This window comes from Saccharothrix sp. NRRL B-16348 (genome assembly GCF_001280085.1).
In the GTDB taxonomy this organism is placed as follows: domain Bacteria; phylum Actinomycetota; class Actinomycetes; order Mycobacteriales; family Pseudonocardiaceae; genus Actinosynnema.
The window spans coordinates 1-55,391 of record NZ_LGED01000241.1 but is presented as its reverse complement, the minus strand read 5'-3'; the positions used below and the strand labels follow the sequence as shown (position 1 = coordinate 55,391).

Here is a 55,391-nt window from a genome sequence, read left to right as displayed (position 1 = left end):
GCCACCCTCGGAGATCGGGTCGATGCGGCCGAAGATCCGGTCACGCACGTCGGTCCACCGCACGCCGTCCAGGTGGGCGTCCACGCCCAGCCGCGCGCCCGAGGCGGGTGCGGCGGCGACGTCGGCGGTGTGCACGAACATCTTCGTGGGGATGCACCCGACGTTCAGGCACGTGCCGCCGAACACACCCTTCTCGACGATCGCGATGTTCCAGCCGGCGAACCGCTCGTCCGCGATGGAGTTGCCGGAACCGGTGCCGATGATGACCAGGTCGAAGTGCCTCACGTCGTGCTGCAACCCGCGACGTGAGGCGCTTGTTCCCGGTGGTCGGTGTCGATCGGTCGGCGGGTTTGGACCACGGTTCGGTGGTCGGGGTCGTGGGTCTTCGGCGGTGTTCAGTGTGCGTAGGTCGGCACGAGGATCGCGCGGGCCAGCGTGTGGAACGCCAGGTTGAAGCTCACCACGGCGGGGGAGGCGTCGCCGTCCACGTCCAGCTTGTCGACGTCGACCGCGTGCACCACGAAGTAGTACCGGTGCACCTGGTCGCCGGCCGGTGGGGCGGCGCCGCCGAACGCGCGGGTGCCGAAGTCGCTGCGGACGTGGAACGCGCCGGCGGGCAGCGCGTCGTCCGAGGCGCCCGCGCCGGTGTCGAGCGAGGTGACGGACGCCGGGAGGTTCACCGCGACCCAGTGCCAGAAGCCCGAGGGGGTCGGGGCGTCCGGGTCGAAGCAGGTCACCACGAAGCTCTTGGTCTCCTCCGGGAACCCGGTCCAGCTCAGCTGCGGCGAGGTGTTGCCGCCCTCGAACACGTGCGCCTCGGCCAGGTGTTGGCCGTCGGACACGTCGGTCGAGCTGACGGTGAACGACGCCACCTGCGGCAGGAGGGCGTAGGGGTCGGGCGCGACGGGGCGTTCGAGGCTCATCAGGTCCTCCACACGTGATCTTGCGGGACAGACCCGCACGACCCTATCGCCGGGGTGGGAGGGGCGCAGACGGGGTGGTGTTGTCGATCTGTGAGCAACCTGAGTGATCCTCGTGGCGTCTCACTCGAGTGAGCGTCACCTGAATGGGTGACGCCCGTTCGAGGGGAAATTTCGGATGAGACCCAGGGGAGTGGCGGTCCTGGCCGCCGTCGTCGCGGTGGTGTGCGCGTGCTCGTCGCAGCCGGAAGCCCGGCAGGACCCGTCGGCGGCCGGCACGACGACCACGACAGCCGTGACAACGACGACCACCACCCCGCCGACGGCCGTGCCCGGCCCCGGAGGGACCACCATTCCCGTCTTCCAGCAGCCCTACGCGTTCGGCACGCCCCAGCAGCACGTGCCACTGATCGTGGACGGCATGGTGCCGGTGGTCCGGCGGATCGAGACCGACCGGCCGTACGTGTTCATCACGATCGACGACGGCGCCGTTCGCCACCCGGCCGCGGTCGAGTTGATGCGCAAGAGCGGTGTCGAGCCGACGTTGTTCCTCAACTCGAAGCACGTGGACGGGCACGCCGACTACTTCAAGGGCTTCGACGACGTCGCGACGGTCCACGCGCACACTGCCACGCACCCGGACCTGACGGGCACGTCGTACGAGTTCCAGCGCGGCGAGATCTGCGGCAACGCCGACCTGCTCCGCGCGCAGCTCGGCGCGCGGCCGAAGCTGTTCCGGCCGCCGTTCGGCAACTTCGACCACACCACGCGCCGGGCGGCCGCCGACTGCGGGTTCACCGCGCTGGTCATGTGGACGGCGGCGGTCAACGACGGTGTCGTGCAGTTCCAGGCGGGCGGTCGGTTGAACGCGGGCGACATCGTGCTCATGCACTTCCGGCACACGTTCGTGGAGGACTTCCTGGCGTTCCTGGAGCGCTGCAAGCTGGACGGGGTGACGCCGGTCGTGCTGGGCGACTTCCTGGCCGATTCGCAGGCAACCGTGTGACGTGCGACACGTCTGTATGGGTGTACCGGCACTCAGCCGGGTGAGCCCTTGGAGGGTCGTCATGAACAGCCGCCTCAGGAAACTCGCACTGCTCGTGTTCGCCATGGCCGTGGTCGGGGGTGTGGTCCCGGCTGCGTCCGCTGCGTCGGGCGTGTCGGGCGTGTCGGGCGCGTCGGGTGTGTCGGGTGCGTCGGCGATGACGCAGACGCCGGTGTTGACCGGAGTCCGGACCGGGAGACACGTGGCGTTCGACCGCGTCGTGCTCGACCTCGCCGGCCACCGGCCGGAGTTCTTCATCCGCAGCGTCGACCAGCTCTACCAGGACGGGTCCGGCCATCCCGTGTCGTTGCCCGGCGCCTACTTCCTGGAAGTGCGGCTCGCGCCGGCCGCCGCGCACGACGACAACGGCAACCTCACCTACACGGGTCCCCGGCAGTTCGAGACGCCCGCGTTGACGAACGTCCAGGCGTTCGCGATCACGGGTGACTTCGAGGCCAACCTCACCGTCGGGCTCGGCATGCGGCGCGACTCGTGGCACCGCGTGTTCCTGCTCGACTCGCCCACCCGCTTGGTGATCGACGTCGGGCACTGATCCGACTCCCTTGACGTCCGGTGAAGTCACGGTGAACTCCCGGCGGTGATCGGGTTCTCGGTCGGTCCGCCGACCGAGAATTCGGTGTGCAGGTGCTGCGTTCCGCGTTGGACTTCCTCGGTGGTCCCGGTCCGGTGCTGCTCGCGATCGGGCTGCTGTTCGCGACGCCGGTCATCGACCGGCTCTTCGTGCGCCGCAAGAGGCTCGGGTTCCGGGTCCTCTACAACTCCAAGATCGGTCTCGGTCCCGAGCAGCTGCACGACGGGACGGACCCGAACTCGCCCCAGTTGAGGGAGTTGGTGCGGGTCCTGGACCGGATGAGCATCGTGGTGATCCGGGTGCGCAACACCGGCAGCTACGACATCGACGGCGAGGACTTCGACAAGCCGCTGACGTTCACCTTCGGCAACCGGGTCGTGTGGAACGCGCGGGTGTCCGAGGCGGGCTCGGACGAGATGAAGGCCGAGATCCGGCGCAGCCTCCAGTTCTTCGGCTCCGAGGCGAGCCCGGCGAAGGCGACGCTGCCGACCGTGCGGGAGCGGATGGCGCAGCGCGTGGCCAAGTGGGGTGGGCTGGCGGTGCCCGCGGACCCGCCGGGCGAGCCCGTGTGGCACGGCGTGCGGCTGGAGAAGCTCGTGCTGCGGCGCAAGCAGAAGTTCAAGCTGCTGGTGGTGCTGCGTGAGCCGGACGGCAACCGCGAAGGTGAGTTGGGCAAGGACGTGAAGGTCGTCGGCAGCCTCGGCGGCGCGGGGATCGTGCACGACGAGCGCCCCGAACGGCTGCTGACACTGCCGAGGCTGACCGGTGGCCTGGCCGCGTTGCTGGCGGCGGTGCTCGTGCTCGTGCTGGCGTGGCCGCCGACGTCGACCGACGCGACCGTGGCGTGCGCGACGGGCAAGCTGCAGGTGGAGGGGTCGAGCGTGTTCATGCCGACCATGGCCGCCATCGCCGACCAGTACGAGCGGGCGTGCCCCGGTGCGGAGATCACCACGTCCGCGACGGGGAGCATCCAAGGGGTGCGCGAGGTGGCGGGAGGTGCGGACGGCGACGGGATGGTGGCGTTGTCGGACGGCAAGCAGGAGGTGCAAGGAGTCTTCGCGCAGCAGTTGGCGATCGTGGTCTACCACGTGGTGGTGCACAGCTCGGTCGGCCTCGACACCATCACGGTGGAGCAGCTGCGCGGCATCTACGCGGGTGTCTACACCGATTGGAGCCAGCTGCGGGGTGGTGCGCCGTTGCCGATCCGGATCGTGGGGCGGGGCGGCGAGTCGGGGACGCGGGAGCTGTTCGAGCGGCGGGTGCTGGAGACCGGCGAAGGCGCGTTGTCGTCCAACGACTGCCGGGTGAAGGACCGTGCGCCGGAGGCGCCGGTGATCCGGTGCGAGCGGGACAAGAACGCGGACGTGGTGCGGGAGATCGGCGCGGTCGAGGGTGCGATCGGGTACGCGGACGCGCCTTCGGTGGCTGAGGCGCGCAAGACCAACGCGTTGACCGCGTTGTCGTTGAACGGGAAGGTGTTCGACGCGGCGGCGGGGGTGGAGGCGGGCTACCCGTTCTGGACGGTGGAGTACCTGTACACGCGGTCGGAGCCGGCGGCGGGGTCGTTGGTGGGGCGGTTCGTGGCGTACGTGCGGGAGCACGACGGGGCTCGGGTGCGGATGAAGGATGCCGGGTATCTGCCGTGTGTGACGGCGGATGGGGTGCCGTTGGATTTGTGCAATCTGAGGTGAGGTGGGTGGGGGTTGGGTTCGGCTCGGTGGTTGAGTTCCGTCCGGTGGTCTCGCTCAAGTCCGGCTCGATTTGACATGGGGCCCTTACGGGCACTCCAGGCAGGCCAAAGCCGGGCAGCAAAGCCGGGCAGGCCTGGCGGGAAGAGCGTCCGCCAAGCCTGCCCGGCTTCGACCAGCCTAAAGCACCCGAACCCATGTCAAATCGGGCCTCGGTGGGTCGGTTTCGGGTCCGTTGTGGGGCGGTTGTGGGTGGGTGGGAGGTTAGGCGGCTGCGATGGTGGTGGATTTGGTGGTGGTGGCGATTGGTTCGAGGGCGAGGTCGAGGGCTTCGCGGACGTCGGCGACGAGGTGGACGGTCAGTTCGGCCAGGACTGATTCCGGGACGTCGTCCAGGTCGGGTTCGTTGCGTTGGGGCAGGAGGACTGTGGTGATGCCGGCGCGGTGGGCGGCGAGGAGCTTTTGCTTGACGCCGCCGATCGGGAGGACGCGGCCGGTCAGGGAGACTTCGCCGGTCATGGCGACGTCGGAGCGGACTGGGCGGCCGGAGAGCAGTGATGCGAGTGCGGTGGTCATGGTGACGCCCGCTGATGGGCCGTCCTTCGGCACGGCGCCCGCTGGGACGTGGATGTGGACGCCTCGGTCGGCCAGGACTTCGGCGTGGTTGTCGTTGGAGCGCAGGTAGGACAGGGCGATCTGGGCGGACTCCTTCATCACGTCGCCCAGTTGGCCGGTCAGGGTGACGCCGGGGGCGCCGGTGTCGGCGGAGGCCAGGGATGCCTCCACGAAGAGGACGTCGCCGCCGGCTCCGGTGACGGCCAGGCCCGTGGCGACGCCGGGCACGGCGGTGCGTTCGGCCGATTCCGGTGTGTGCTTGGGGGAGCCCAGGTAGGTCCGGAGGTCCGGGAGGTCGACGGTGACCGGCAGGGTGGTCTCGTCCAGGGCGACGCGGGCGGTCACCTTGCGGAGGATGCGGGCCAGGGAGCGTTCCAGTTGGCGCACGCCTGCTTCGCGGGTGTACTCGCCGGCCAGTTTGCGCAGGGACGGTTCGGTGATCGTGACGTCCTCGGTGGTGAGGCCGGCGCGTTCGACCTGGCGTGGCAGCAGGTGGTCGCGGGCGATGGTGACCTTCTCGTCCTCCGTGTAGCCGTCGAGCCGGACCAGCTCCATGCGGTCGAGGAGGGGGCCCGGGATGGATTCCAGGACGTTGGCGGTGGCGAGGAAGACCACGTCGGAGAGGTCGAGTTCGACTTCCAGGTAGTGGTCGCGGAACGTGTGGTTCTGGGCCGGGTCGAGGACTTCCAGGAGTGCGGCGGTCGGGTCGCCCCGGTAGTCGGCGCCCACCTTGTCGATCTCGTCGAGGAGGACGACCGGGTTCATCGAGCCCGCTTCGGAGATGGCGCGCACGATCCGGCCGGGCAGTGCGCCGACGTAGGTGCGGCGGTGGCCGCGGATCTCGGCTTCGTCGCGGACGCCGCCCAGGGCCACGCGGACGAACTTGCGGCCCATGGCGCGGGCCACGGATTCGCCGAGGGAGGTCTTGCCCACGCCGGGAGGTCCGACGAGGGCCAGGACCGCGCCGGAACGGCGGCCGCCCACGACGCCGAGGCCGCGGTCGGCACGGCGGCGGCGGACGGCCAGGTACTCGGTGATGCGTTCCTTGACGTCGTCGAGGCCCGCGTGGTCGGCGTCGAGGATGGCGCGGGCGCCCGCGATGTCGTAGGAGTCCTCGGTGCGGTCGTTCCACGGCATGTCGAGCACGGTGTCGAGCCAGGTGCGGATCCAGCCGACCTCGGGTGACTGCTCGGAGGTCCGCTCGAGCTTGTCGACCTCGGCCAAGGCGGCCTTGCGGACGTGCTCCGGGAGGTCCGCGCCTTCGACGCGGGCGCGGTAGTCCTGCTCCTCGGTGGCGGGCTTGCCGTCGAGTTCGGCCAGTTCCTTGCGGATGGCGGCCAGTTGCTGGCGCAGCAGGAACTCGCGCTGCTGCTTCTCGACGCCTTCCTTGACGTCCTTGCGGATGGTCTCGGCGACGTCGAGCTCGGTCAGGTACTCGCGGCCCCACTCCAGCAGCTTCCCGAGCCGCTCGGTGACGTCGCTGGTCTCCAGCAGCCAGACCTTCTGCTCGTCGCTGAGGTACGAGGCGTAGCCGGCGAGGTCGGCGAGGGCGGACGGGTCGTCCACCTGTTGCACCGAGTCGACCACCTGCCACGCGCCGCGCTGCTGGAGGATCGTGGTGACCAGGGCCCGGTACTCGCGGGCCAGTTCGCGGGTGTGGTCGTCGATCGGCGACTCGTCCGCGATGGTCGCCTCGACCCACAGCGCCGCGCCGGGGCCGGTCGTGCCGGTGCCGATGCGAACCCGCTCGGTGCCGCGCACCACGGCCGCGCGTTCGCCGCCGGAGAGCCTGCCGACCTGCTCTATCAGGGCCAACGTGCCCACCTTGGCGTACTTGCCGTCCAGCCGGGGCACCAGCAGCACCTTCGACTGGCCGCCCGCGGCGGTCGCTGCCTCGATCGCGGCGCGGGCCTCGGCGGTGGCGTCCGAGCCGCTGAGCCGGATCGGGACGACCATGCCCGGCAGCACGACCACGTCGTCCAGCGGCAGCACCGGCAGCGCCAACGTCTCGCCCATGATCCCTCCAAAGTTGAGTCTGACTGGCTCAACCAAGGTGAGCGTGGGTTTGTTTCCGGTAGGTGTTCGCCCACAGCGAGCGTCCATTCGGGGGTTGTGCCCGCTTTGCGGCGCCGCGACGATCACGCGGTCGGCTGACGAGGAGATGTGCGCATGGAGCAGGCGAGCTGGGTTCCGTCTTCGGTGGACCTGGACCGGCCGAGCGCGGCCCGGATGTACGACTACTTCCTGGGCGGGTCGCACAACTTCGCGGTCGACCGCGAAGCGGCCAAGTCGGTCGAGCAGATCTTCCCCGGCATGTCCGGCGCGGCCCGGGCCAACCGGTCGTTCCTGCGGCGCGCGGTGCGGTACCTGCTGTCGCAGGGCATCGACCAGTTCCTCGACCTGGGGTCGGGCATCCCGACGGTCGGCAACGTGCACGAGATCGCGCAGCAGACCAACCCGGCCGCACGGGTGGTGTACGCGGACGTCGAGCCGGTGGCCGTGGCGCACAGCACGGCGTTGCTGGCGGACAACCCGCTGGCCAGCGCGATCCAGGCGGACCTGCGTGATCCGGACTCGGTGCTGGGCAACGAGGAAGTGCGCTCGGTGCTCGACTTCGACCGGCCCATCGGTCTGCTGATGGTCGCGGTGCTGCACTTCGTGCCCGACGAGGACGACCCGGCCGCGGCGATCGCCCGGTACCGGGACGTGCTGGCGCCGGGCAGCTTCGTGGCGATCTCGCACGCGAGTTGGGACGGCGTGTCGCAGGAAGGGCGGGAGAGCGGCGAGCAGGTCAACGCCATCTACCGCCGCACGGACAGCCCGCTGGTGCTGCGGACGGGCGCAGAGGTCGCCGCGTTCTTCACCGGGCTGGAGGTCGTGGAGCCGGGCGTGGTGCAGTTGAGCGAGTGGCGGCCGGATTCGGACGACGCCTACATCAGCGCGTACGCGGGGGTCGGGCGGAAGGTCTGACGCCGGCCCGTCACTCGGGCGGGGTGAGGCGGAGGTCCGGGTCGATCGGCGGCTCGCCGTCGAACGGTCCGCCGGGCACGGCGCCCAGCGCGTCGAGGGTGAGGCCGATCTCGTGCGCGTTCGGGTCGGTGTCGGGTGGCGTGCCGAACCAGGCGTGCAGGTCCTCGGGGATCCGGTAGCGGGCGGTGAGGTCGCGGTACAGGGCGGCGCGGTCGCCGGACTGCTCGGCCAGCTGCTGGTACTCGCGCATGGCCAGCCGCATCCGGATCCAGCGGTAGCGGTCGGTCTTGGTCGAGTCGTCCTCGGTGAACCGGGTGCGCAGCAGTCGGCCCGCCTCCGCGCCGCGTTCGGCGAGGGCGCGGATCGTCTCCGGGCGCATGAAGAGGTTCGTGCCGCCTTCCAAAGCGCCGACGCGGACGTGCGCGATCCGGCCCCGGTAGCCCGGCAGGGCGGACTGCATGGTGTCGCGCCAGTCGAGCATGGTGTTGAGGATCGCCGACGCGAAGTGCTGCACCAGGCCGATGCCGCGCCACGGCGTGCCGCCGGTCGACGCGTCCTGCTCGGGCAGCCAGACGTCCCGGTCGTCGCCCGGCGGGTACGACTGGAGGCTCAGGCCGAACGTCGGCCAGCGCGGCAGCAGGTTGTCGAAGAAGTGGATCGGGAAGTTGCTGGTGATGCCGCCGTCGGAGAACCAGTGCACGCGCGGCTCCGGCTCGGCGCGCACCAGCGGCACCGCGGCGATCAGGCCCGGCAACGGCATGCTCATCCGCACGGCCAGCGCGACCGGCAGGTTCTTCGGCAGCGCGTTGAGGGTCTCGGCGGGGTGCAGCGGGCAGTGGTGCGGCGTGGTGTCGTGGCCGAGCTTGTCGACGGTCCGCGGCGGCAGCACGGTCTTCAGGCACGTCGGGCAGAACAGCCACGCGGCGGACGGTTCGGTGAACGGCAGGCGGTAGGGCCGTCCCTCGGACAGGTCCGTCGTCATCAGGACCAGGTTGGTGGTCAGGTCGTCGAACGTCAGGTCCGTCGTCCCGGACAGGTCGTCCAGCACGTCCGCGATCCAGTCGCTCAACGGCGGCACGCCGGTCGACGCGGGCACGCCGCAGCGCCGGTCCCAGAAGTTGGGCCGGAACGCCCCGGTGCCCGGCACGAGTCCGAAGTGGACGGTGGTGGCCATCCGGTCGAGGAACCGCTTGGCGCTCAAGCCGTAGGTGACCGCGACCGCGCTGACGAACGCGAACCCCAGCACCAGCCACCACACGGCGGCGGTGGCGGCGCTCGCCAGGCTCGGCGCCGTCCAGCGCGTGCTCAGGGCGACCGGGATCAGCGGGACGATCAGGAGCAGCCCGGTGCCGATGCGGCGCAGCAGCGCGTCCCGGCCGTTCGGCAGGACTCTCAGCACGATGCCGGGCACGGCGACGAGGGCCGCGACGGTGAGTCCGATCAGCACCCACCTCGGCGTGGAGGCCCAATCGATCGAGTGGAACCACAGCGTCGGACCGATGAACCACAACGCCAGGGCCAAGGCGAGGAAGATCCGCGCCCGCCAGCCGATCGCGCTGATCAAGGCCAGCAGGAGGCAGGTGAGCGGGCTGCGTCCGGTGGAGTCGCGGCGCTGCATGGAGGCCGCCACGATCCGGTACAGCTTCCGGGTGCGTTCGCTGGGCTGGAAGAGTTGCGCCAACCGCCAACCGGGCGCGGCGAACCAGTCGATGACCTCTTTGAGCTTGCGGAAGCCGTCCTGGTCCCGGCCCTTCTCCGCGGCGGCGGTGAACGCGGCCCCGATCGCACCGGCCGACGCACCGCCCAACGACCTGAACCGGTAGTGCCCGGCCAACTCCACGACCGCCCACGGGTAGACGACGCCACTGGCCGCCCCACCCCGCATGGTCAGGTCGCAGTACCGGTTGAAGTCCTCGGCCATGGCGAACCTCCCGACGTCCATGATCTCCCGCCGCCGGGTGGTGTGGCGCTAGACCAATCGGTTGTTCACCGAAGGTTCGGTGCTCGGGACGCCCGGTCAGGCGGCGCTGGAGCGTCAGCCTGAGGGAAACGAGGGCCTTCGGTAGGGTTGGAGGGGAGGCGGGCGCACAGGGCTGCGCGTGGCCGGAGGGATCGTGGGCCCGCAGGTCCCGAACCCCGAAGGGGGGTGTTCCCCGTGTTGATAGAGCACCAGGGCGCACGACCCGCGGTCGACCCGACCGCGTACGTCGCGCCGACCGCGGTCATCTGCGGTGACGTCACCATCGGGCCCCGTACCCACGTCTCGTACGGCGCGGTGATCGAGGCGCACGGCTCACCGGTGAGCATCGGCACGCAGTGCGTGATCCGCGAGAACCTCAACATCCGCAGCACCGGCCGGGACGCGGTCACGATCGGCGACCACGTCCTCGTAGGGCCGCACGCGTCGCTCAAGGGCTGCACGGTCGAGGACGAGTCCTTCCTCGCGACGGGCGTGCGGGTCTACCAGGGCGCTCGGATCGGCGAGCGCACGGAGGTCCGGATCGACGGCGTCGTGCACGTGGCCAGCGTCCTGCCGCCGCGGTCGCTCGTGCCGATCAAGTGGGTGGCGGTCGGTGACCCGGCTCGGATCCTCCCGCCGGACAAGCACGACGAGATCGACGAGATCCTCGCCAGGATGGACTTCGCCCACCACGTCTACGGGATCGGGCGACTGCCCGGCGCCGATCATCGCGCCGACCAGGAGCTGTAGCGGCGCGGGGTCCGATGACGCACGAACCGGCCGGGCACATCGTCGTGAACGGTGTGCGCCTCGCCTGTGACGACGTGGGCGTGGGCCCGGCAGTCCTGTTCGTCCACGGTTTCCTGCTCGACCACACCATGTGGTGGCATCAGGTCCAGGCGCTCGACGGATGGCGCCGGATCGCACCCGACCTGCGCGGCATGGGGCTGAGCGAGGCTCCCGGACATCGCTACGGCGTGGACGTGTACGCCGACGACCTCGCCGCGCTGCTGGACGCCCTGGACGTCGAGCGCGCCGTGGTCTGCGGGCTGAGCCTGGGTGGCTACGTCGCGGTCGAGTTCCTGCGCAGGCACCCTGAGCGGGTCGGGGCACTCGTCGTCATGAACGCGCGGGCGGAGCCGGACACCGCGCGGCGGAAGGCGTCGCGCGACGATCTGATCGTCCGGGTGCGAAACGGCGACGTCGAGGCCGTGACGGACGAGCTCGCCGCGGAGTTCCTCGCCGAGGGTGCGCCCGCGGCGGCCGAGCGAGAGCTGAGGGCGATGACGCGCCGCCCTGCCGTGACGGGCATCGTCGGCGCGCTGGAGGCCATGCGCGACCGGCCCGACGCGACACCCACCCTTCGCTCGGCCGGGAACCTGCCGACCCTGCTCCTCATCGGCGAGCACGACACCCGGACTCCGAGGGAATCCATGCGGGCGCTCGCCGACCTGCTTCCCGGCGCCGTGCTCGAGGTCGTCCCCGCCGCGGGTCACGTCCCGCCGCTCGAGAACCCGGAGGAGACCACGGACAGGCTCGTCACCTTCCTGCGCCGGCTGGAGGCAGGAGAACAGCGGTGATCCGCCCGAGGGCTCGGTCAGGGTGTCACCGCTGGGACTGGGCGATCCGTTCGATGTCGGCGGGTGTGCCGGACATGATCGTGCGGACGTGCTCGGTCACCAGTTCGATCGGCCAGTCCCACCACTTGGCGCGCAGCAGCCGTGCCACGTCCTCGTCGGAGTAGCGCTGCTTCACCGGCTTCGCGGGGTTGCCGCCGACCACCGTGTACGGCGGCACGTCCGACGTCACCACCGCGCCGGTCGCGATGATCGCGCCGTCGCCGATCGTCACGCCGGGCATGACGATCGTGTCGTAGCCGAACCAGACGTCGTTGCCGACCACCGTGTCGCCGCGCGTCTCCATGCCGGTGATGAGGTCCATCGTCCGCTCGGCCCACGTGCCGCCGAAGATCGTGAACGGGAACGTCGACACGCCGATGTTGAGGTGGTTCGCGCCAGCCATGATGAACCGGGTGCCGGTGGCCAGGGCGCAGAACCTGCCGATGACCAGCTTCTCGGCGCCGTACCCGTAGAGCACGTTGCGGGTCTCGAACTCCAGCGCGTGCTCGGGGTCGTCGTAGTACGTGTACTCGCCGACCTCGATCGTCGGTGACGTGACCAGCGGCTTGAGCTGGACGACGCGGTCGGCGTGCGGCAGCGGGTGCAGGACGGTGGGGTCGGGGATCAAAGGTGAGGGCTCCTAACGCGACTCGTGTTGCGTTAGAGTGGCACACCTCGCCTACTAACGCAACAGGAGTCGCATTTGACGTCTCGACCGGGTGGCCGCTCGGCCCGCGTCCGCGAAGCCGTCCTCGAAGCCGTGCACGCCGAGTTGACCGAGCACGGCTACGCCGGCATGACGGTGGAGAACGTCGCCGAACGCGCGGGCGTGCACAAGACCACCGTGTACCGCCGCTGGGGAACGGTCGACGTGCTCATCGCCGACGCCCTCGACCACAGCCGGGAGACCGGGTGGCCGGTGCCCGACACCGGCACGGTCGAGGGCGACCTGATCGCCATCGCGACCGAGGTCGCGGACACGTTCGCCGACCCGGAACGCCGACTCGTGCCGATCGCGATCGTCGCCGCCGCCCTCCAGTCCACCCGCGCGCTCGACGCGAAGGGCCGGTTCTACGCCGCCCGGCACGCCGAAGCGGCCCAGGTCGTCACCCGCGCCGTCGCGCGCGGCGAACTCCCACCGCAGAACGACCCGGTCGAACTGGTCCGCCTCACCTGCGCCCCGCTGTACCACCGGATCTTCATCACCGGCGAGCCGGTCGACCGCGCCACCGCCGCCCTCGCCGCCCTCGCCGCCCTCGCCGCCGCCCGCGCCGGCTTGCTCTGAGCCGCCGAGGTCACCCGTCGGACAGCCGGAGGTCGCCCGCCCAACTCCGACACCGGACGCGGCCCGAGGGGAACACGAGGTCGAGCACCGTCCCCCTGGTTTACAGCTCGTACCGGCGCAGGATCTCCGGGTCGAGCACGCGTGCCGCGAGGCCGATCCGCCGTGCCGTCTCCGTCAGCTCGGCCGCCGCGGCGGGGTTGCCGCGCGGTGGCAGGGCCGGGTCGTCCAGCTGGGTCACCATGTCGTCGTGGTGGCTCGGGATCAGCAGCTTGGGGCGGGTCGCCCGCAACGCCCGCGCCGTGTAGTCGTGGACGTTCGCGTGGCCGCTCATGCCCAGCACGAGCACGTCCGGTCGCAGGCCCGCGATCTCGCGCTCGACGTAGTTCGCCGTGCCGGACAGGAACAGCACCGAGAAGCCGCGCACGGTGATCATGTACGCCAGCGAGCCGCCTTCCACGAGGTCGCTGATGGTGGTCGGGGGCGCCGGCGGCGCGGTCAGGCTGCCCGGCGCGAAGTACCCGTACGAGCCGAACTGGCTGTGCAGGCTGCGGAACACCTGGACGGTGAAGCCGTGGAAGTCCAGGTGTTCCCCGCCGGACGCCACGACCACGCCATCCCCGGGCACCCCCTGCGCGGTCAGCAGGTGCCGGTGGGTCTCGGTGCCGATCACCCGCGAACCGTGCTTCGCCACCACGGTCGGGATCTCCAGCAGGTGGTCGTAGTGCCCGTGCGTGGCCAGCACCAGCTCGGGCCGCTCGCCGAGGTGCCGGTCCACGAGGTCCTGGCGCACCTCCAACGGGTGGTCGGCGATGAACTTGCCGTCCTCGTCGAACACCGGCAGCCGGCTCAGGTACGGGTCGATCAGCACCCGCCTGCCGTCGAACAGCAGCTCCCACCCCGCGACGCCCAACCAGCGCAGGCCCACCCCGCTGCGACCCGACGCGAACGCCACCCCCGGCAGCCCCGCGCCCGCCACCGCGACGGCCGCCGAACCGATCAACACCTGTCGTCTGCTCACGCACATGGCACCCACAAGACCAGTGCCTGGCCGCACGTGTCCAAGTCCGATATCACCACGCCTGCGATATCAGAACGGCTATCATCGCAGCTCGTGGACCTCCTGCGGCACCTGCGGTACTTCCTGGCCGTGGCCGAGGAGCTGCACTTCGGCCGTGCCGCGGCCCGGCTCCACATGTCCCAGCCGCCGCTGTCGCAGAGCATCCAACGCCTGGAGCGCGAGCTGGGCGTCCGCCTCTTCGACCGCGACGCCCGGCACGTCGCCCTCACCGACGCGGGCCGCCAGATCCTCACCGAGGCCCGCGGCCTGCTGGCCGGCGAGGACCGGCTGCGCGCCCTGGCCGGCCGGTTCCGCCACGGCGAGGCCGGCTCGCTGCGTGCGGGCGTGCCACCGGACCTCGGCGGACGGGCGGTGGCCGCGTTGCTGCCCGCGTTCCGCCGCCGCAGCCCCGTCGAGCTGAAGCTCCGGGAGATCGGCACGGCCGAGCAGTTGCGCGCGCTGGCCGACCGGAGCCTGGACGTTGGCGTGCTGCGCTTCCCGTTCGACGTCTCGTGGTTGAGCCTGGGCCCGGTCCTGACCAGCCCGCTCGGCGTGCTGCTGCCCCGCGACCACCCCCTCGCCGCCGCCCCGGACGTCCGGCTGGCCGACCTGAACGGCCTGGCGCTCGTGCTGTTCCCCCGCGCCACCGCGCCCGCTTTGCACGACGAAGTGCTGACCACGTGCGCCCGGCACGGCTACACGCCCGCCGACGTGCACCAGGCGGGCAACCCGGAGTTCGCGCTCGGACTCGTCCTGGCCGGCGGCGCGGTCGCGCTGCACGATGGCGTCGCACCGCCGCCGGACGTGGTCTGGCGGCCGTTGCGTGGCACCCCGCTCCTGTGGCGGACCTCGGCTGCCTGGCCGCGCGGCAGGCAGACCCCGGCCGTCACCGCGTTCGCCGACGCCGTCACCGAAGTCCTTGCCGCACAAGGGATGCGGCACGCCGAGGGCACGCTCCCGCGCTACCCCCGCCCGGCCGCGGAGTACCTGTCGTGACCGCCGCACGGGTGCGTGCCGCGTTCGCCGACGCCGGCGTCACCGGCGCCCTGCACGCCGTCGACCTCGACCACCCCGACCGCGAGCTGTCCGTCGGCGCGGACGAGCCCGTGGTCCTGGCCAGCGTCTTCAAGGTCCCGCTGCTCGTCGCGCTGCACCACAGCGCCCACGACCTGACCCGCCGGATCACCCTCGACGCCGACCGCAGCACCGGCCCGACCGGCGTCGGCGGCATGCTCGACCCGGTCACGATGTCGTTGCGCGACCTGGCCTACCTGGCCGTCACCGTCTCCGACAACGCCGCCGCGGACGCGCTGGCCGACCTGATCGGCCTGGACGCCGTCAACGACACCCTCCGCGAACTGGGCCTGACGCGGACCCTCGTCGTGCACCGGGCACGGGACTTCATGCGCACCATGGCCGAGGACGCCGCCCCCGACGAACTACCGGCCGCCCTCGCGGACCCCGTCGTCCTGTCCCGACTGCGCGCCCTCGACCCGGACCACACCAACCGGGGCACCGCGCGCGACCTGACCACCTTGCTGCGGCACGTGTGGCGGCACGACGACTGCGCGCCGATCCGCCGCGCCATGGCCCTGCAGGTGTGGCCGCACCGCCTCGCGTCCGGCTTCCCGTTCGACGACGTCCGGGTGGCGGGCAAGACCGGCACCCTCCCGACCGTCCGCAACGAGGTCGGCGTGGTCGAGTACCCGGACGGCGGCCGTTACGCGGTCGCGGTCTTCACCCGCAGCGCGAGCACCGCCTTCACCCTGCCGGCGGCGGACGCGGTCATCGGCACGGCCGCCCGGCTGGCCCTCGAACACCTCCGCTGAGCCGTCCTCAGATCCCGTCCAGGAACTCGTCCACCTCGGCCAACGCCCTCCGCCGCACCGGTTCGGCGGACAGGAACAGGTCGTGCATGCCGCCCTCCACCTGCACCACCTGGACCTGCCGGCCGATCTTCGGCCCCCACGTCCGCATGTGCTCCACGTCCAGCACGGTGTCCGCGGTCATCGCCTCGGCCGTCCACCGCTTCGCGTGGAGGTGGCTGCGCCCGGACCGCAGCACCAGCACCGGCGCCTGCACCTCCAACCCCCGGTGCAGCCGGGCGTGACCACGGCGGATCGCGCGCAACCAGCCCGCGTGCACCGGGAACGCCTCGATCGGCTTCCACGTCGTGTCGAAGTCCCACTCGCCGTGGTGGTCCCGGTGGATGCTCTCGCCGTACACCGGCCCCAGGCCGGGCTTGAGCACCAGCTTCGGCGCCACCCGCCCGACACCCCGGATCAACGCCGTCCCGACCGTCCGCACCAGCCACGGCTCGGCCAGGTCCAGCCAGGGGCTGTTGAGCACCAACGCGTCCAGCACGTCGTCCGAACGCCGCTCGTGCGCCCACAGGCTGGTGATGAGACCACCGGTCGAGTGACCCATCACGACCAGGTGCCGGTGGCCGTCCTCCTCGCGGATCACCCGCGCCGCCGCGTCGATCTCCTCGAAGTGCTCGGCCAGGTCGGTCACGTAGTTCGCCACCTGGCCCGGCCGCAGCGACCGCCCGTACGCGCGCAGGTCGATGGCGTAGAAGTCGAAGCCGCGCGCGGTGAAGTGCTCGGCGACGTGCCGCTGGAAGAAGTAGTCCGCGAAACCGTGCACGTACAGCACCGCGCCGCGCAGGGCCGGCTGCGCGCGGCGGCGCACCAGGGTCGCGGTCGTGTCGCCGCCGCCGAGGGGCAGCGCGCGGGTTTCGTAGTCGGCGCCGAGCACGTCTGCGTTCACCGCGTCAGTGTGCACGCCGATTCGTCCGATCGGGGAGAGGTGGGGCCTGGGTCGTGGCACTGTGGGAACCATGAGCAGCGAGGAGATCGAACGGTCGAGCGCGCGTGTCCGGTTCCCCGGCATCAGTCCGCGGGCGTACGAGCACCCGGTCGACCGGGGGGCGTTGGCGGTCTTGCGCGCGGTGCCGGGCATCGGCCCGGTGTTGCAGGCGGTGGCGGGCGCGTTCACGGAACGCGGTGAGAGGTTGGGTTACCTGGCGTCGAGCATCCGGGTCGGCCCCAAGCAGTACCCGGAGCTGGACCGGCTCCGGCTCGAGGTGGCGGCGACGCTGGACGTCGACCCGGTGCCGGAGCTGTTCGTCAAGCGCGACCCGGTGCCCAACGCGATGACGCTGGGCATCGACAAGCCGTTCATCGTGCTGACCACGGGCCTGATCGAGCTGCTGGACGCCGAGGGCCTGCGGTTCGCCATCGGGCACGAGATGGGGCACGTGCTGTCCGGGCACGCGCTGTACCAGACGATCCTGCAGCGGTTGATGCAGCTGCAGCACGGCCTGGGCTGGATGCCGGGCGGCTACTGGGCGATCACCGCGATCATCGCCGCGCTGCGCGAGTGGTACCGCAAGACCGAGCTGTCCTGCGACCGCGCCGGCCTGCTGTGCGGGCAGGACCCGGCCGCCGCGCTGCGCGTGCACGTGGCCATGGCGGGCGGCATGGACCTCACCCAGGTCGACACGGCCGAGTTCCTCAAGCAGGCCAAGGAGTACGAGCAGGTCGAGGACGTGCGCGACAGCGTCCTCAAGCTGATCCGCACGTGGCCGCTGACCCACCCGATGGCCGTGGTCCGCGCCGCGGAGCTGCAGAAGTGGGCGGCGGGCGAGGAGTACCGCGCCATCCTGACCGGCACGTACCAGCGCCGCGAGGACGACCGGCCGACGAGCTCGTTCACCGAGGACATCAAGTCGGCGGCCCGGTCGTACAAGGAGTCGGCGGCCGAGTCGGAGGACCCGCTGATGAAGGTGTTCAACGAGGTCGGCGACGTGCTCGTGGGCGCGGCGGGCAAGGTGCGCAGCAAGTTCACCGGGGCGGACTAGTCCACTTGGCCCAGCGGAACCGGCCGTTCTGGCTAACCTCCTCCTGACGCCTTTGATCAGGAGGAGGGGCCGATGCGGCTTGCCGCGTTGTTGATGACGTTGTTGATGGCTCTCGCGGGCACTGCCACGGCGGACGTGGACGAGCGCGTGGTGGGCGGTGAACGGGTGTCGATCGCGGACCACCCGTGGATGGTGTACGTGGCCGACGCGGCAGGCAACCAGTTCTGCGGCGGCACGCTGGTCGCGCCGACGAAGGTCGTCACCGCCGCCCACTGCGCGACGGCCCGGACGCCCCGCAACACGCGGGTCGTGCTGGGCCGGGAGGACCGCAAGAGCACCGAGGGCGTGGTCGCCCGGCTCACCGACATCTGGATCCACCCGGACTACGTGACCGCGGACCAGGGTTCGGACGTCGCCGTGCTGACGTTGCGCACGCCGGTGGACTACGCGCCCCTGCCGCTGGCGCAGCCGTCCGACGGCGCGCTGTACGAGCCGGGCACGAGCGGACTGGTGCTGGGCTGGGGTCGGACCAGCGAGCAGGGCTCGGCCTCGCGGTACCTGCTCGGCGCGACCGTGCCGGTGACCGACCACGAGTACTGCCGCACCGCGTACCCCCAGTACGACCAGGCCGAGATGACGTGCGCCGGCTACCCGGAGGGCGGCGTCGACACCTGCCAGGGCGACTCGGGCGGCCCGCTCGTGGCCGGCGGGAAGCTGATCGGCGTCACCTCTTGGGGTGAAGGTTGCGCCCGGGAGGACAAGCCGGGCGTCTACAGCAAGGTCGCCGCCTACGCTCCCGCGATCGAAGAGCAACTGGCGGCTTGACCGGGCGGACGTGACGGGGCGGCGTGCGGACCCCCGGGCCTCGGGGGTCCGCAAGCCGGGCTCGGGACGTCGATCTAGAGCACGAGCCCGATCGACATGGTGAGGAACACCGCCGCGCACACCGCGTCCAGCGCCGTGGTCACGCCGGGACGTCGCAGCGAGCCGGCCACGCGCGCCGCCGCCACCACGATGGTCAGCTCCCACAGCGCGGCCAGCCCGAGGAACACGGCGGCGAGCATCCCGAGCTGCCACGCCGGGTCGCCCGTGCCGATGAACTGCGGCAGGAACGCCAGCGAGAACAGCAGCATCTTCGGGTTGGTGATGTTGGTCAGGAACCCCTGCCGGAACGGTCGGGGCGGCGCGACCGCCACCACCTCGCCGCCCGAACGCCGCAGCAGCCCGCGGGTGATCGTCACGGCCAGGTAGAGCAGGTACGCCGCGCCGATCCAGCGCAGCCCGGTCAGCACGGCGGGGTAGCGGGCGATCACCACGCCGAGGCCGGAGATCACCAACGCGACCTGCGCGAACGCCGCGGTGTGGATGCCCGCCAGCGCCAGCAGCCCGGCCCGGGTGCCGGACCTCATCGAGGTGCGCAGCAGGAGGAAGGCGTCCACGCCGGGCGTCAGCACGACCACCGCGCAGGCGATCAGGAACGCCGGCAGCTGGGCGAAGTCCAGGTGCATGGAAACCTCCCTCACATTCCGGACAGACCGCCGTGATCTGTCTCACTGGCCGTCGAATCTTCGGCGCTACAGCACTCTAACAACAGATTTTCCGGATCTCATACCCCGGTCACGCCCGTCGCGCCGTTCCGCTACCGTCGGTGCCCGTTCGGCCACATGACGTAGAGAGGTGCTCCATGCGCATCAGCGCGCCGGTCTTCGCCGTTCTCGTGCTGGTCCTGTCCGCGCTGCCCGCGGACGCGATCGTCGGCGGGCGGGAGGCGCCCGTGACGCCGTGGGCCGTGGCGCTGTTCGACGGCGGGCAGTTCTTCTGCGGCGGCGCGCTGGTCGCACCGGACAAGGTGGTCACCGCCGCGCACTGCACGCGTGCGCGCACCGCGCTCGGCGTCCGCGACCGGCTGCCCGCCGACCTGACCGTCGTCGCCGGCCGAGCCGACCTCGACACCGCGGAGGGCCGGGCGGTGGGGGTCGCCGCGCTCTGGCGGCACCCCGCGTTCACCGAGGTGTCCGCGGGCGACGACGTGGCCACCCTCACCCTCGCCGCCCCGCTGCCGTACCGGCCGATCCGGATCGGGGCCGCCACGTCGGGGCTGGCCACGGTCTCCGGCTGGGGCCGGACCGGCGAGCTGAGCGCGCCGAGCCGACGGCTGCGCGAGGTCGACGTGCCGATCCGCGGTGACGCCGAGTGCGCCGCCGAGGTGCCCGACTACCGGCCGGGCGCGATGCTGTGCGCGGGCTACCCGGAGGGCGGCAAGGACGCCTGCGAGGGCGATTCCGGCGGACCGCTCACCGTGGCGGGCGAGCTGGTCGGCGTCGTGTCCTACGGCCGCGGCTGCGCCCGGCCCGGCCAACCGGGCGTCTACACGCGACTGAGCCGCTACCAAAACCAGCTCTGAGCCGGGCGCCGGATTCGAGCCTCGCCGCCCGGACCGGATCGGTGGCTGTGGTACCACGGTGGGGTGCGTTCACACCCGTACCCGGCGACGCTGCGCCGGCAGTGGTCGGCCGACCTGACCCCCGACCAGCTCTACGCCGTGCTCAAGCTGCGCTCCGACGTGTTCGTGGTGGAGCAGAACTGCGCCTACCCGGACCTGGACGGGCGTGACCTGGAACCGGGCACCCGGCACTTCTGGCTGGAGGCCGACAGTCTCTCCGGGCCGCAGGCCTACCTGCGGTTGCTGGAGGAGCCCGACGGCACGTTCCGCGTCGGCCGGGTCTGCACGGCCCGTCCCGCCCGCGGTCGCGGCTACAGCCGTCGGCTGATGGAGGCGGTGCTGGCCGAGATCGGCCAGGTGGCCTGCGTGCTGGACGCGCAGACCTACGTGGCCGACTTCTACGCGTCGTTCGGCTTCGAGCCGCAGGGCGCGGAGTTCATCGAGGACGGGATACCGCACCTGCGGATGCGCCGGTCTCCGTGATCACCCGCACGGCCCGCTCGATCTCGCCCTCGGACAGGTCGGCCCGTGCGGTCAGGCGGAGCCGGGAGATCCGGTCGGGCACCGACGGCGGCCGGAAGCAGCCGACGACCACGCCCTGCGCGCGGCACGCCTCGGCCCAGTCGAACGCCGCCTCCGGCGACGGCGCCTGCACGGACACCACGGCCGCGGTCGGCGTGCTGACCCGCAGGCCCGCCTCCTTCAGCCGGAACGCCAGGTCCTGAGCCACTTCCAGTGCCCGCGCGGGCCGTTCCGGCTCTTCCCGCAGCACCTTCAACGCGGCCAGCGACGCCGCCGCGCTGGCCGGCGCGAGCCCGGTGTCGAAGATGAACGTGCGCGCGGTGTCGATCAGGTGCTTGATCACCCGGCTCGGCCCGAGCACCGCGCCGCCCTGCGCGCCGAGCGACTTGGACAGCGTCACCGTGGTCACCACGTCGGGCGCCTTGGCCAGGCCCGCCGCGTGCACCGCGCCACGTCCGCCGTCGCCGACGACGCCGAGGCCGTGCGCGTCGTCCACGACCAGCGCCGCGTCGTGCTCGCGGCAGGCGGCGGCCAGCGCGGCCAGCGGCGCGAGGTCGCCGTCGACGGAGAACACCGAGTCGGTCACCACCAGCGCCCGCCGCTTGCCGCGCGTGGCCAGGGCGTGCGTGACCTGCTCGACGTCGCAGTGCCCGGCGACCACGACGTCCGCTTTGGACAGCCGGGTGCCGTCGATCAGGGAGGCGTGGATGTGCTGGTCGGCGACGATCGCGGTGCCGGGACCGGACAGCGCGGTCAGCGCCCCCAGGTTCGCCGCGTAGCCCGAGGAGAACACCAGCGCGGACTGCGCGCCGCAGAAGTTCGCCAGCTCGTACTCCAGCTCGGTGTGCAGCTCGGTGGAGCCGGTGACCAGCCGCGACCCGGTCGAGCCCGCGCCCCAGCGGAGCGTGGCCGCCGCGGCGGCGCCCGTCACCCGCTTGTCCCGGGCCAGGCCGAGGTAGTCGTTCGACGCCAGGTCGAGGTTCGTCGAGTCCGCCGGCCGTGGTCGGATCCGGCGGGCCAGACCGGCTTTCGCGCGAGCCTCGGCACGCGTGTCGATCCAGTCGAACACCGAGTCACCTGTGCGCACACTCACGCCGGCAGTGTCGCATCCGACGGCTACGGTGCCGGCGTGGACCTCTTCCAGCCGGAGCCTGCCGATCTGCGCTCGTTGCGGGAGAACGCGCCGGTCCACCGCGACGAGCGCACCGGCATGTGGCTGGTCAGCCGCTACGACGACGTGCGCGCGGTGCTGGCCGACCCGCGCCGCTTCCACCCCGACAACGCGTTGACCGCGGTGACCGGGATACCGCGCCCGGTGCTGCGGGTGCTGGCGCGGGCCGGGTTCTCGCTGCCGCCGACGTTGGCCAACAACGGCACCGACACGCACGCCGCGCTGCGCCGGCTGGTGGCCCGGTTCCTCACGCCGGCCAGGGTGGCGGCGATGGGGCCGCGGATCGCGGAGCTGGCGGCGGAGCGGCTGGACCGGCTCGACGGGCGCGCCGACCTGCACCCGGCGCTGGCCCGCGACCTGCCCGCGATCGTGCTGCTGGAGGTCATGGGCATCCGCGACGTGGACGTCGAGGCGCTCAAGGTGTGGAGCACGGCGTCGTTGGAGCTGTTCTGGGGTGACGTCACGGTGGCGCGGCAGCACGAGCTGGCCCGGCCCGCCGCCGCGTTCCACCAGTGGCTGACCTCCCGGATCAAGGCCGCCGACCCGGCGGGCGACGACCTGTTCGGCGCGTTGCGCGCGCAGGGCGTGCCGATCCGGGACGCGGCCGGGCTGTGCTACTTCCTGCTGATCGCGGGCCAGGAGACGACCACCCAGCTGCTGTCCGCGGCGTTCTACGCGGTCCTGCGGCAGGACGGCCTGTGGTCGCGCCTGACCGAGCCGGGTGTGGCCGCCGCGTGCGTGGAAGAGGTGCTGCGGCGTGATCCGCCGGTGAGCACGTGGCGGCGGATCACGGCCGAGCCGGTCACCCTCTCCGGAGTGGACGTGCCGGCGGGCGAGCCGCTGCTGCTCATGCTCGCGGGCAGCGGCTCGGACCCGGACGTCTTCGCCGAGCCCGAGCGCTTCTGCCCGGCCCGGCCCAACGCCCGCAAGCACCTCGCGTTCGGCTTCGGCAGGCACTTCTGCCTCGGCGCCGGGCTGGCCCGGCTGGAGGCGGAGGTGGTGCTGCGGGAGACCGCGCGGCGGTTCCCGGAACTGCGCCTGGCCTCGACCGAGCCGCCGCCGATGCTGGGCCTGCTGTCGTTCCGCGCGCCGTTGAGCGTGGAGGTCGAGCTGGTGCCGTGACTGCCGGTTGCTAGGGGACCAGCACGACCTTGCCGGTGGTGGCCCGGCTCTCCAGCAGTTCGTGGGCGCGGGCGGCCTCGGCCAGCGGCAGCGCCTCGCCCAGCACCGGGCGCAGCCCGAGGGTGAACGCCCGCCGCACGGTGTCCGGGGTCATGGGGTTGCCGAACCCGAGCACCGCGACGCCCTTGCGGAACACGTCGGACGCGGTCACGTCCAGCGGCTCGCCGCTCGCGAAGCCGAACACGGCCAGCCTGCCGCCCCCGTCGCGCAACAGCTCGAACGACTGCCGCGCCACCGCGCCGCCGACCGAGGAGAACACCACGTCGACCGGCTCGACCCCGGTCGGCCAGTCCGGCTCGCCGTAGTCCACGACCTCGTGCGCGCCCAGCTCACGGGCCAGCGCCAGCTTCCGCGCGCCCCGTGCGGCGGCCACGACCGTCGCGCCCGCCCGTGCCGCCACCTGCACGAGCAGGCTGCCGACACCGCCGGCCGCCGCCTCGACCAGCACCCGTTCGCCGGCGGCGAGCCGGACCGCGTCCGCCGCGGCGACCGCCGTCGTGCCCTGGAGGAACAGCGCCAGCGCCTCGTGGTCGGACAGACCGTCGGGCACCTCGGCCGCGTCCTCGGGCAGCAGGGCCAGCTCGGCGTAGCCCTCGCCGAGCGCGAAGCCGATCAGCCGCCTGCCGTCCGGGCCGATCCCGACCACCTCGCCGCCGAGCGCGCCGGGCGCGAGGTCGTACCAGGGCACCACCCGCGCGCCCGTGCCCGACCGGATGATCGTCTCGCCGTAGTTGACGCCGATCGCCGTGACGCGGACCAGGACCTGGCCCGCTCCCGCGACCGGATCGGGCACCTCCTCCACGCCGAGCACGTCCGCCGCACCGAACTCGTGGAACCGCACCGCTCGCACAACGCCTCCCGGAACTCAAACGGACCGACGGTCCGCTTCACCTCCGCTACCATACGGACTGACGGTCCGCTTTTGTCAAGCCGTAGGAGGTCCGCATGCGGAAGGACGCCGAGCGCAACCGTGCCGCGATCCTGGCCACCGCGGCGCGCCTGATCGCCGAACGCGGGCCGGACGGGTTCTCGATGGACGACGTCGCGGCCGCCGCGGGTGTCGGCAAGGGCACCGTGTTCCGCCGCTTCGGCGACCGTGACGGCCTCGTGCAGGCCGTGGTGGACGAGACCTCCGAGTCGTGGCGGGCCGAGGCCGAGGCGTTGCTGGCGGCCGGCGACGTCCCGCCGGACGAGAGGGTGATCACGTTCGTGGCGACCCTGTTCGACCACGTGATCGCCGCCCTGCCGCTGGTGATCGCCTTCGAGCGGGTGTCGTCGCGCAGCATCGCGTGCGACGCGGACGCCACGCTCACGCACCAGCGCCTGGTCGCGTTGATCGCCCAGGTCAACCCCGGTGCGGATGCCGAGTACCTGGCACACGCCCTGCTCGCCCAGGTGCGCGCGGACACGCTGCAGCACATGGTCGACCGGTGCGATCTGGACGTGGCGCGGGTGCGGGCCGGCGTGATCTCGGTCGCGCGCGGCGTGCTGGCCGGAGGCGCGGAGTCTGCCGGACCGTCAGTCGAATGAAACCCAGGTCACGACGAGCACGTCGACACGGTCCTGGCTGGTCAGCAGGAGGTAGGTGATCAAACCTCGGCTGCGGTAACGGCTTCCGGCGGAAGCGAGCGGATCTGGTCTTGTGCGTCGGGTCTTGCCGGGTGAGCAGGGCGACGCGCCGCCGTGCCTGGAGTGTGTCGCGCAACTGGTCGAGGTGCGGCGTCCGGCGTGCCGTGGTCAGTGCGGCGTCGAACTCGCCGGTCTGCTCGGGCCGCATCCGGGGTCCGGCCCTCGTCCAGAACCGCCCGGTGTGATCGTCCTCGCCCGCCCGGGACTTGGAGCGCGCCGGGGGAAGTGCGACGATGCCCAGGCTTGAGGGGGTGCGCGAGGAAGCCGGTGTGAATCCGGCACGGTCCCGCCACTGTGACCGGACCGAGGAGCCCGGGAGTCAGGAACTCGACCCCCGACTCATCGACCGGACACGGGCGTGGACACCCGAGGAAGGACACCGCCGCATGGGCGCGCGTTTCCCCTTTTCCGCTGTCGTCGGCCACGACGACCTCCGCACTGCTCTGCTGCTCAACGCCGTGCACCCCAGTATCGGCGGGGTGCTCGTCCGAGGTGAGAAGGGCACCGCGAAGTCGACCGTGGTCCGCGCCCTCGCCGCACTGCTCCCCGAGTTGGACGTGGTGCCGGGCTGCCGGTTCGGCTGCGACCCGGCCACGCCGACCGACTGCCCCGACGGGCCCCACGGCCACGGCGCGGATCGGCGGCCGGCCCGGCTGGTCGAGCTGCCGGTCGGCGCGACCGAGGACCGGCTGATCGGCTCGCTCGACCTGGAGCGCGCGTTGACCGAGGGCGTCCGCGCCTACCAGCCCGGTCTGCTGGCCGCCGCGCACCGGGGCGTGCTGTACGTGGACGAGGTGAACCTCCTGCACGACCACCTCGTGGACCTGCTGCTCGACGCCGCCGCCATGGGCCGTGCGCACGTCGAGCGCGAAGGCGTGTCCGTGTCGCACGCCGCGTCGTTCCTGCTGGTGGGCACCATGAACCCGGAGGAGGGCGAGCTGCGCCCGCAGCTGCTGGACCGCTTCGGCCTCACGGTCGCGGTCCGCGCCTCGCGGGACGTGCCGACGCGCACCGAGGTCGTCCGCCGGCGGTTGGCCTACGAGGCCGACCCCGAGGGTTTCGCCGCCCGGTGGGCCGAGGCCGACCAGGACCTGGCCCGGCGGATCGTCGCCGCACGCGACCGGCTCGCGGACGTGGTGCTGCCGGACGCGGAACTGCGCCGCATCGCCGGGATCTGCGCCGCGTTCGAGGTGGACGGGATGCGCGCGGACCTCGTGGTGGCCCGCACGGCGACCGCGCACGCCGCCTGGCGCGGCGCCGCCGAGGTGGCCGAGGAGGACGTGGCGGCGGCCGTGCGGCTGGCGTTGCCGCACCGCAAGCGCCGCGACCCGTTCGACGAGCCGGGGCTGGAGGAGGAGCAGCTGAACGACGCCCTCCAGCAGGGCGCGGAAGCCGCCCAGGAGCCCGAGGACGGCCCTGAAGACGACCCCGAAGGCCCGGACGACGACGGCGGCTCGGAGCTGCCCGGCGAGCCGCCGGAGTCCACTCCGGACGGTCCGGGAGCCGGTTCGACCGAGCGGTCCCACGCGCCCGCACCCGCGTTCCGCGCCCGGCTGCTGGAGGTGCCGGGCGTCGGCGAGGGCGCGCCGGGCAAGCGGTCCCGTGCCCGCGCCCGCACCGGCCGGGTGGTCCGTTCGTCCACTGTGGACGGCACCGGCCTGCACCTAGTCGGCACGCTCGCCGCCGCCGCGCCCCACCAGGCCGCCCGGGGCCGCCGCGGTCCCGGCCTGGAGCTGCGCGGCGCGGACCTGCGGCTCTCCGTGCGGGAGGGCAAGGAGGGCAACCTCGTGCTGTTCGTGGTCGACGCGTCCGGCTCGATGGCGGCCCGGCAGCGGATGTCGGCGGTCAGCGGCGCGGTGATCTCCCTGCTCCGCGACGCCTACCAGCGGCGGGACAAGGTCGGCGTGGTGACGTTCCGCGGCCGTGAGGCGCACACCGCCCTGCCGCCGACGAACTCGGTGGACGCCGCGGCGGCCCGGCTGCGCGCCCTGCGCACCGGCGGCCGGACCCCGCTGGCCGACGGCCTGCTGCGCGCCCGCCGCGTGCTGGAGACCGAACGCGTCCGCGACCCCCGCCGCCGACCGCTGCTGGTGCTGCTCACCGACGGCCGCGCGACGGCCACCGGCACCGGCGGGGACCCGATGCGCGACGCCCTGCGCGCGGCCGGCCTGCTGGCGGCCGACCGGGTGGCGTCGGTCGTCGTCGACTGCGAGCACGGCCCGGTCAGGCTCGGCCTGGCGGCACGGGTGGCGGGCGCGCTGGAAGCGGCGTGCGTGCGCTTGGAGGAACTGTCCGCAGACCAGGTGGCGGGCGTCGTGCGCGCCGCCCGAGCCGCTTAGGAGCGTCGAAGTGCCCCAAGGACAACCCACCACCGTTCCGGACGACGGCCTCAGCACGCGGCAGCGCCGCAACCGGCCCCTGGTCGTGCTGCACACCGGCGAGATGAAGGGCAAGTCGACCGCCGCCTTCGGTCTCGCGCTGCGCGGGTGGAACCAGGGCTGGTCCATCGGCGTCTTCCAGTTCGTGAAGTCAGCGAAGTGGAAGGTCGGCGAGGAGTCGGCGTTCCGCGCGCTCGGCCGGCTGCACGAGCAGACCGGCGAAGGCGGCCCCGTCGAGTGGCACAAGATGGGCGAGGGCTGGTCCTGGACCCGCAAGCAGGGCACCGAGGACGACCACGCCGCCGCCGCGCGCGAGGGCTGGCAGGAGATCTCCCGCAGGCTGGCCACCGGGCAGCACGGCCTCTACGTGCTGGACGAGTTCACCTACCCGCTGCACTGGGGCTGGATCGACGTGGACGAGGTGGTCGACACCCTGGCCAACCGGCCCGGCCACCAGCACGTCGTCATCACCGGTCGGTACGCGCCCGACAAGCTCGTCGAAGCCGCCGACCTGGTGGTGGAGATGACCAAGGTCAAGCACCCGATGGACGCGGGCCAGAAGGGGCAGAAGGGGATCGAGTGGTGAACCGGCTGGTGGTCGCCGCGCCCGCGTCGGGCAGCGGCAAGACCACCGTGGCCACCGGCCTGATGGCGGCGCTGCGCCGCGCGGGCGACAAGGTCGCGCCGTTCAAGGTCGGCCCGGACTACATCGACCCCGGCTACCACTCGGTGGCCACCGGCAGGCCGGGCCGCAACCTCGACCCCGTCATGGTCGGCGAGCACCGGGTGGCGTCGCTGTTCGCGCACGGCGCCCGCGGCTGCGACCTGGCCGTGGTGGAAGGCGTGATGGGGCTGTTCGACGGGCGGGTGGACACCGAGGGCATCGGGTCCACCGCGCACGTCGCCAAGCTGCTGTCCGCGCCGGTGCTGTTCGTGGTCGACGCACGGGGCCAGAGCCGCAGCCTCGCCGCCCTGCTGCACGGGTTCCGCGGCTACGACCCGACCGTGCGGCTCGGCGGCGTGGTGCTCAACCAGGTCGGCTCCGCCCGGCACGAGCAGGTGCTGCGCGGCGCGTGCGCCGAGGTCGGCCTGGAAGTGCTCGGCGTGCTGCCGCGCGACGACAAGTTCGCGCTCCCGTCCCGCCACCTCGGCCTGGTCACCGCCGCCGAGCACGGACCGGCCGCCACCGCCGCCGTGGACGCCATCGCCGACGCCGTCGCACGGCACGTCGACCTGGACGCGGTGCGCCGGCTCGCCGCCGAGGTGCCCGCGCTGGCCGTGCCGACGTGGGACGCGCACACCGAGGTCGAGCCGGTCGCCGGCACGCCCACGATCGCGGTCGCGGGCGGCGCGGCGTTCACGTTCGGCTACGCCGAGCAGGTCGAGCTGCTCGCCGCGGCCGGCGCGGACGTCGTCGTGGTCGACCCGCTGCGCGACGAGGCGCTGCCCGACGGCACGGCCGGCCTGGTGCTGCCCGGCGGGTTCCCCGAGCAGCACGCCGCCGAGCTGTCGGGCAACGACAAGCTGCGCGCCGCCGTCGCCGCCCTGGTCCGCCGCGGCGCGCCCGTGCACGCCGAGTGCGGCGGCCTGCTGTACCTGGCGAACTCGCTGGACGGCGCGCCGATGTGCGGCGTGATCGACGCGGACGGCTCGATGACGCCCCGGCTCACGCTCGGCTACCGGGACGCCGTCGCGCCGCAGGACTCCGTGCTGGCCCGCGCCGGTTCCCGGATCACCGGGCACGAGTTCCACCGCACCGCGCTGAGCGTCCCGCACGGCGCGAAACCGGCCTGGCGGTGGCGCGGCCACGACTTGCGCCCGGTGGCCGAGGGCTTCGTGCTCGGCCGGGTGCACGCGTCGTACCTGCACACCCACCCGGCGTCCGCGCCGGAGGCCGTGACCCGCTTCGTCCGGGCCTGCGCGAACGAGTCCGCGTGCTCCGAGGCCACTCGTTAGTGGATCGCGCTCGCGCGGTACGGTCCTTGCCCACCAAGCCGAACACGTCGTGGGGAGCAGTTGTGATGACTGGTCGGGTCTCCTTCGTGGGCGCCGGTCCCGGCGCCGCCGATCTCATCACCGTGCGCGGCGCGAAGCGGATAGCCGAGGCCGACGTCGTGCTGTGGGCCCCCAGCGTGATCGAGGCGGAGTGCGTGCGCGAGCACGCCCGCGCCGACGCCGAACTGGTCGACTTCTCCCGGGTGTCCGACGCCGAGGTGGTCGAGGTGTACCGGCGCGCGTCGGCGGGCAAGCTCAAGGTGGTGCGGCTGCACGCGGGCGACCCGTCGCTGTGGGGTGGCCTGCGCGACCAGCGGGACGCGTGCGGCCGGCTCGGCTTGGAGACCGACGTCGTGCCGGGCGTCTCGCAGGTGTCCGCCGCGGCGGCGGTCGTCGGCCGCGAGCTGACCACTTCGGACGTCGCGCAGTCGTTGCTGCTGGTCGGGCCGGACACCGCCGAGCACGTCGCGGAGTTCGCCGCGCACGGCACCACGATGGCGATCTCCGCGTCCGGGGCGCGGGTCGGCCTGCTGGTCGAACGGTTGCGTGCCGGCGGGTACGCCGACGACACGCCCGTCGTCGTGGCGTACAAGGTTTCCCTGCCCGACGAGACGGTCGCGCAGACGACGGTGGGCGAGCTGGAGGCGTGCGTCAAGGAGCACAAGCTCTACCGCACCACGCTGTTCCTGGTCGGCAAGGTGCTCGCGCAGCCCGCGTCACGCCGCCGTGCGCCGGTGGTCGAGGGCGACGAGCCGGTGCGCAGGCCGCGGCCGTCGAAGTGGGCCGCGCGCGCGAGCCGCCCGGTGGTGAAGTCCGGTGACTCGCCGTCGGCGGCGGCGTGGTCGGCGGTGCACGACTGGCAGGAAACCGCGCGCACCAAGCGTTCGGCGCCCGCGAAGCCGAAGGCCGAGCCGCTGCTGGAGCTGGTCGTCGACGTGCCGGAGCAGACGCCGGTGGAGGCGTCGGTGGAGCAGGACGCCAAGCCGAAGCCCAAGCCCGTGGTGGCCGCCGCCGCGAAGCGCAAGCCCGCCACCGTGCAGGCGAGCACGACGCCCCGCAAGCCGTCCGGCTCGCGGGCCAAGAAGAAGCGCGTGAACTGACATGGACGTCGTCGCGCTGCACCGCTTCGTCACGCAGGCCGGTCGTTCCTGGGACGACGTGACCGTCGTGGACGCCGGGGCGGTGGGCCTGCGGCACGCGGTGAACGTGTGCCGGGCGCGGCCCGCCGTCGTCGTCTCCGGCGCCGACCCGGCGGAACTGGCCCGCGGGCTGGCCGGGTGGCGTCGCGCGCTGGTGGTCGAGTCGGCCGCCGGCGTGTCCACTGTGGACCCGGCGGACGCGGTGGCGCGGCCGTGGTCCGAGCCCGGCGCGATCCTGTGCCTCGCCGAGCAGGGCTTCGCGCCCACCGGCGAGGGCTGGGCGCTGCCGGACGACGATTTCGCGCACCGCGAGGGCATGATCGCCGTCGCCGAGGTGCGGGCGCTGGTGCTGGCCCGGCTCGCGCCGCGCCCCGGCGTGCTGGTGTGGGACGTCGGCGCGGGTCCCGGCGCGATCGGCGTCGAGTGCGCCCGGCTCGGCGCGGCCGTCGTCGCGGTGGAACGCGACCCGGTGCAGTGCGTGCGGATCATCGCCAACGCCTCCGCGCACGGCGTGGACGTGCGCGTGGTCGAGGCCGAGCTGGGCGAGGCGGGGGAGCTGCCCCGGCCGGACGCGGTCTTCGTCGGCGGCGGTGGCGCGGACGTGGTGCGGCGGTGCGTGCGGTCGGGCGCCCGGCGGGTCGTGGTGGCGACCCCGGATCTGGACCGCGTGCTGCCCGCGCGTGACGCGTTGCTGGAGGCCGGGTACGAGGTCGAGGGCAGCCAGGTGGCCGCCGCACGCCTCACCGGCGGGACGTTGCTGGCCACCAACCCGGTGACCGTGCTGTGGGGAGTGAAGAAGGCGTGATCGGGGTGTTCGCCGCCGGCGAGCGCGGGCGGCGGGCCGCGGTCGAGCTGGCCGGGTTCCTCGGGCCCGACGCGGTGGTGCCGGACGGCCCGATCGGGCCCGCGTTGCGCGCGTTGTGGCCGCGGCTGGGTTCGGCGGTGTTCTTCCTCGGCACGGAGGCGACCGTGCGGCTGGTCGCGCCGTTGCTGCGGGACGAGCGGGCCGACCCGGGCGTGGTGTGCGTGGACGGCGGGTTCGCCGTGGCGCTGCTCGGGGGCGCGGACGCCGTGGCCGAACGGGTCGCCGACGTCCTCGGCGCGCAGGCCGTGACCACGTCGGCGTCGGCGGTGTCGCCGCTGGACGAGCTGGTCGAGCTGCTGGACGCCACCGTCGAGGGTGACCTGGCCGCGTGCGGCGAGGCGGTCCGGCTCGGCGAGCCCGTGCTGCTGGCCAACCCGCTCGGCTTCCCGCTGCCCGCGCTGCCGGACAACGTCGTCGCCCACGGCCACGAGACCGCGTGGAGCGTCCTGGTGGACGACCGCGTGCCCAAGGGCCCCGCCGACGACCGCGTGGTGCGGGTGGTGCCGCGCACGCTCGTCGTGGGCGTCGGGTCGGGCACGGGCGTGTCGGCGTCGGCGGTGTCGGCGGCGTTGGCGCAACTGGAGGAGAAGCGCGGGCTGGACCTGCGCGCCATCAGGGCGTTCGCCACGCTGGACCGCAAGGTCGCCGAGCAGGGCATCGCGGACGCGTTGGAGGACTGGGGATTCTGGCACGACTCGACCACCGCGCCGCTGCTGTCCTACCCGGGCGAGGAGCTGGCGGTGATCCCGGTGCCCAACCCGGCGGAGCTGGCCATCGGCATCCCGAGCGTGGCCGAGGCGGCGGCGTTGCGCGGCGCGATGGAGCTGTCCGGCGGCGGCCGGGTGGAGATCGCGGCCGAGAAGGTCAAGGGCGCCGGGGTGACCGTCGCCGCCGCACGGGTGCTGCCGCGCGGCCGGTTGGCGCTGGTCGGCCTGGGCCCGGGTGACGCGGACGAGCGCACGCCGCGCGCCGAGGCCGAGCTGCGGCGGGCGTCGGTCGTGGTGGGCAGCGCCGAGTGCGTGGCGCAGGTGCGGCACCTGCTGCGGCCGGGGACCAGGGTGGCCGCCGACGGCGCGGTGCGGCTGGCCGAGGCGGGCGCGGCGGTGGCGTTCGTCGAGGCGGGCGCCGGGCCGGATGTTGCCGGGCCGATTCGCGCGGATGTCATCCGCGTGACCGGCGTCACTCGTCAACTGTGAAGTCCCGACGAGCCGTCTAAAGGCGGTTGTCGCTGCCGCCGTCTTGGTCCTAGCTGGAGGTGCGCCCACACCGGGGCGTCCCTGCACCGGAAGGATCGACATGGCGAAAACCCTGCGTCGCCTGTTCACCGTCCTGGCCACGACGGTGGCCGCGATCGGTTTGATGACCGTCGCGCCCGCCTCGGCCGAGACGACCTCCGACACCGGCGTGTCGCCGTTCATCGTCGGCGGCTCCCGCGTGTCCACCAGCACCTACCCGTGGGTCGTGTACCTGGCCACCAGCACCGGCGGTCAGTTCTGCGGCGGCACGCTGGTCAAGGCCAACAAGGTCGTCACGGCCGCGCACTGCGTCAGCGGCCGGAGCGCGTCGAGCACCCGCGTGGTGCACGGGCGGGACGACAAGCAGAGCACGGCGGGCACCGTCGCCACGGTGAGCCGGATCTGGGTGCACCCCAGCTACCGGACCGCCAGCTCCGGCTACGACGTCGCGGTGCTGACCCTGGGCACCAACATCAGCTCCACCTACCTGCCGCTGGCCACCCCGTCCGACACCGCGCTGTACGCGGCGGGCACGAGCGCCCGGATCTACGGCTGGGGCACCACGTCCTCCGGCGGCTCGGCCTCGCGCTACCTGCTCGGCGCGACCGTGCCGGTGACGTCCGACGCGACCTGCCGCACGGCCTACTCCAACTACAGCCCCACCTCGATGGTGTGCGCCGGCTACCCGAACGGCGGCACCGACACCTGCCAGGGTGACTCGGGCGGCCCGCTGGTCGCCGGCGGCAAGCTCATCGGCGCCACCTCGTTCGGCCGCGGCTGCGCCCTCGCCGGCTACCCCGGCGTGTACGCGCGGATCGCCTCGTACTACTCCACGATCACCGCTCAGCTGTAACCGAACCCCGCGACGGGCCCACGACCGGGTGCTTTGCCGGTCGTGGGCCCGTTCGGCGTGTTCGATCCCGTGTCATGCGCCGACTACTCGTGATGCTGGTCGTGTTGTCCGCCGCCGCGCCAGGTGTGGCGTCCGCGGCGGAAGGTCTCCACTCGTGCGCCGCGGCCGTCGACGGCAAGGCCGCCTCGGGGAGGTGCGAGGGCCGCGGGTCGTTCCGCCTGGTCGCCTCCTGCGCGGACGGCACGACCGTCGACAGCTCGTGGCTCAGCATCTCCAACGGTGTCGCCACCACCAAGGTCCGCTGCCGGTCGAACGCCGCGCACGCCTGGATCGAGCAGCGCCAGTGATGTGAAGCACCCGGGTTGGACAGGACATGTCTGGTGTGGATGCTTCTACCCATGCACGGTGAACAGCACTACCTCGTGGGCCTGGACCTGACCGGTCGGCGGGTCGTCGTCGTGGGCGGCGGCACGGTCGCGCAGCGCAGGCTGCCCAGGCTGGTCGCGGCGGGCGCCAGGGTGGAGGTGATCTCACCCGAGGTGACCCCGGCGGTCCAGGGCCTCGTCGACGGCGGCGAGGCGGTCTGGACCGCCCGCGAGTACGCCGACGGCGACCTCGACGGCGCCTGGTACGTGCTGGCCTGCACGTCGTCACCCGAGGTGAACGCGCGGGTCACGGCGGACGCCGAGGAGCGCCGCGTGTTCTGCGTGCGCGCCGACGTGGCCGTGAAGGGCACCGCCGTGACACCCGCGGTCGGCACCCACGACGGCCTGCTCGTGGGCGTCCTCGCCGGTGGGCAGCACCGCCGTTCCGCCGCGGTGCGCGACGGCCTGCTGTCGGCGTTGCGCGACGGTTCCCTCGCCGACCACCACGACCAGCCGGCGGGCGTGGCGCTCGTCGGCGGCGGCCCCGGCGACCCCGACCTGATCACCGTGCGCGGGCGCAGGCTGCTGGCCAGGGCGGACGTCGTGGTGGCCGACCGGCTCGCGCCGCGCGAGCTGCTGGACGAGCTGCCACCGCACGTCGAGGTGGTGGACGCGGCGAAGATCCCGTACGGCCGCGCGGCGACGCAGGACTTCATCAACACCACGCTCGTCGACCACGCCAAGGCCGGCCGGTTCGTGGTCCGCCTCAAGGGCGGTGACCCGTACGTGTTCGGCCGGGGCTTCGAGGAGCTGATCGCGTGCGCCGAGGCGGGCGTGCCGGTCACCGTCGTGCCCGGCGTGACCAGCGCGTTCGGCGTGCCGGCGCTGGCGGACGTGCCGGTGACGCACCGGGGCGTCGCGCACGAGGTGGTGGTCGTCTCCGGGCACGTCGCGCCCGACGACGAGCGGTCCCTGGTCGACTGGTCGGCGTTGGCGAGGCTGAGCGGCACCGTCGTGATCCTCATGGGGGTGGAGCGGGCGGCGGCGTTCGCGGACGCCCTGATGACCGGCCGTCCGGGCGACACCCCGGTCTCGGTGATCCAGGAGGGCAGCACCCGCACGCAGAAGGTCGTGCGGTCGACCCTGGCGTCCCTGGCCGCCGACATCGCCGAGCACGGCATCCGCCCACCCGCGATCATCGTTGCGGGACCGGTTGCCGCACTGGCGGACGGACTGCCGTTCCACTCCTGAGCGCCAAACCCGCCCCGGCGGCCACGACCAGCGCCAGCCCACCCAGGGCCGCCCACGTCGTGCCGCCGGGGTGGACCAGCGGCTCACCCCGCAACGCCTGCCAGACCAGCAGCGCGAACAACCCGCCGTACCCCAGCGCGCCCACCACGACCAGCCGCGTGCGAACCCGTTCGGCCACTCCCAGCGCGGCCAGGCCGAGCGCCAGCAGGATCATCACCTGCAGCCCGTGCATCCCGACGAAGTGCGGCACGCGCAGGTCGCCGCCTGTCGTGCTCCAGCCCGTGATCGGCATGCCGGGACCGCCGTCGGGCACGCCGACGCTGTGCCCGGCCACCAGTTCGACCTCCCGGCCCTCCGCGTCGACCGCCGTGACAGGCTTGCGCGGGCCCACCATCAGGTAGCCCGACGCCATGCCGAGGATCGCCAGGTAGAGCCCGCCGCGCACGGCCCACCGCACGTCCGGCCGCGCGAAGCGCTGGAACGACAGCACCAGCGCCAGCGCCACGTTGGCCAGGAACATCGCCGGGATCGCCGTGCCGAAGGTGATCTGGACGAACTGGTTCAGCGGGTCGTCCGAGCTGTTGTAGTGGGTGAACATCCCCCGGCCCGCCTGCACGGCGATCAGCCCCACCTCCACGAACATGATCCCGGCGATCACCGTCACCACCCCGGACGTCCACCGCCGTCCCCGGTGCGGCAGCGACACCAGCCACGACAGCGTCGCCGAGTAGACCGCCAACGACACCGCGAACTTGAACGGCTTCGCCCACACCGAGGCGCCCTGCAGAATTCGCCCGTCGAGCACCATCGCCACCGCGCACCCCACCGCGCCCACCGCCATCACCACGGCCAACCACAGGGTGGGCCGGTGCCAGGTCTTCGTCATGGGACCAGCCTCGCCGGACGTCCCACCAAGATCACTGGTGCTGGCCAGGCAGTGCGAGGTAGGGCAGGCCATGCCCCCGGTGGACAATGGAGGCGAGCGGAACGGGGACGTCGTGGCGGTGTGGGTGCGGCTCGCCGGGGTGGGGCTGGCCAAGGTGCGGTTCGCCTACTCCCCGGTGTTCGAGACCGTGATGGCGGTCGACGGCCTCCGAACCCCCGGCGCGCACGCCGTCCACCTGCCGTGGGTGCGGTGGGCTCGCGACCGACTCGACGGAATCCCCGACCTGACCACCCTGCTGGCCCGCCTGGAGGGCCCGGCGAAACCGGCCGACCTGATGCCCGTTCCGGACGTGCGGATGCCCGACCTGGACGCCGAACTGCGCCAAGTGGCCCAACCCGAAGCCGACGTGATCCGCCACTGCCACGACCGCCTCATCGCCCCCCACTGGAACCGCATCACCGCCGTCCTCGAAGCGGACATCGCAACCCGCGCCGCCACCCTGGCCGACAAAGGCGTCGAAGCCGTCTTCCACGACCTCCACCCCGAGGTCACCTGGACCAACGGCGAACTGATCCTCCACCGAAAGCCAGAACACCGCGTCGACCTCACCGACCAAGGCCTCGTCCTCAGCCCCAGCGTCTTCTGCTGGCCAAAGGCCTGGATCGCAATCGACCCGATCGGCCAAGGCGTCCTGCGCTACCCAGCCCGGGGCATCGCCACCCTCTGGGCAGACCGCGAAACCCCACCGGACCTAGCGGCCCTGATCGGCCGAACCCGCGCCCACCTCCTCACCCTTCTCGAAGCCCCGAAGAGCACCACGGACCTGGCCTCCGCCCTCGGCGTCACAGCGGGCGCGGTCTCACAACACATCGGCATCCTCCGCGCCGCCCGCCTGGTCACCACCCGCCGCGAGGGCCGCCACGTCCTCCACATGCGCACCACCCGCGCCGACACCCTCATGACCTAACCCCCACAACGGACCCGCAACCGCCCCGCCAGCTCCCTCACCAAATGGCCGCACATCGGACCCGGCGCACCCCCACCTAGGCCCGATTTGACATGGGTTCGGGTGCGGCAGGCCTGGCGGGACGCTTTACCCCGCCGGGCCTGCCGGCTTTGGCCTGCCTGGAGTGCCCGTAAGGGCCCCATGTCAAATCGAGCCGGACCGGACTCACCGAATCCCGATCCCGACTTGACCCTCACGCAACGTGAGGCTCAAAGCTGGTGCCCATGAGCAACTACTACAACGCGTTCGAAATGAGCCCCGTCCCCACCCCCGGCCCGGACGCGGTTCCGCCGGAGCCGTTCCGCGGCATCTACGGAATGCCCGCGTTCGTGACCATCCCCACCGCCGACCTGGCGGCTTCGGTCGACTTCTGGACTCGCGGGCTCGGCTTCTTCGACCTGTTCAGCATCCCCGGCACTCTCGTGCACCTGCGCCGGTGGGCTTTCCAGGACGTCCTCCTCATCTCGGCGGAGAACGTCCCGGAGGAGCCGCCCGCGATGAGCGTCAGCTTCGCGTGCGTCCTCAGCGAGGTCGATTCCATCGTCGAATCCTGTCGCGCATTGCGCCCGGACTCGGTCGAGGGCCCACGGGACACCCCGTGGACCACGCGCGATGTCACCGTGATCACCCCCGAGAACGCACGGGTCGTTTTCACCGCGGCGAAGCCGTTCGACCCGAACAGCCAGGAGGCGCGGAACCTTGAAGCCATCGGGATCACCGCACCGGACCTGGGCCACACCACCAGCAAAACCAGCAACAACCGCGACAATAAGGAGCATGCCTGATGCCGTAACCGACGCCGCCAACGCCGCCGCCGACGCCGACGGCCTGACCGTCGGCGAGGTCTCAACCCGTCTGGGCGTGACCATCCGCGCGCTGCACCACTGGGACGAGATCGGTCTCGCGCGACCGTCGTTGCGCACGGCCGCCGGATACCGGCTCTACACCTCCGGTGATCTGGAACGCCTGCACCGCATCGTGGTCTACCGCGAACTCGGTCTCGGCCTGGACCGGATCCGGGCCGTCCTGGACGATCCGACCGCCAACGTGCCCGCCGCGTTGCGCGAGCAGCGCACCCAGGTCACCGAACGGATCGAACGCCTCCGGCAACTCGGCACCGGCCTGGACCGGATGATCGACGCCCACGAACGCGGCCTGCTGCTGACCGCCGAGCAGCAGGCCGCGATCTTCGGCCCCGACTGGAACCCGGACTGGTCCGCCCAAGCCCGTCAGCGCTACGGGGACACGACGCAATGGCTCCAGTACGCCGAACGCTCAGCCGCTCGCGGCCCGGAGGAGTGGCAGGCCATCGCCGACACCGTCACCAAGCTCGACCGCGCCCTCGCGGACGCGATGGACGCCGGCGTCGCACCGGGCAGTCCGGAGGCGAACGCACTCGCCGAGTCCCACCGCGAGGTCTTCTCCTCGTACTTCCCCCTGACCCGCGAGATGCAGGTCTGCCTCGGCCGCATGTTCGAGACCGATCCGGGCTACGCCGCGCACTACAACGGCATCCGCGCCGGCCTGGCCACGTGGTTCCGCCGCGTCATCGACGCCAACGCGTGCGCCCACGGCATCGACCCCGACACCGCGAAGTGGCAGTAGCAGAGGGCCGCACAACCGCATGACGGGACCTACGCGCCCGCAGCACCCCAGGCCCTACCCGCACCGAGCCTCAACCCCAACTCCCGCGCCGGCTCCACCACGTGCCCGTGCTCACAGACCGGCACCAACGACACCTTCCCCCCACACCCGACGTGCTCGGGCTCCACGGGCGGCGGCCCGTCGGCCAGATGACGGTCACCCCACGCCATCAACGCCATCAACACCGGCCACAACTCGCGCCCCGACGGCGTCAACGCGTACTCGAACCGCTGCCGGGAGCCGGCTTCCCGGTACGGCACGCGTTCCAGCAACCCGGCCTCCACCAGCGACGACAGCCGGTTGCTCAACACGTTCCTGGCCACGCCGAGGTGATCGCGCAGCTCCTCGAACCGCCGGACGCCGTTGGAGATGTCACGCACGATCTGCAACGACCACCGTTCACCGAGCAGCACCAGCGCCCGCGCGATCGAACACCGGTCGTTGTCGATGACGACTCCCATGCCACCAACCCTACCGCAGGGTTGCCGATCGAAACCCAGCCAGGCTAAGTTGCGTCGCAAGACTCAGCCCGAGGGGACAGTCATGCGACTCGAAGACCACCCGACCGTGCGCCACGCCCGGGACAACCCACCGCAACCACCACCCACACCAGTGAGCACGGCGTGGTTGCGGGACTTGGCCACAGCAGCCGGCGCGGACGACGTCGGCTTCGTGTCGGTGGACTCGCCCGACCTCGCGGTGGACCTGGAGCACGCCCGCACGGCGTTGCCGGGCGCCCGGACCTACATCGCGTTCTGCGTGCGGATGAACCGGGACAACGTCCGCAGCCCGATGCGCAGCATCGCCAACACCGAGTTCCACCACGCCCTGGACGACGCCGACGCGGTCGGGCACCGGCTGACCAAGGCGCTCCAGGAGGCCGGTCACCGGGTGGTCCACCCGGCCGCCGCCTTCCCCCAGGAGATGGACGACTTCCCCGGCCGCGGCTGGGTGGTCTCGCACAAGCTCGTGGCCCAGGCGGCCGGTCTCGGCCGGATCGGCATCCACCGCAACGTGATCCACCCGAAGTTCGGCAACTTCATCCTGCTGGGCACCGTCGTGGCGGACTTCGACGTGGACGAGCTCTCGCGGCCGACCGACTTCAACCCGTGCCTGGAGTGCAAGCTGTGCGTGTCGGCGTGCCCGGTCGGCGCGATCTCGAAGGACGGCGACTTCAACTTCCTCGACTGCTACACCCACAACTACCGCGAGTTCATGAGCGGCTTCACCGACTGGGTGGAGAACGTCGCCGACAGCACCGACCGCGAGGACTACCGCCGCCGCGTGACGCCGGCGGAATCGGCGTCCCTGTGGCAGAGCCTGGCGTTCCGCCCGAACTACAAGGCGGCCTACTGCATGGCCGCGTGCCCGGCGGGGGAGGACGTCATCGGCCCGTTCCTGGACGACCGCAAAGCCTTCCTCGCCACCGTCGTGAAACCACTGCAGGACAAGGAAGAACCGGTCTACGTGGTCCCCGGCTCACCAGCCGAGACCCACGTCCGCAAACGCTTCCCCCACAAGACCGTCCGCGAGGTCTCGAACGGCTTGTAACCCCACCCGCGCACGACAACGGCACCCCACCCACCGGGTGAGGTGCCGCCGTCGTCAGAGAACCGCTGGTCGAACTAGTGCTGAGCCACCCGGCGCGGGCGACCGGAGGAGCCGCCGCGCTCGCGCTCGGAACGGCCACCGCGGAAGCCGCCGAAGCTGCCACCGTTGCTGCCGCCGCCGCTGCGACGAGGCCCACCGCCGCCGCCACCGCGACGGGCGCGGACCGGGACCTCGGGCTCGACCACGGGGATGCCGCTCGGCACGCGGGCGCCGGTGATGCGCACCAGCTCCTCGTCACCGGGACGGACCTTCGCCGACGCCGGACGGATGCCCGCCCGCGCCGTCAGGCCCTGCACGGCCCGCCGCTGGTCGTGCGTGACCAGCGTGACGACCGTGCCCGACTGCCCGGCACGCGCCGTGCGGCCCGCGCGGTGCAGGTAGTCCTTCGGGTCGGCCGGCGGGTCGACGTGCACGACGAGGCTGACGTCGTCCACGTGGATGCCGCGCGCCGCCACGTCCGTGGCGACGAGCACCGGCATCGAGCCCTCGCGGAACTGGCCGAGGACGCGCGTGCGCGCGCTCTGCGCCTTGCCGCCGTGCAACGCGCCCGCGTGCACGCCCATCGACCGGAGCTTCTTGGCCAACCTGTCCACGTGGTGCTTGGTGCGCACGAACATGATCGTGCGACCCTCGCGCGCCGCGACCTCGGTGACCACGTTCTGCTTGTCCTCGGCGGACACGAACAGCAGGTGGTGCTCCATCGTGGTGACGCTGCCCGTGGGCGGCGAGACCGAGTGGACCACCGGGTCGTGCAGGTACTGGCGGACCAGCTTGTCCACGTCGCCGTCCAGCGTCGCGGAGAACAGCAGTCGCTGGCCGTCCTGCGGCGTCAGGTCGAGGATGGCCCGGACCTGCGGCATGAAGCCCATGTCCGCCATCTGGTCGGCCTCGTCCAACGCGGTGAACATGACCTCGGACAGGTCCGCCGTGCCCTGCCGCACGTGGTCGGACAACCGGCCGGGGGTGGCGATCAGCAGGTCGACGCCACGGCGCAGGGCGTCGACCTGACGCGGGAACGACGTGCCGCCGACGACCGTGCGGCACCACAGGCCGAGCGAACGGGCGAACGGGTTGAGGGCTTCCTCGACCTGCATCGCCAGCTCGCGGGTGGGCACGAGCACGAGCGCGCGCGGCTTGAGCGGCTTGGCCCGACCACCGGTCAGGCGGGACAGCAGCGCCAGGCCGAACGCCAGCGTCTTGCCGGAGCCGGTCTGGCCGCGACCCAGGAGGTCACGACCCGCCATGGCGTCCGGCAGCGTGGCGGCCTGGATCGGGAACGGGTCGGTGATGCCCGCCTGCTCGAGCGCGCGCAGCAGCTCGTCGGACAGGCCCAACTCGGCGAACGAGGGGAGCGGGCCCTCGGGCATGGTGCTCTCGACGTGTTCGGGAATGGTGGTCGTCAGCTCCGCGGCGGGAGCGGGACGACGGTTGCCCTGGCCTGGGCGCCTGTTACTGCGGGGCTTGCGGAACTGCGGGCGCTCGGAACGGCCTTGGGACATTGTCGGCAAAACAAACCTCCGGGACACGGCACGTCTCGAGGATTGCTCTGCTTGAGCAGGCGCGATCGCGGGGACGGGCCCGGCGCGCGGATCGCGCCGATAGTGGTTGGGAAGCACCACCGGCCACTCTGGCGGCCTGGGGCACTCAGTGGCGCCACCGGGCGGTGCACCACTCAGTCTAGCTGATCACGCGCCGGAGTTCGTCATCCCGGCGGTGTTCTCGCGCACACGGGTGGTGGCGAGTGCCGCGCCGACGATCATCGGGAACCACGAAAGGCCACGTCGCGACGCGTTCACCTCGATCCCTGCCCGCTTCGGCCGACGCGGCGCGCACCAGCTGAACGGAGCAACGACGGTCGGCGCGGTGAGCACTCCGGGCGTGCGACCGCGGAACACCACGCTACCCGCGACGTGCGTGACGGCGTGCCGCCCGAAGCCGGCGAGCGCAGCCTCGAAGAACTTCGACTTCCCGCAGTGCGCGCGCCGAGCTCCGGGCCGGTGTCGACCCGGAGCTCGCGCGCGACCTGCCGTTCGGCCCGCTCGTCTACCGCCGGCCGGCGACGGACGAGCCCCGTTCGCCCGAGGCCGTCTCCGACCTCGTCCGGCCCTCGTTCACCGCAGTCCGGCCAGGTCCAGCAGCATCTCGGTGACCTCGCGCGGCTCCGCCAGCTCGGGCGACAGGCCGCGCGCGGTGAACCAGCCGGCCACGTTGCGCACGTCCCGTTCCAGGAACTCGGGCCCGCGCGGGTTCGCCACCAGGTCCACTACCTGCGGCAGGTCGATCACGACCAGCCGCCCGTCGTGCACCATCAGGTTGAACGCCGACAGGTCGCCGTGCCCCAGGCCGGCGGACGCCATCACGCCCAGCGCGTCCACCAGCTGCCGCCACAGGTCGAGCAACTCGTCCGGCTCCGGCCGCAGCTGCGCCAACCTCGGCGCCGCCGCACCGTCCGTGCCGACGAACTCCAGCAGCAGCTCGGTGCCGTCGCGCTGCACCGGGTAGGGCACCGGCGCGCCCAACTGCCAGAGCGTGGCCAGCGCGGCGAACTCGGCCACCGCCCACCGCTCCGCGATGAGGTTGCGGCCGAACGCGCTGCGGTTCGTCATCGCGCGCATCTCGCGCGACCGGCGCATGCGCCTGCCTTCGAGGTAGCCCGCGTCCCGGTGGAACAGCCGGTGGTCGTTGCTGCGGTACCGCTTCGCGGCCAGCAGGCACGACCGGTCGGTGTCGGGCATCGCGCGTTCCAGCAGGAAGACGTCCGCCTCCTTGCCGGTCTTCACGATCCCCAGCTCGCGGTCGACCGCGGCCAGGTCCGTGACCAGCCAGTCCGGGTACGGCTTCGGGCCCTGGTCGGCGTCGCCCCAGGTGGACCAGCGGTCGCCGTCCTCCGGGACGTCCGCCGCGACGGCGTCGTCCCGCATCTGGGCGAGGCGGTCCTTGGCCTCCTCGGTGAGCCGGCCGCGGCGGCCCGGCTCGACGTCGCCGTCGGTGCGGGCCTGGGCCTTCTTCGTTTTCTTGGCACGCCACCTGAGGTCGTCGGCGTGGTCGAACTCGGATTCGAACTCGGTGTACTGCTCGTGCTCGCGCACTGGATGAACTCCAGGTGAAGTGGGAGTGATCGCCCCCACCCGGCGCGGTGTGGTCTTTCGCGCGGGTTCGCGTCAGGCGAGCGGGGCGAGCGGACGGGTCGGTGCCACGTCCCGGACAGCTGTTGCCATCAGGCACCTCCTCGACTCCGCCGTGGTCTGCCACCACCGGCGCTCTGCGCGTACGTGCGATAGGTTGCCCGGCCGTCCGGCCCTGCCGCAACCGAATTACCGCGACTTCGGACGGTCCGCCGCGACTTCGGTCTGCCGCACCCGACTTCCGCGGTTCCGCGGCTTCACCGCGACTCCGCGCGGTAGCTGCTGCGCTCGCCCTTCCAGGCCGCGGCCAGTTGGGCGATCACCAGCGAGTCGTGCCGCAGCACGCGTTCGTCGTGCCACTGCGACGCCTTCGGCGCGACGGCCAGCATCCGCTGCCGGGCCGTGCCGCTGAACTCGACCAGCGCGGCCACCGCGTCGTCCACCTCGTCCGGCGCGAGCGGTCGGGGCGCCGCGGTGCCGGGAAGGGTGAGAGTGGTGTCGGTGAACGTCGCCGACGTGCCGAGGTCACGGGCGAGCTGGTGCTCCACCGACTCCGCGTTGCCCTGCCGCTGCTGCCACTTGGCGTCGGCCAGGGCCAGGCGCAGGCCCAGCAGCCGGGCCAGGCACACCCCCGCCCACACCCGCTTCAGGGCTTCCGGCGCGTCGAGCGCGTCGGTTCGCAGGTCCTCGGTGATCCCCCGCAACTGCTCCGGGGTGACCGGTTCCGAGAACGTGGTGCCTGAGCTGTCGGCGGGTGTGTCGGGGGTCACCCGGGCATTCTGTCACCACCCTCACGAGTGGTGACAATTCCCGACGTTCCGTCACACAAACGGCGGTCAGCGGTGCGAAAAAGACCGGCGGTAATCCTTTGGCGACACGCCCACCACGGACGTGAAGTGGTGGCGCAGCAGCGCGGCCGTGCCGAAGCCCGAGCGGTGCGCCACGTCCTCCACGGTGAGCCGCGTCTCCTCCAGGAGCTGACGGGCCCGCAGCACCCGCTGGGTGGTCAGCCAGCGGTGCGGTGTCGTGCCGGTCTCGGCGGCGAAGCGGCGGGCGAACGTGCGCTCGGACATGTTCGCCCGTTCGGCCAGGCTGGTGACGGTGTGCTCCCCGTCGAGCCGGTCCTGCAGCCAGGCGAGCAGCGGCTGGAGGCTGTCGGCCTCGTGCGCCGGCGTGGGCAGTTCGACGAACTGGCGCTGGCCGCCGTCTCGCTGCGGCGCGACGACCATGCGGCGCGCGATGGTCGCCGTGACGGCCGCGCCGAGCTCGCGGCGGACCACGTGCAGGCACGCGTCGATGCCGGCGGCCGTGCCCGCGCTGGTGATGACGTCGCCGTCGTCCACGAACAGCACGTCCGGGTCGACCTTGGCGTGGGGGAAGCGCCTGGCCAGCGCGGCGGCCTCGCGCCAGTGGGTGGTGCAGCGGCGGTCGTCCAGCAGGCCCGCCGCGCCGAGCACGAACGCGCCGCTGCACACCGACAGCAGCGTGGCGCCGCGCTGGTGCGCCTCGCGGATGGCTTCGAGGAGGCGCGGCGGGTACTCGTCGCGGATCGTGGCGGCGGACACGGCGATCAGGTCGGCGTCGGCCAGCGCGTCGAGGCCGTGATCGGCGACGACGGACGCGCCGACGTCCGTGCGGATCGGTTCGCCGGGGCGTTCGCCGCAGACGCGGAAGTCGATCGGCGGCACGCCGTCGTCGGTGCGGTCGACGCCGAAGACCTCGCAGAGCACGCCGAACTCGAACGGCGTGAGGCCGTCGATGACCACGGCGGACACGGTGCGCAGCATGCCGTCACAGTACTTGGCAGGATTTCGACGCACAACGGCAAGACTGCCAATTGTGGCGGATTCTTGCGCATCGCACAGTTGGTGCCATGACAGCGATCCTCTTCGCCTTGGCCGTCGTGGCGCTGGTCGTCTACGGCCTGGAGCGCAACCACCGGCGCCAACTCCACCTGGGCTCCCGCCTGGCGGGCAGCACGACCGCCGAAGACCGCGACCTGCCGCGCGTGGTGGCCGACCTGCACGCTGCCGCCGCGCACACGACCACGACCCGCACCGCGCCCCGCCACCAGGCCAGGCCCGTGCGTTCGATCCACCCGGCCCGCTCGGCCTGACCCGCTCGACGATCCGGCCGAACGATCACCTGGACGACCCCGGCCCAACGATCGCCCGCACGACCCTGCCGAACGATCCCGGTCGAACGATCCGGCTAGACGATCAGGTCGGCGGTCTTGGGGCCGGTCGGCTCCACCCGCAGCCCGGCCCGGACCGCGAGCCTGATCAACCCCTTGAGGTCGCCCGGCTCGGACCGCGACTTGACGATCGCCTGCGCGAGCCGCCCCTTGTGCGCCTTGTTGAAGTGGCTGACCGCGTTGCGGCGGCCCGTCCCGTCCTCCGTGACCACCCGGATCACGGCCGCCGCGGGAATCCGGGCCAGCGAGGTGTACGGGCTCGACCGCAGGTCGACGACGAACTCGTCGGCGGCGGCCAGCACCGGTTCGAGCGCGGGCCGCCACAGCCCGCCGAGCGGCCCGACGGACGGCGGCACGCTGGCGCCGGACAGCCGGTAGGCCGGGATCGGGTCGCCACCACCGACGACGCCGAACAGCGCCGACGCCACCGAGAGCCGCGCGAACGCCCGGGACTTCTCGGTCTTCGTCAACGTGCCGAGGGCGAGCGCGTCGTACAGCACTCCCGTGTACCTGGCCAGCGCGGGCAGGGTCGGCGAGCGGCGCAGCTCGGCGTTGCGCTCCACCTCGCCGGCCTGGCGTTCGGAGAGCCCGAGCACGGCGAGGCTCGCGGGCACGTCGGCGGCGAGGTCGACCAGGGCGTCGACCAGCTTGCCGCGCACCGGGGTGAGTTCCGGGTGCGACAGCAGGTCGAGGTCGAGCGGCGCGCCGGAGCCACCGAGGGCCTTGGTCTCCGACGGGGGGAGCAGTACCAACACGACGGGCAAGCCTATGCGCCCGCTCGCCGACCGACCCCACCGAACCTCGGTCAGCCCAACTGGCCGACGCAGAACTGGTTGCCGTCCGGATCGGCCAGGACGGTCCAGGTCAGCCCCGGCACGGTGTGCTCGCCGACCTCCGTCGCGCCCAGCCCCACCAACCGCGCCACCTCGGCCACGCGGTCCTCGACGTGGGAGTCGAAGTGCACCCGGTTCTTGCCCGGCGTCGGGTCGTCGACGCGTTGCAGCCCCAGTTGGAGCCCGCCCTCGACGGCGCCGAGGACCAGGAACTCGCCCCAGTCGTGCTGCACCGACGTGCCGAGCGCCTTGGTCCAGAAGTCCGCCAGCCGGTGCGGGTCCGTCGTGTCGATGGTGATCATGCCGATGGTCAGCGTCATGGCGCGGCACGGTAGACCCGACCACCGACAATTCCGGGCGTTCGCGTGCCAGGGCTAACCCGTTGGAACTGATCAGGGCACGTTCACTACCCTTTCCCGGACAACCCGCCCACGAGGAGCGCCCACCGTGATCACGAGGATGTCGTCGCTGTTCCTGCGCACCCTGCGCGAGGACCCGGCCGACGCCGAAGTACCCAGCCACAAGCTGCTGGTCCGCGCCGGCTACGTGCGCCGCGTCGCGCCGGGCGGTTACTCGTGGCTGCCGCTGGGGCTGCGGGTGCTGCGCAACATCGAGCAGATCGTGCGCGAGGAGATGGACGCCTTCGGCGCGCAGGAGATCCAGTTCCCCGCGCTGCTGCCGAAGGAGCCCTACGAGGCGACGAACCGGTGGACCGAGTACGGGCCCAACCTGTTCCGCCTCAAGGACCGCAAGGGCGCCGACTACCTGCTCGGACCCACCCACGAGGAGCTGTTCGCGCTCACCGTGAAGGGCGAGTACTCCTCGTACAAGGACTACCCGGTCACGCTCTACCAGATCCAGACCAAGTACCGGGACGAGGCGCGTCCCCGCGCGGGCATCCTGCGCGGTCGCGAGTTCCTGATGAAGGACTCCTACTCCTTCGACCTCGCCGACGAAGGCCTGGCGGAGTCCTACCAGCGGCACCGCGAGGCCTACGTCCGCATCTTCGAGCGGCTCGGCCTGGAGTACGTGATCGTCTCGGCCACGTCGGGCGCGATGGGCGGCTCGGCGTCGGAGGAGTTCCTGGCGGTCGCGCCGACCGGCGAGGACACGTTCGTCCGCAGCACGGAGTCGGACTACGCGGCGAACGTCGAGGCCGTCGTCACGCCCGCGCCCCCCGAGCAGGACCCGGCGGCGCACCCCGAGGCGCAGGTGCACCACACGCCGAACACGCCGACCATCAAGACGATGGTCGACTTCCTCAACGCCAACACCGACCGCACCTTCACCGCCGCGGACACGCTGAAGAACGTCCTGGTGAAGACGCGCGCGCCCGGCGAGAAGGACTGGTCGCTGCTGGCCATCGGCCTGCCCGGCGACCGCGAGGTCGACCTCAAGCGCCTGGAGGCGGCGGTCGAGCCCGCCGAGGTGGCGATGCTGGAGGAGGCGGACTTCGCCCGCAACGCCTTCCTGGTCAAGGGCTACATCGGCCCGGCGGCGATCCAGGCCAACGGCGTGAAGTACCTGGTCGACCCGCGCGTGGTGCGCGGCACGGCCTGGGTGACCGGCGCGGACAAGGCCGACCACCACGTGGTGGACCTGGTCTGCGGCCGCGACTTCACCCCCGACGGCACGATCGACGTCGCCGAGGTCCGCGAGGGCGACGCGTCGCCCGACGGCAAGGGCTCGCTGGTCGCCGCGCGCGGCATCGAGATCGGCCACATCTTCCAGCTCGGCCGCAAGTACGCGGACGCGTTCGGGCTGGACGCGCTCGGTCCGGACAGCAAGCCCATCCGGATCACCATGGGCTCGTACGGCATCGGCGTGTCCCGCCTGGTCGCCGTGATCGCCGAGCAGAGCCACGACGACCGCGGCCTGATCTGGCCGCGCAACGTCGCGCCCGCCGACGTGCACGTGGTCGTCGCCGGCAAGGACGAGACGCTGCTCGCGGGCGGCGAGAAGCTGGCGGGCGAGCTGTCCGCGGCCGGCGTGAAGGTGCTGCTGGACGACCGCAAGGCGAGCCCGGGCGTGAAGTTCGCCGACGCCGAGCTGATCGGCGTGCCGACGATCCTGGTCGTGGGCCGCGGCCTGGCGAACGGCCTGGTCGAGGTCAAGGACCGGCGCACGGGCGAGCGCGAAGAGGTGCCGGTCGACGACGCGGTCCAGCACCTGCTGAACGTCGTCAAGGGCTAGCTCCCGCGAGGTCGCGTCGGTCGTTCGCGTCCTCATTCCCGGCGATCACGCTTTTCGATCGTCGGGAATCAGGGCGCGAACGACCGACTTTCAGGCGACCGAGCCGCCGTCTGCGGAGCAGCGGCCATTCAACACCGCTTGCAACACGCTTGCCGTGTCGGAGAGGTCGTCCAGCACGACGTGCGCGCCGGCCTCCCGCAGTTCCGCGACACTGCTGCGGCCCGTCGCCACACCGATGGCGACGGCTCCGTGGTGCAGCGCGGCGTCCACGTCGTGCGGCGTGTCGCCGATGACCACGGACCGGAACTCGCGGGTGTGCTTGGCCGTGGCCAGCCGCACCGCCTCCAGCACCAGCTCGGGCCGGTGCTCGGACACCGAGCCGTAGCCGCCGATCTCGAAGTCCAGGTGCTCGTCGAGCCCGAACGCGGCCAGCTTGTACCGGGCGATCTCCACGAGGTTCCCGGTGACCAGCGACTGCACGACGTCCGCCTGCCCCGCCAACGCCTCCAGCGCCGCCGACGCGCCCGGGAGCGCGTGCCCCCGCGCCGGCAGCAGGTCGCGCTCCCGCGTGGCCACGTCGACCAGTTCCGCGTGCAGCCGGGTCACCAGCTCCTCGGTCGGCTCCAGGTCGTGCGCCGTCAGCAGCTCCCGAGTGATGGCGCGCTCGGTGCGGCCGGGAAAGCTCGGCACGTGCACGAGGTCAAGGCCCGCCGTCGCGCGGAACGCGGTGCGGTACCACTCGTGCCCGAGGCCCCTGGCGTCGATCAACGTCAGGTCGATGTCCCACAGCACCAACGTGTTCACGACTGCCGCACGCTTCCCAGGATGCGCTCGACGTCGTCGTCCGACGGTCCCTCGGCCACGTGCGGCCCGCCCTCGGCGACGTTGAGCACGAACACGGCCACCTCCGACCCGTTGCGCATCGCCACCGCGCTGACCGTGGCCTTGGGCGCGTAGCAGGCGTTGGCGGACTTCGGCGTCACCTCGACGCTGAGCCGGACCACCTCGCCGTCACCGGTCTCGACGCGCGGCTCGCCGATCTCGGGCGGCGCGTTGTTCACCGTGTACCCGCCGGCGGCGATCCGCTTCACCAGCTCGGTGGCGACCTGCTCCGGGTCCTCGTGGACGATCGAGCCCGCCATCGCCTGCGCCTGGATCATGCTGCGGCCCTGGCACTGGAACGGCCGCGACACGTACGTCGTGCTCAGCTTGACCCGCCCGGACGAGCCGGCGCCGCCGGCCTCCCAGGACGGCGGCAGCTCGTAGGTCAGCCCGGCCTTCTCGTCCTCCACTGCCTGCCAGTCCGGCTCGGCCGCGGACGACGTGGTCGACGTCGAGGTGGGCTCCGCCGCCCGGCCGTCGCCGGAGTTCAGCACCACGATCGCCGTGACGCCGGCGCCGACGACCAGCACGGCGACCACGGCCAGCGCGATCCACAGCGGCGCGCGGCTGGGCCGCTTCGGCGGTTGCTGCTGGTAGACGCCCAGCCCGGAGTAGCTCACCGGCTCAACGGCTTCACGGAGTCCACCATGCCCTGCAGGTCGGCCTCGGGGTGCGGCTTCGGCTCGGCCGGGCCGCCTTCGAGGTCGCCGTTCGCCATGAACACGTGGAAGCCCTTGTCCCCCTTGAGGACCAGGACCTTCACCATGCCCTTGGTGGCCAGGCACTCGTTGCCGGCGGTGGTGGCGGTGGCGTCGACCTGCACGCCCTCGATGTCGCCCAGCGGGCTCGGCACCTTCACCGGCTTCGGCTCGCCGAGCTTGACCTCGGACGTCGGCGCGGACTTGTAGTACTGCGTGGCGAGCTTCTGGGCGAAGTCCTTGGCCACCGCGGTGAGGTCGGTCTGCGGCACCACGACGCCGCCCGCGCCGCCGCGGGTGAAGCCCTTGCCGCCGCAGTCGTACGCGCCGCTGACGGTGAGGCCGGTCAGCCGCACGTCCTCCATGCCCTCGACCGGCGCGGTGCCCTGCGCGGGCGTCCAGCCCTTGGGCACGTCGTAGCTGTACGACAGGGCGGTCACCGGCAGGCAGTTCCAGCCCTGCTTGAGCGGCTCGCAGGTGGCGTTCGGCGGGGTCGACTGCGTCGTCTTCGCCGTGGTGGTCGTGGTCGTCGGCGTGCTGCTCGTCGTCTGCGCGACCGGCGGCGTGCCGTCCGGCCGGGTCAGCACGAACGCGGTCACGCCGCCGCCGACCAGCACGACGACGACCGCGCCGATCACCAGCCACAGCTTGGCCTTGCTCTTCTTCTCGGGCGGTGGCTCCTCGCCGCCGGAGAAGACGCCGAGGCCGCCGTACGAGCCGCCGTAGTTCTGCGGGAAGACCTGCTGCGGGTAGCCCTGGTCCTGCCGGCCCCAATCGCCCTGGTTGGGCTGGCCGCCCCAGCCGGACTGCCCGTCACCTGGGTAAGTCACGGCCCAAACCGTACCCGCTGCCGCTCGCGGCCCGGACCGCTCCGATTAATTCAGCGCACGTTGACTTCTGCGAGCGGCCCGCCGTAGCCTCTAATTCAACACATGATGAACTACCTAGGAGGGCACCATGGCCGCACTGCACGACCGGCCGCCGTCGGTCATCGCGGTGGCCACCGCCGCCGCGGGCGCGTTGATCGCGCTCGTACTGGGCCTGCTGACGTTCGGCGTCCAGGCCACGGTCCACCCGGACGCGGTGCCGCTCGCGGTCGCCGTGGGCGCCGACGCGCCGCCGCAGCTGCGCGGTGTCGCCGACAAGCTGGCCGGCAGCGACGTGGCGGAAGTCTCGTGGCGGGTGACCACTCCCGACGAGGCGCGGGACCTGCTGTCCCGCCAAGAGGTCTACGGGGTGCTCGAACTCGCGCCCGGCGGCGCGACCGTGCTGCTGTCCGGCGCGGTGAACCCGTCCGGCACGCAGGTCGCCCAGCAGGTGCTCGGCGGCGTCGTCCAGGGCGCCGGGATGGAGGCGGAGGTCGTCACGCTCAACCCGGCGTCGGCCGCCGGTCGCACGGCGCCGTTGGCCGCGAGCGCGCTGCTGTGGATCGCGGGCCTGATCGCCGCCGCGGCGTTCACGGTGGTGGCCCGCAGGCCGTCCCTCGTCGGCCGCCTCACGGGCATCGCCACCACGACCGTGCTCGGCGTCGCCGTGGTCGCGGGCTTCTTCGCGCTGTGGGACTCGTCCCTGCCCCTCACCACGACCGTGCTGGGCTACCTGGCGCTCGTCGCCGCGGCGTTCGCGCTGGTCCAGGGCGCGCTGCTGAGGCTGCTCGGCATCCGCGCGATGGCCCTGCTCGGCCCGCTGTACCTGATCGCGCCCGCCGTCGCAGGCCAGGTGCCGGAGCTGATCGACCCCGTCTACCGGACGTTGCTGTGGTCCTGGACGCCGTTCCGCTTCTCCACCGAGGGCGTGCGCGCCCTGCTGCACGGCGGGGCGCTGGACACCGCCCAGGTCTGGGTGTTCGTGGGACTCGCCGCCGCGGGACTGCTCGTCCTGCTGCTACCCGGCCAGAAAGCTCAGCCGGACCTTGCGGACGGGGTTGTCGACGTTGGTGTCGACGAGGCAGACCGACTGCCAGGTGCCGAGCGCCAGCACACCGCCTAGCACCGGGATCGTCGCGTAGGGCGGCACGAGCGCGGGCAGCACGTGGTCACGGCCGTGACCGGGTGTCCCGTGCCGGTGCCGCCACCGCCCGTCGGCGGGCAGCAGCTCGCGCAGCGCGGTCAGCAGGTCGTCGTCGCTGCCCGCGCCGGTCTCCAGCACCGCCAGGCCCGCGGTCGCGTGCGGCACCCAGACGTGCAGCAGGCCGTCGCCGTCCACGTCGGCCAGGAAGTCCTCGCAGGCGCGGGTGAGATCGTGGACGACCTCGGTCGAGCCGGTGCGGATCTCGATCTCTTCGCTGCGCATCCTCCAGAGCTTAAAACCCGGTGCGCCACCGCCGCCGATCAGGCACGATCCCCTCCGTGATCCACACCGCGATCGTCACCGGGGCGAACCAGGGCATCGGCGCCGCGACCGCGAAGGTCCTCGCGGCCCAAGGCGTCAACGTCCTCATCACGTTCCTCCGCTTCGCGCCCGCGCCGGACCCGAGCCTGCCGCGCGAGTACTTCACGGCCCGCGAGTCGGACGCGGCGGACGTGGTCGCCGCCATCACCGAGGCCGGCGGCAAGGCCCACGCGCTGGAGGTCGACCTCGCCGACCCGCTCGCCCCCGGCAGGCTCTTCGACACCGCGGAACAGGTCTTCGGGCCGGTCGACATCCTGGTCAACAACGCCTCCAGCTGGGTGCAGGACACGTTCCTCGCCGTGGACACCGACCAGTTCGGCCGCGTCCTCCAAGCCGTCACGCCCCAGACGTTCGACGCGCAGTTCGCCGTGGACGCCCGGGCGGGCGCCCTGCTGATCGCCGAGTTCGCCCGCCGCCACATCGCCCGCGGCGGCAACTGGGGCCGCATCGTCGGCCTGACCTCCGGCGGCCCGGACGGCTTCCCCAGCGAGGTCACCTACGGCGCGGCGAAGGCGGCGCTGGACAACTACGCCATGTCCGCGGCGGCCGAGCTCTGGCCGCACGGCATCACGTCCAACGTCGTCAAGCCGGGCGTCACCGACACCGGCTGGGTCAACGACGCGGTGCGCGCCCAGCACGACGTCTCCCAACCCGAGGACGTCGCCAACGTGGTCGCCTTCCTCTGCTCGGACGCCGCCGCCAAGGTGACGAAGAACGTCATCACCCTGCACTGATTCCACCTGCCCAGGTATTACTCACTGGTAACATAGCCACCGTGAAGGCTTCCCGTCTGCGCCGCGGCATGAACCTGTGGCCACCGTTCCTGTTCGCCGGCATCCGCGTGGTCGAGCTGTCCGACGACTACCGCCACGCGAAGGTCCGGATGCGGCTGCACTGGTGGAACCGCAACTACGTGGGCACGCACTTCGGCGGCTCGCTGTTCGCGATGACCGACCCGTTCTGGATGCTGCTCGTCCTGCACCACCTCGGCCGCGAGCACCTGGTGTGGGACCGGGCGGGCGAGATCGAGTTCGTCAAGCCCGGCCGCGGCACCGTCCACGCCGAGTTCCACCTCACCGACGAGCACCTCGACGAACTGCGCTCCGAAGCCGCGGCCAACAACAAGGCCCTGCTGTGGTTCTCCACCGACGTCGTCGACTCCGCCGGCGACATCGTCGCCCGCACCCGCAAGCAGGTCTACGCCCGCCGCAAGAACCGCAATTCGGTGGACGACGGGATCACCGAGACCGTCTGATGATCCCATGCGTTCAGCCTTCGGCACGACCTTCGACGTCCCCCTCGGCTACCTGAACACCGCCAGCATCGGCGTCCCTCCCGCACCCACCGCCACCGCCGTCACGGACGCCGTCCGCCGGTGGTCGGTCGGCGCGGACGGCCCCGGCGCGGTCGACGAGCACGCGACCACGGCGCGCAAGGCGTTCGGCCACCTCGTCGGCGTGCCGCCCGAACGCGTCGCCATGGGCGCGTCGGGCTCCCAACTCGTGTCCCTCGTCGCCGCCGGCCTGCCCGCCGACGCGTCGGTCCTCGTCGCGCGCGGCGAGTTCACCAGCCTGACCTTCCCCTTCGCCGCCCGCAACCTGCGGGTCACCGAAGTGGATCTGGACGACATCGTGGCCCACGCCGGCGCGCACGATCTCGTCGCCGTCAGCGTCGTCCAGTCCGCCGACGGCCGCATCGTCGACCTGGAAGGCCTGCGCGCGACCGGCGTGCCCGTCCTCCTGGACGCCTCCCAGGCCGTCGGCTGGCTCCCTCTCGACCTCGACTGGGCGGACTGGGTCGTCGCCGTCGGCTACAAGTTCCTGATGTCGCCCCGCGGCTGCGCCTGGCTGGCGTGCTCACCCTCGGCGCTGGAACGCACGGTGCCCGTGGCCGCCAACTGGTTCGCCGGCGACGACCCCTGGAGCACCGTCTACGGCCTCCCGCTCCGACTGGCCCCCGACGCCCGCAAACTCGACCTCTCCCCGGTCTGGCTGTCCCAGTTCGGCGCCGCCGCCTCCCTGCCCTACCTCGCCTCGCTGGACATGGGTGCCGTCCGCGACCACAACGTGGCCCTGGCCGACTCCCTGCGCGCCGGTCTGGGCCTGCCACCAGCGGGAACGGCGATCGTGTCCCTGGACCTCCCCGCCGCCGCCGACCGGCTCGCCGCCGCCGGCGTCCGCTCCAGCATCCGCGCCGGCCGCGTCCGGCTGGCGTTCCACCTCTACAACACCGAGGCGGATGTCGATCAGGTGCTCACAGCGCTCGCCTGACCCTCGTCCGTTACCGTGGGTCTTTGTGTCGGTTCCTCCCGAATCACCCCAAGAGGTGACGCAGCGGATCCCGCCCATCCGACCGTCGGACACCGCGCCACTGTGGCGGTCGGAGATCGGGCAGTTGGACTCGCTGCTGAGCTCACCTCCGCCCCCGCCGCGCCGTGGGCCTGCCGCCCCCACGGCGCACCCGCGCCGCGGGATGGTGCTCAAGGGCCTGGGCCTCGTGGGCGTGGCCGTGGTGTCCGGGCTGGTGTGGCTGGTCGTGATGCCGAAGAACACCCCGACCGGCACACCCACCACGACGTCCGCCCCGGCGGGCGAGTTCGCCTTCACCGCCTCACCGGACGTGCCCGAGCCGCTGAAGGACAGCGACTGCGCGTCGCACGCCTACGGTCAGACCAAGACCTTCCTGACCAACACGCCGTGCCAACAGCTCACTCGCGGTCTGTACACAACGACCACCCCCGACGGGGTGAAGGTCTACACCTCCGTGTCAATCGTGCGGATGAAGACCACCGAGGACGCCGCCAAACTGAAAGACCTGACGAGCCGCGACGGCACCGGCAACGTCAACGACCTGGTCAAAGACGGCGCCGTCCGCGTCCCAAACCTGACCACCCTGGCCAACGGCGGCTTCGCCGCCCGCCTCCAAGACCGCGACGTGATCATCATCGAGTCGGACACGGTCAAACACGCCCCCGACGAAACCGCGCACAACCGACTGATGAAGCGAATCAGCAACGACGCCTTCCGCCTCGCCTCCGACCTCAACGCCTAACCCACCACACCCTCCCCACCGCCCACGCCGCCGCTGGCACGCCCTCCGCCCTTCCTCCCCAAAGGAAGGGCTTCGTGTCATCCCGCCGACCTGGCTGTGCCCTACCGCGCGTGTCAAGGGGGCCTGTGCGTCCAATACCCGCGGCTTCCACTGTTAGCCGCCCCCTTGATACGTGTGGTAGCCCGGAGGGAGGTCGGTGGGATGACACGAAACCCGCACCACAACGGCCCCGGCGC

The 55,391-nt window shown here is 72.3% G+C and carries 57 protein-coding genes, 1 pseudogene and 1 riboswitch (1 of these 59 running past the window's edge); of the genes and pseudogenes, 35 read left to right on the top strand and 23 right to left on the bottom strand.

Annotated elements, in window-relative coordinates; translation table 11 throughout:
* Both ADK67_RS38360 and ADK67_RS38355 read right to left on the bottom strand, forming a co-directional pair.
* Positions 1-285: the 5' portion of a mycothione reductase gene (locus ADK67_RS38360; RefSeq protein WP_053721518.1), read on the bottom strand. The gene continues 1,092 nt to the left of window position 1, outside the view; only the first 285 of its 1,377 coding nucleotides appear in the window; its start codon is at positions 283-285; the stop codon falls past the left edge of the window.
* Positions 286-395: 110 nt separating this feature from the next.
* Entirely contained in the window at positions 396-923 is a 528-nt protein-coding gene (locus ADK67_RS38355) for a YbhB/YbcL family Raf kinase inhibitor-like protein (protein ID WP_053721517.1), read from the bottom strand.
* Between the two features lie 175 nt (positions 924-1,098).
* Here ADK67_RS38355 and ADK67_RS38350 point away from each other — a divergent pair, with 175 nt between their 5' ends.
* From ADK67_RS38350 to ADK67_RS38340, 3 genes are all read left to right on the top strand, one after another.
* The gene (locus ADK67_RS38350) at positions 1,099-1,926 is read left to right on the top strand and encodes a polysaccharide deacetylase family protein (protein WP_053721481.1); all 828 of its coding nucleotides are present in this window, start codon (positions 1,099-1,101) and stop codon (positions 1,924-1,926) included.
* A gap of 61 nt (positions 1,927-1,987) precedes the next feature.
* The gene (locus ADK67_RS38345; protein ID WP_063797873.1) at positions 1,988-2,518 is read left to right on the top strand and encodes an AMIN-like domain-containing (lipo)protein; all 531 of its coding nucleotides are present in this window, start codon (positions 1,988-1,990) and stop codon (positions 2,516-2,518) included.
* 86 nt (positions 2,519-2,604) lie between these two features.
* Positions 2,605-4,248, top strand: a complete 1,644-nt coding sequence (locus ADK67_RS38340) for a PstS family phosphate ABC transporter substrate-binding protein (RefSeq protein WP_231648558.1) — start codon at positions 2,605-2,607, stop codon at positions 4,246-4,248.
* 261 nt (positions 4,249-4,509) lie between these two features.
* Here the strand turns inward: ADK67_RS38340 and lon are convergent, their stop codons facing one another.
* Positions 4,510-6,876 (bottom strand): endopeptidase La, encoded by a 2,367-nt coding sequence (gene lon / locus ADK67_RS38335; protein WP_053721480.1) that lies wholly within the window; start codon positions 6,874-6,876, stop codon positions 4,510-4,512.
* 153 nt (positions 6,877-7,029) lie between these two features.
* Between lon and ADK67_RS38330 the strand changes: the two genes are divergently transcribed.
* The gene (locus tag ADK67_RS38330) at positions 7,030-7,830 is read left to right on the top strand and encodes an SAM-dependent methyltransferase (RefSeq protein WP_053721479.1); all 801 of its coding nucleotides are present in this window, start codon (positions 7,030-7,032) and stop codon (positions 7,828-7,830) included.
* A 10-nt stretch (positions 7,831-7,840) separates the two neighbouring features.
* Here the strand turns inward: ADK67_RS38330 and ADK67_RS38325 are convergent, their stop codons facing one another.
* The gene (locus tag ADK67_RS38325) at positions 7,841-9,772 is read right to left on the bottom strand and encodes a patatin-like phospholipase family protein (protein WP_053721478.1); all 1,932 of its coding nucleotides are present in this window, start codon (positions 9,770-9,772) and stop codon (positions 7,841-7,843) included.
* A gap of 213 nt (positions 9,773-9,985) precedes the next feature.
* Between ADK67_RS38325 and ADK67_RS38320 the strand changes: the two genes are divergently transcribed.
* Positions 9,986-10,540, top strand: coding sequence for a gamma carbonic anhydrase family protein (locus ADK67_RS38320; protein ID WP_197289815.1), 555 nt, complete (start codon positions 9,986-9,988; stop codon positions 10,538-10,540).
* 14 nt (positions 10,541-10,554) lie between these two features.
* Positions 10,555-11,370, top strand: coding sequence for an alpha/beta fold hydrolase (locus ADK67_RS38315; protein ID WP_053721476.1), 816 nt, complete (start codon positions 10,555-10,557; stop codon positions 11,368-11,370).
* A gap of 25 nt (positions 11,371-11,395) precedes the next feature.
* Here the strand turns inward: ADK67_RS38315 and ADK67_RS38310 are convergent, their stop codons facing one another.
* The gene (locus ADK67_RS38310; protein WP_053721475.1) at positions 11,396-12,037 is read right to left on the bottom strand and encodes a CatB-related O-acetyltransferase; all 642 of its coding nucleotides are present in this window, start codon (positions 12,035-12,037) and stop codon (positions 11,396-11,398) included.
* A gap of 75 nt (positions 12,038-12,112) precedes the next feature.
* On the opposite strand from ADK67_RS38310, the gene ADK67_RS38305 reads away from it, so the two are divergent.
* On the top strand, positions 12,113-12,694 hold the full coding sequence (locus tag ADK67_RS38305) for a TetR/AcrR family transcriptional regulator (protein WP_053721474.1): 582 nt from the start codon (positions 12,113-12,115) through the stop codon (positions 12,692-12,694).
* A 100-nt stretch (positions 12,695-12,794) separates the two neighbouring features.
* Here ADK67_RS38305 and ADK67_RS38300 read toward each other — a convergent pair whose 3' ends face one another.
* Complete coding sequence (locus ADK67_RS38300) at positions 12,795-13,712, bottom strand: MBL fold metallo-hydrolase (protein ID WP_197289814.1); 918 nt, start codon at positions 13,710-13,712, stop codon at positions 12,795-12,797.
* A 93-nt stretch (positions 13,713-13,805) separates the two neighbouring features.
* Here ADK67_RS38300 and ADK67_RS38295 point away from each other — a divergent pair, with 93 nt between their 5' ends.
* Together ADK67_RS38295 and ADK67_RS38290 are read left to right on the top strand one after the other, a co-directional pair.
* Positions 13,806-14,747 (top strand): LysR family transcriptional regulator, encoded by a 942-nt coding sequence (locus tag ADK67_RS38295; RefSeq protein WP_053721472.1) that lies wholly within the window; start codon positions 13,806-13,808, stop codon positions 14,745-14,747.
* Entirely contained in the window at positions 14,744-15,580 is an 837-nt protein-coding gene (locus ADK67_RS38290) for a serine hydrolase (protein ID WP_053721471.1), read from the top strand. The genes ADK67_RS38295 and ADK67_RS38290 overlap by 4 nt, the downstream gene beginning before the upstream one ends.
* Positions 15,581-15,587: 7 nt before the next feature.
* On the opposite strand, the gene ADK67_RS38285 is transcribed toward ADK67_RS38290, so the two are convergent.
* A complete protein-coding gene (locus ADK67_RS38285; RefSeq protein WP_197289813.1) occupies positions 15,588-16,520 on the bottom strand; it encodes an alpha/beta hydrolase in 933 nt (310 codons plus the stop codon).
* Between the two features lie 70 nt (positions 16,521-16,590).
* On the opposite strand from ADK67_RS38285, the gene ADK67_RS38280 reads away from it, so the two are divergent.
* Together ADK67_RS38280 and ADK67_RS38275 are read left to right on the top strand one after the other, a co-directional pair.
* Positions 16,591-17,613 carry a M48 family metallopeptidase gene (locus ADK67_RS38280; protein ID WP_053721470.1) on the top strand — a complete coding sequence of 341 codons (1,023 nt, stop codon included), beginning with the start codon at positions 16,591-16,593 and terminating at the stop codon, positions 17,611-17,613.
* A gap of 72 nt (positions 17,614-17,685) precedes the next feature.
* A complete protein-coding gene (locus ADK67_RS38275; RefSeq protein WP_053721469.1) occupies positions 17,686-18,438 on the top strand; it encodes a S1 family peptidase in 753 nt (250 codons plus the stop codon).
* Between the two features lie 74 nt (positions 18,439-18,512).
* Here the strand turns inward: ADK67_RS38275 and ADK67_RS38270 are convergent, their stop codons facing one another.
* Positions 18,513-19,121: a LysE family translocator gene (locus ADK67_RS38270; protein WP_053721468.1), complete on the bottom strand. Its 609-nt coding sequence runs from the start codon at positions 19,119-19,121 to the stop codon at positions 18,513-18,515.
* Between the two features lie 176 nt (positions 19,122-19,297).
* Here ADK67_RS38270 and ADK67_RS38265 point away from each other — a divergent pair, with 176 nt between their 5' ends.
* The gene (locus tag ADK67_RS38265) at positions 19,298-20,017 is read left to right on the top strand and encodes a serine protease (RefSeq protein ID WP_053721467.1); all 720 of its coding nucleotides are present in this window, start codon (positions 19,298-19,300) and stop codon (positions 20,015-20,017) included.
* Between the two features lie 63 nt (positions 20,018-20,080).
* Positions 20,081-20,539, top strand: a complete 459-nt coding sequence (locus ADK67_RS38260) for a GNAT family N-acetyltransferase (protein ID WP_053721466.1) — start codon at positions 20,081-20,083, stop codon at positions 20,537-20,539.
* Here ADK67_RS38260 and ADK67_RS38255 read toward each other — a convergent pair.
* Positions 20,493-21,671, bottom strand: coding sequence for an 8-amino-7-oxononanoate synthase (locus ADK67_RS38255; protein ID WP_053721465.1), 1,179 nt, complete (start codon positions 21,669-21,671; stop codon positions 20,493-20,495). The genes ADK67_RS38260 and ADK67_RS38255 overlap by 47 nt on opposite strands.
* Positions 21,672-21,707: 36 nt before the next feature.
* Between ADK67_RS38255 and ADK67_RS38250 the strand changes: the two genes are divergently transcribed.
* A complete protein-coding gene (locus ADK67_RS38250; RefSeq protein ID WP_197289812.1) occupies positions 21,708-22,871 on the top strand; it encodes a cytochrome P450 in 1,164 nt (387 codons plus the stop codon).
* A 10-nt stretch (positions 22,872-22,881) separates the two neighbouring features.
* Here the strand turns inward: ADK67_RS38250 and ADK67_RS38245 are convergent, their stop codons facing one another.
* Positions 22,882-23,781 carry a quinone oxidoreductase family protein gene (locus ADK67_RS38245; protein WP_063797871.1) on the bottom strand — a complete coding sequence of 300 codons (900 nt, stop codon included), beginning with the start codon at positions 23,779-23,781 and terminating at the stop codon, positions 22,882-22,884.
* Positions 23,782-23,876: 95 nt separating this feature from the next.
* On the opposite strand from ADK67_RS38245, the gene ADK67_RS38240 reads away from it, so the two are divergent.
* From ADK67_RS38240 to cobA, 10 genes are all read left to right on the top strand, one after another.
* Entirely contained in the window at positions 23,877-24,461 is a 585-nt protein-coding gene (locus ADK67_RS38240; protein ID WP_053721463.1) for a TetR/AcrR family transcriptional regulator, read from the top strand.
* 356 nt (positions 24,462-24,817) lie between these two features.
* A riboswitch (cobalamin riboswitch) is annotated at positions 24,818-24,889 on the top strand.
* 57 nt (positions 24,890-24,946) lie between these two features.
* Positions 24,947-26,899, top strand: coding sequence for a putative cobaltochelatase (locus ADK67_RS38235; RefSeq protein ID WP_053721462.1), 1,953 nt, complete (start codon positions 24,947-24,949; stop codon positions 26,897-26,899).
* 10 nt (positions 26,900-26,909) lie between these two features.
* Positions 26,910-27,524 carry a cob(I)yrinic acid a,c-diamide adenosyltransferase gene (gene cobO, locus ADK67_RS38230; protein WP_053721461.1) on the top strand — a complete coding sequence of 205 codons (615 nt, stop codon included), beginning with the start codon at positions 26,910-26,912 and terminating at the stop codon, positions 27,522-27,524.
* A complete protein-coding gene (locus ADK67_RS38225) occupies positions 27,521-28,894 on the top strand; it encodes a cobyrinate a,c-diamide synthase (RefSeq protein WP_082404445.1) in 1,374 nt (457 codons plus the stop codon). Before cobO ends, ADK67_RS38225 begins: the two co-directional genes overlap by 4 nt.
* Before the next feature lie 65 nt (positions 28,895-28,959).
* Positions 28,960-30,033 carry a cobalt-precorrin-4/precorrin-4 C(11)-methyltransferase gene (locus ADK67_RS38220; protein WP_053721459.1) on the top strand — a complete coding sequence of 358 codons (1,074 nt, stop codon included), beginning with the start codon at positions 28,960-28,962 and terminating at the stop codon, positions 30,031-30,033.
* 1 nt (position 30,034) lies between these two features.
* Positions 30,035-30,877 (top strand): bifunctional cobalt-precorrin-7 (C(5))-methyltransferase/cobalt-precorrin-6B (C(15))-methyltransferase, encoded by an 843-nt coding sequence (locus ADK67_RS38215; protein WP_053721458.1) that lies wholly within the window; start codon positions 30,035-30,037, stop codon positions 30,875-30,877.
* Positions 30,874-32,133, top strand: coding sequence for a cobalamin biosynthesis protein (locus tag ADK67_RS38210; RefSeq protein ID WP_053721457.1), 1,260 nt, complete (start codon positions 30,874-30,876; stop codon positions 32,131-32,133). The genes ADK67_RS38215 and ADK67_RS38210 overlap by 4 nt, the downstream gene beginning before the upstream one ends.
* Positions 32,134-32,233: 100 nt before the next feature.
* Complete coding sequence (locus ADK67_RS38205; RefSeq protein ID WP_053721456.1) at positions 32,234-33,025, top strand: S1 family peptidase; 792 nt, start codon at positions 32,234-32,236, stop codon at positions 33,023-33,025.
* Positions 33,026-33,099: 74 nt separating this feature from the next.
* A complete protein-coding gene (locus tag ADK67_RS38200) occupies positions 33,100-33,372 on the top strand; it encodes a hypothetical protein (RefSeq protein WP_157621334.1) in 273 nt (90 codons plus the stop codon).
* 51 nt (positions 33,373-33,423) lie between these two features.
* The gene (gene cobA / locus ADK67_RS38195) at positions 33,424-34,641 is read left to right on the top strand and encodes a uroporphyrinogen-III C-methyltransferase (RefSeq protein ID WP_053721454.1); all 1,218 of its coding nucleotides are present in this window, start codon (positions 33,424-33,426) and stop codon (positions 34,639-34,641) included.
* Here the strand turns inward: cobA and ADK67_RS38190 are convergent.
* Positions 34,586-35,527 carry a hypothetical protein gene (locus ADK67_RS38190; protein ID WP_063797870.1) on the bottom strand — a complete coding sequence of 314 codons (942 nt, stop codon included), beginning with the start codon at positions 35,525-35,527 and terminating at the stop codon, positions 34,586-34,588. The genes cobA and ADK67_RS38190 overlap by 56 nt on opposite strands.
* Here ADK67_RS38190 and ADK67_RS38185 point away from each other — a divergent pair.
* The 3 genes from ADK67_RS38185 to ADK67_RS38175 all read left to right on the top strand — a co-directional run bounded on the left by ADK67_RS38185 (position 35,526) and on the right by ADK67_RS38175 (position 38,138).
* The gene (locus tag ADK67_RS38185) at positions 35,526-36,494 is read left to right on the top strand and encodes an ArsR/SmtB family transcription factor (RefSeq protein ID WP_231648557.1); all 969 of its coding nucleotides are present in this window, start codon (positions 35,526-35,528) and stop codon (positions 36,492-36,494) included. The two genes, ADK67_RS38190 and ADK67_RS38185, sit on opposite strands and share 2 nt — an antisense overlap.
* A gap of 356 nt (positions 36,495-36,850) precedes the next feature.
* Positions 36,851-37,318, top strand: a complete 468-nt coding sequence (locus ADK67_RS38180; protein WP_231648556.1) for a VOC family protein — start codon at positions 36,851-36,853, stop codon at positions 37,316-37,318.
* On the top strand, positions 37,311-38,138 hold the full coding sequence (locus ADK67_RS38175) for a MerR family transcriptional regulator (protein ID WP_053721451.1): 828 nt from the start codon (positions 37,311-37,313) through the stop codon (positions 38,136-38,138). Before ADK67_RS38180 ends, ADK67_RS38175 begins: the two co-directional genes overlap by 8 nt.
* Positions 38,139-38,167: 29 nt before the next feature.
* Here ADK67_RS38175 and ADK67_RS38170 read toward each other — a convergent pair whose 3' ends face one another.
* Positions 38,168-38,638, bottom strand: a complete 471-nt coding sequence (locus ADK67_RS38170; RefSeq protein ID WP_053721450.1) for a winged helix-turn-helix transcriptional regulator — start codon at positions 38,636-38,638, stop codon at positions 38,168-38,170.
* An 82-nt stretch (positions 38,639-38,720) separates the two neighbouring features.
* Between ADK67_RS38170 and ADK67_RS38165 the strand changes: the two genes are divergently transcribed.
* Complete coding sequence (locus ADK67_RS38165; protein ID WP_053721449.1) at positions 38,721-39,728, top strand: 4Fe-4S binding protein; 1,008 nt, start codon at positions 38,721-38,723, stop codon at positions 39,726-39,728.
* A gap of 74 nt (positions 39,729-39,802) precedes the next feature.
* On the opposite strand, the gene ADK67_RS38160 is transcribed toward ADK67_RS38165, so the two are convergent.
* From ADK67_RS38160 to ADK67_RS38140, 5 genes and pseudogenes are all read right to left on the bottom strand, one after another.
* Positions 39,803-41,287 (bottom strand): DEAD/DEAH box helicase, encoded by a 1,485-nt coding sequence (locus ADK67_RS38160; RefSeq protein ID WP_082404442.1) that lies wholly within the window; start codon positions 41,285-41,287, stop codon positions 39,803-39,805.
* A 186-nt stretch (positions 41,288-41,473) separates the two neighbouring features.
* Positions 41,474-41,743 (bottom strand): annotated as a pseudogene (locus tag ADK67_RS38155) (HXXEE domain-containing protein); the annotation flags it as partial.
* 156 nt (positions 41,744-41,899) lie between these two features.
* Positions 41,900-42,877, bottom strand: coding sequence for a serine protein kinase RIO (locus tag ADK67_RS38150; RefSeq protein ID WP_053721446.1), 978 nt, complete (start codon positions 42,875-42,877; stop codon positions 41,900-41,902).
* Positions 42,878-43,170: 293 nt separating this feature from the next.
* Complete coding sequence (locus ADK67_RS38145) at positions 43,171-43,683, bottom strand: hypothetical protein (RefSeq protein WP_053721445.1); 513 nt, start codon at positions 43,681-43,683, stop codon at positions 43,171-43,173.
* 66 nt (positions 43,684-43,749) lie between these two features.
* A complete protein-coding gene (locus ADK67_RS38140) occupies positions 43,750-44,700 on the bottom strand; it encodes a helix-turn-helix domain-containing protein (RefSeq protein WP_053721444.1) in 951 nt (316 codons plus the stop codon).
* Between the two features lie 86 nt (positions 44,701-44,786).
* On the opposite strand from ADK67_RS38140, the gene ADK67_RS38135 reads away from it, so the two are divergent.
* The gene (locus ADK67_RS38135) at positions 44,787-45,029 is read left to right on the top strand and encodes a hypothetical protein (protein WP_053721443.1); all 243 of its coding nucleotides are present in this window, start codon (positions 44,787-44,789) and stop codon (positions 45,027-45,029) included.
* Positions 45,030-45,124: 95 nt separating this feature from the next.
* Here ADK67_RS38135 and yaaA read toward each other — a convergent pair whose 3' ends face one another.
* The gene (gene yaaA / locus ADK67_RS38130; RefSeq protein ID WP_053721511.1) at positions 45,125-45,862 is read right to left on the bottom strand and encodes a peroxide stress protein YaaA; all 738 of its coding nucleotides are present in this window, start codon (positions 45,860-45,862) and stop codon (positions 45,125-45,127) included.
* A 50-nt stretch (positions 45,863-45,912) separates the two neighbouring features.
* Positions 45,913-46,260: a VOC family protein gene (locus ADK67_RS38125; RefSeq protein WP_053721442.1), complete on the bottom strand. Its 348-nt coding sequence runs from the start codon at positions 46,258-46,260 to the stop codon at positions 45,913-45,915.
* A gap of 127 nt (positions 46,261-46,387) precedes the next feature.
* On the opposite strand from ADK67_RS38125, the gene ADK67_RS38120 reads away from it, so the two are divergent.
* Positions 46,388-48,133: a proline--tRNA ligase gene (locus ADK67_RS38120; RefSeq protein ID WP_053721441.1), complete on the top strand. Its 1,746-nt coding sequence runs from the start codon at positions 46,388-46,390 to the stop codon at positions 48,131-48,133.
* Between the two features lie 90 nt (positions 48,134-48,223).
* Here the strand turns inward: ADK67_RS38120 and ADK67_RS38115 are convergent, their stop codons facing one another.
* From ADK67_RS38115 to ADK67_RS38105, 3 genes are read right to left on the bottom strand one after another with little or no spacing between them, the layout of a single operon-like run.
* Positions 48,224-48,937 (bottom strand): HAD family hydrolase, encoded by a 714-nt coding sequence (locus ADK67_RS38115; protein WP_053721440.1) that lies wholly within the window; start codon positions 48,935-48,937, stop codon positions 48,224-48,226.
* Entirely contained in the window at positions 48,934-49,635 is a 702-nt protein-coding gene (locus tag ADK67_RS38110; protein ID WP_053721439.1) for a hypothetical protein, read from the bottom strand. Before ADK67_RS38110 ends, ADK67_RS38115 begins: the two co-directional genes overlap by 4 nt.
* Complete coding sequence (locus tag ADK67_RS38105) at positions 49,632-50,543, bottom strand: hypothetical protein (protein WP_053721438.1); 912 nt, start codon at positions 50,541-50,543, stop codon at positions 49,632-49,634. Before ADK67_RS38105 ends, ADK67_RS38110 begins: the two co-directional genes overlap by 4 nt.
* 127 nt (positions 50,544-50,670) lie before the next feature.
* On the opposite strand from ADK67_RS38105, the gene ADK67_RS38100 reads away from it, so the two are divergent.
* Complete coding sequence (locus ADK67_RS38100; protein ID WP_053721437.1) at positions 50,671-51,702, top strand: hypothetical protein; 1,032 nt, start codon at positions 50,671-50,673, stop codon at positions 51,700-51,702.
* Here the strand turns inward: ADK67_RS38100 and ADK67_RS38095 are convergent.
* Positions 51,598-52,005, bottom strand: coding sequence for a YjbQ family protein (locus ADK67_RS38095; RefSeq protein ID WP_053721436.1), 408 nt, complete (start codon positions 52,003-52,005; stop codon positions 51,598-51,600). The two genes, ADK67_RS38100 and ADK67_RS38095, sit on opposite strands and share 105 nt — an antisense overlap.
* A 56-nt stretch (positions 52,006-52,061) precedes the next feature.
* Between ADK67_RS38095 and ADK67_RS38090 the strand changes: the two genes are divergently transcribed.
* From ADK67_RS38090 to ADK67_RS38075, 4 genes are read left to right on the top strand one after another with little or no spacing between them, the layout of a single operon-like run.
* Positions 52,062-52,838 (top strand): SDR family NAD(P)-dependent oxidoreductase, encoded by a 777-nt coding sequence (locus ADK67_RS38090; protein ID WP_053721435.1) that lies wholly within the window; start codon positions 52,062-52,064, stop codon positions 52,836-52,838.
* 41 nt (positions 52,839-52,879) lie between these two features.
* A complete protein-coding gene (locus ADK67_RS38085) occupies positions 52,880-53,359 on the top strand; it encodes a DUF4442 domain-containing protein (RefSeq protein ID WP_053721434.1) in 480 nt (159 codons plus the stop codon).
* A 7-nt stretch (positions 53,360-53,366) separates the two neighbouring features.
* Positions 53,367-54,374, top strand: coding sequence for an aminotransferase class V-fold PLP-dependent enzyme (locus ADK67_RS38080; protein ID WP_053721433.1), 1,008 nt, complete (start codon positions 53,367-53,369; stop codon positions 54,372-54,374).
* Between the two features lie 25 nt (positions 54,375-54,399).
* Positions 54,400-55,155 carry a hypothetical protein gene (locus ADK67_RS38075; RefSeq protein WP_157621332.1) on the top strand — a complete coding sequence of 252 codons (756 nt, stop codon included), beginning with the start codon at positions 54,400-54,402 and terminating at the stop codon, positions 55,153-55,155.
* Positions 55,156-55,391 lie beyond the last annotated feature (236 nt).

Excerpts from the sequence above, each read along its gene's own strand:
- ADK67_RS38355 (WP_053721517.1), bottom strand. The coding sequence starts at position 923 with ATGAGCCTCGAACGCCCCGTCGCGCCCGACCCCTACGCCCTCCTGCCG.
- ADK67_RS38350 (WP_053721481.1), top strand. The coding sequence starts at position 1,099 with ATGAGACCCAGGGGAGTGGCGGTCCTGGCCGCCGTCGTCGCGGTGGTG.
- ADK67_RS38345 (WP_063797873.1), top strand. The coding sequence starts at position 1,988 with ATGAACAGCCGCCTCAGGAAACTCGCACTGCTCGTGTTCGCCATGGCC.
- lon (WP_053721480.1), bottom strand. The coding sequence starts at position 6,876 with ATGGGCGAGACGTTGGCGCTGCCGGTGCTGCCGCTGGACGACGTGGTC.
- ADK67_RS38330 (WP_053721479.1), top strand. The coding sequence starts at position 7,030 with ATGGAGCAGGCGAGCTGGGTTCCGTCTTCGGTGGACCTGGACCGGCCG.
- ADK67_RS38325 (WP_053721478.1), bottom strand. The coding sequence starts at position 9,772 with ATGGACGTCGGGAGGTTCGCCATGGCCGAGGACTTCAACCGGTACTGC.
- ADK67_RS38315 (WP_053721476.1), top strand. The coding sequence starts at position 10,555 with ATGACGCACGAACCGGCCGGGCACATCGTCGTGAACGGTGTGCGCCTC.
- ADK67_RS38280 (WP_053721470.1), top strand. The coding sequence starts at position 16,591 with ATGAGCAGCGAGGAGATCGAACGGTCGAGCGCGCGTGTCCGGTTCCCC.
- ADK67_RS38275 (WP_053721469.1), top strand. The coding sequence starts at position 17,686 with ATGCGGCTTGCCGCGTTGTTGATGACGTTGTTGATGGCTCTCGCGGGC.
- ADK67_RS38270 (WP_053721468.1), bottom strand. The coding sequence starts at position 19,121 with ATGCACCTGGACTTCGCCCAGCTGCCGGCGTTCCTGATCGCCTGCGCG.
- ADK67_RS38265 (WP_053721467.1), top strand. The coding sequence starts at position 19,298 with ATGCGCATCAGCGCGCCGGTCTTCGCCGTTCTCGTGCTGGTCCTGTCC.
- ADK67_RS38240 (WP_053721463.1), top strand. The coding sequence starts at position 23,877 with ATGCGGAAGGACGCCGAGCGCAACCGTGCCGCGATCCTGGCCACCGCG.
- ADK67_RS38235 (WP_053721462.1), top strand. The coding sequence starts at position 24,947 with ATGGGCGCGCGTTTCCCCTTTTCCGCTGTCGTCGGCCACGACGACCTC.
- ADK67_RS38220 (WP_053721459.1), top strand. The coding sequence starts at position 28,960 with ATGACTGGTCGGGTCTCCTTCGTGGGCGCCGGTCCCGGCGCCGCCGAT.
- ADK67_RS38215 (WP_053721458.1), top strand. The coding sequence starts at position 30,035 with ATGGACGTCGTCGCGCTGCACCGCTTCGTCACGCAGGCCGGTCGTTCC.
- ADK67_RS38205 (WP_053721456.1), top strand. The coding sequence starts at position 32,234 with ATGGCGAAAACCCTGCGTCGCCTGTTCACCGTCCTGGCCACGACGGTG.
- ADK67_RS38200 (WP_157621334.1), top strand. The coding sequence starts at position 33,100 with ATGCGCCGACTACTCGTGATGCTGGTCGTGTTGTCCGCCGCCGCGCCA.
- cobA (WP_053721454.1), top strand. The coding sequence starts at position 33,424 with ATGCACGGTGAACAGCACTACCTCGTGGGCCTGGACCTGACCGGTCGG.
- ADK67_RS38185 (WP_231648557.1), top strand. The coding sequence starts at position 35,526 with ATGGGACCAGCCTCGCCGGACGTCCCACCAAGATCACTGGTGCTGGCC.
- ADK67_RS38190 (WP_063797870.1), bottom strand. The coding sequence starts at position 35,527 with ATGACGAAGACCTGGCACCGGCCCACCCTGTGGTTGGCCGTGGTGATG.
- ADK67_RS38180 (WP_231648556.1), top strand. The coding sequence starts at position 36,851 with ATGCCCGCGTTCGTGACCATCCCCACCGCCGACCTGGCGGCTTCGGTC.
- ADK67_RS38175 (WP_053721451.1), top strand. The coding sequence starts at position 37,311 with ATGCCTGATGCCGTAACCGACGCCGCCAACGCCGCCGCCGACGCCGAC.
- ADK67_RS38170 (WP_053721450.1), bottom strand. The coding sequence starts at position 38,638 with ATGGGAGTCGTCATCGACAACGACCGGTGTTCGATCGCGCGGGCGCTG.
- ADK67_RS38165 (WP_053721449.1), top strand. The coding sequence starts at position 38,721 with ATGCGACTCGAAGACCACCCGACCGTGCGCCACGCCCGGGACAACCCA.
- ADK67_RS38160 (WP_082404442.1), bottom strand. The coding sequence starts at position 41,287 with ATGTCCCAAGGCCGTTCCGAGCGCCCGCAGTTCCGCAAGCCCCGCAGT.
- ADK67_RS38140 (WP_053721444.1), bottom strand. The coding sequence starts at position 44,700 with ATGCTGCGCACCGTGTCCGCCGTGGTCATCGACGGCCTCACGCCGTTC.
- ADK67_RS38135 (WP_053721443.1), top strand. The coding sequence starts at position 44,787 with ATGACAGCGATCCTCTTCGCCTTGGCCGTCGTGGCGCTGGTCGTCTAC.
- ADK67_RS38125 (WP_053721442.1), bottom strand. The coding sequence starts at position 46,260 with ATGACGCTGACCATCGGCATGATCACCATCGACACGACGGACCCGCAC.
- ADK67_RS38100 (WP_053721437.1), top strand. The coding sequence starts at position 50,671 with ATGGCCGCACTGCACGACCGGCCGCCGTCGGTCATCGCGGTGGCCACC.
- ADK67_RS38095 (WP_053721436.1), bottom strand. The coding sequence starts at position 52,005 with ATGCGCAGCGAAGAGATCGAGATCCGCACCGGCTCGACCGAGGTCGTC.
- ADK67_RS38080 (WP_053721433.1), top strand. The coding sequence starts at position 53,367 with ATGCGTTCAGCCTTCGGCACGACCTTCGACGTCCCCCTCGGCTACCTG.